The organism is Bdellovibrionales bacterium, assembly GCA_019750295.1.
In the GTDB taxonomy this organism is placed as follows: Bacteria; Bdellovibrionota; Bdellovibrionia; order Bdellovibrionales; family JAGQZY01; genus JAIEOS01.
Genome location: JAIEOS010000039.1, coordinates 1 through 41053, shown reverse-complemented (window position 1 = coordinate 41053; position 41053 = coordinate 1). Strand labels below are relative to the sequence as shown.

The following is a 41053-nucleotide window of genomic DNA, read 5'->3' as shown; positions in this document are numbered from 1 at the left end:
GAACTTTAAATTTTAATTTTTTATATTTTAAACTCGAAAAAACATGAATTGCTGCAGCTTATCCACAGATCCGGGCATTAATTGCTTTTCAGCATCGACTCTATATTTTTCAGGAATTGCTTCTAGTCTTTTGCTTGCCATGGATGGAATTGCATCATGGGGCCACTACTAGTAACAGACACTAAAGGTGGCCGATTCATTAATGAAGGTTTGAACGCAGGTTGGGTGCTGGATGACTTTTTTGTTTCCAACCCTAAAAGCGTAAAGGATGTTTCCAGTACAAAGTGTAAAGTATGTCTCCGGTATGGATCTATCAAAAAGGTTCAGTTAAAGCGCGGTAGTGGAGGCAAACCTCTAGCTGCTTTCTCTAATGCCGCTCTTTGGACGACATCGTGAAGGGTCTTAATGGCCGATTTAGTTCCTAAAAATAGTCCAATAATAATGAATATGCTCGCTAGAAGGCAGGTGCCTGACTTTACTTTTGTTTTTTCGATGCTAATTTTTTAAAGAGGAAAATTGGATGGGGTACCAGGACTCGAACCTGGGAATGATAGAATCAAAATCTATTGCCTTACCAACTTGGCGATACCCCATCAAAATGGACACTCCAAGAATTAGATAATAATGGCTATTTATGCAAGGATTATTAGGATTTTAGAGAATCTATAGGCACATTCCTTCGGCGTCAGCGAGCTTTGTGCGATGCGAAATTAAAGGTTGCCCGAGCAGCGCATGAGCATTTTTCGTTCGGGCCATAAAATAAAGAGATGGATGTACTCCGTCGGTGTGTCGCGATTGAGGGTGTAGGTGTAATAAAATTCGCTTTGGCGTACGGCGGCCTCAAGTTCTGTTAAAAGCGGGGACTCCTCTCCGCGATTTTCAGGGGATAAAAAGCCGTTACAAATTTTGAGTGGGAGTCCCTGGTCTTCGAGTTTGCCCTTTTTCCAGGGAAAGCTTTCGTAGTCTTTGGAGTACTCGGCGTAAATTTGATCCCAATGAGGTAACTGCGAGGTGTTCATCACGTTCTTTTGAATTTGCGCAAACTCTGGTTCATTCAATTCAAAGAAATCGATGGACCATCCCTCAAGGGCACTTTCGCTTCCCAACTGTTCGACTGGGCTCCGCGCTTCGAGATCGATGCCTAAGACCGCGGCCAGTTCTTTTTGGTCCAGTACCTTTTGTTCCTCTAGGGAGTCGAAGTAGAAATAGATCATTGCACTGACGAGAAGGACCAATGCCACAGCGGCGGCGATAAAGATGTATTTAAAGATTTTGCGAGTCATGTCTTAAAGAAAGCATAAAGCTCTCTTTAGAATTATCCAATTTTATTTTTAACGTCTTCCAGAGATTGGCCTAGGGCCTCGATCTCTCTTTTGTAGGCGTCGAAGACCATCTGCTCAATATGCTCACGCGTCTCTTGGTTGAGCGGGTGGGCGATATCACGGAACTGACCATCTTTGCGTTTCTTGCTCGGCATAGCCACGAACAGGCCGCCTGTGCCTTGAATGATCTTTAAGTCGCGGATCACAAAGCAGTTTTCGAGAGTGATGGTGACGTAAGCGCGGAGGCGATCCTCGTTGACCGGATAGATTTTCACTTCGGTGATTTGCATGCAACACTCCTGGTGTATACTTCTGGCTCACTATAACTAACGGCTTAAATCTTCAGGACTTTAGGGGTAAGGGAAAATTAACAGAAGTTTTGGGAGAAATTATCTCAAATGCAAGGGAGACTGTTCCAGGTTGAAACAGTCTAAAAGTTCGACGATTTTAATGGGAAAAGAACTACTTCTTGGAGGCTTCTTCTTTAGTGAGCTCGACAAACTTCATTTGGAGGTCGGCCGTCAGACGTTTTAAAAATTCGTCTTCTTCTTTCGTTAAATTATGAATGGTTTTTTCCTGCAATACATTGAGAAGATCGATATTGAACTTTGCAATGGTCAGATCTTTTTCGTGTTGACCAGTTTGCGGGTGAGGAACGAGTCCCAATGACATCGCCGCGGACGAACCAATCGACATGACGAGTGTGGAGAAGGAAGCTTGAACGAGGTCGCTGAATTCTTCTTTTTTTGCCATTATCTATTCCTTTTCTGATTGGAGCGCCAATAACAAATTGTCTCTCGTAATCTTGTATACTGAAAAATAGCTGTCTTTCTTATCTAACGTCAACATCGGAAATAACTGCTGAGGACGTAAGGAAATAGGGAGTGTCGTCGCAGTTTTTCGCTGTCTATGGAGAATCTTAAGATTCAGCCGATGCCAAGCTGGACTCTCTCCCGCGGTTAAATAGCATAATTCAATGGCAGAGGCGTTTTTAAGCCCCGTTACCCAGCGCATGAAGGGGAGGAGTTTGTAAAACGCACTCAAGAGCATGGCCGCATCGAGGACGCGATAGTCATTGAGATCCTTCATGGCGGTAAAAATCAAAATCATTTCGTCATAGGAAAGTGAGTCTAAAGTCGAGTGGTCCACCGAAAGGACAATGTGGTTTTTAAACTTATAGACCACGAAATTGTTCTGAAGAGTTGAGCTAGTGTGCAGTTCAGCTCGGACCTTCTTCTCTGGAGGGAAGAAAGAGTTCAATATCGTCTGCAAGCGGAGGGTGTTGCTGTTCACGTTTTTTGGAGGAAGTGTACTGTGAATGGCCCATAATGGGTAAAAGTAGAGAAATGCGTTGAATAAAATCAGAAATCCAATTCCATAAAAAATCGTGTACGAGCGTGTGATCGCGTAGAGGCTTGCAAAGAAGGCAATCTGCAAAAGGATTAAGCAAAGCCAGACCTTGAATACTGAAAAACGAGAAAGGATTTGTGCCAACATGTACGTTCCAAAAGATAAAAAAACTCCATACAAGGCAAGGATTTATCCGTTCTTCTGCGGAGCGCAAACGGTCAAAGTGTTTGCTTATGATTTTGAGCCCAGAAAAAATAGTGAATTGAGTATTTCAAATCATCAGGGGGAATCATGAGTGTAGATTTAATGGCGCTAAACGCAGCGATCCAGAAAGAAAGCGTCTTTGTCGACAAGATGTTCACTGAAATTTCAAAAGTGATCGTCGGCCAGCGCGATATGGTCGAAGGAATTCTTATGGGTCTATTGACGGGCGGCCACGTGCTTTTAGAAGGTGTACCGGGCTTAGCGAAAACTCTAACGATCTCCACCGTGTCTCGCGCGATCTCTTTGGATTTCCAGCGTGTCCAGTTCACTCCCGATCTTTTACCTTCCGATTTGATCGGAACCATGATTTTTAATCCTAAGTCGGGCGACTTCTCTCCTAAAAAAGGACCGATCTTCACCAACATCGTGCTCGCCGACGAGATCAATCGAGCTCCCGCAAAGGTGCAAAGTGCGCTCTTAGAAGCGATGGCCGAAAGACAGGTCACCATCGGTGATACGACCTACAAGCTCCAATCTCCATTTTTAGTGCTCGCCACGCAGAACCCGCTAGAGCAAGAGGGAACTTACCCTCTCCCCGAAGCTCAAATGGATCGCTTTATGTTCAAAATCATTGTGGATTATCCGACCAAAGGTGATGAGCTCGAAATATTAAATCGTATGGCTGTGGACAAGGTCCCCGAAATTCAGCAAGTGATCACCCGCGAGGAACTTTTAAAAGCGCGCACCATGGTGGAGCAAATCTACGTGGATAAAAAAATTCAGAATTATATCGTGGATTTGGTGATGGCGACGCGCACTCCGATCGAATATGGAGTGGGGCATTTAGATGACCTTGTTCAGGTGGGCGGTTCGCCGCGAGCCACGTTAAGTTTAGTTCGAGCGTCAAAAGCCCATGCCTTTTTACAACGTCGCGGCTACGTGACCGCGGACGATGTCAAAGCGGTGGCCTACAATGTTCTTCGCCATCGTTTGATCCTGACTTTTGAAGCTGAGGCCGAAAACATCAAGAGCGATCAGGTCGTTAAAGATTTGTTAAGCCAAATCGAGGTGCCGTGAGTCTTCCTGCTGAAATCAAAAAAAAGATTAAGCTGCTTGAGCTCAACACGCGCAAATTAGTGAACTCACTTTTTGCCGGGCAGTACCACTCCGCCTTTAAGGGCCAAGGGATGACTTTTTCTGATTTCCGCGAATATGTCCCCGGGGATGATGTGCGTACGATTTCTTGGAATCTCACTGCCCGCACGGGTAAAACATATATTAAAAAGTACGAAGAAGAGCGCGAACTCAATTTAATTTTAGCGGTGGATGTCAGTGGATCCATGGGTTTTGGTTCCAAGAGCATCCTTAAGGGAGAAGCCATCACCCATATCGCCGCTCTGTTGTCTTTTGCCGCCACAAAGAACAATGACAATGTGGGGCTATTACTTTTTAGCGATCAGGTCGAGCACTTTGTTCCCCCTAAAAAAGGGCGAGGGCATGTGCAGAGAATTCTGCGAGACCTTTACTATCACGAGCCTAAAAAGCAAACGACAAAAATTTCGGTGGCGGTCGATTATCTCTCGGGAATTTTAAAAAAACGCTCCACGGTATTTTTGATGAGTGATTTTTTATCGGAGGACTCTTTTGGATATTCGCTCAAGCGGTTGGCCCGGAAGCACGAAGTGATCTCCGTGATTATCTCCGACGAGGCCGAAGTGAATCTGCCTTCGGTGGGTCTTATCGACTTTTATGATCCTGAGACGGAGGAGACGTACACCGTCGATTCGTCTTCGGCTCCGTTTCGCAAAAGATATCTCGAAGAAGTGAAAAAGAAATTTGCCTTTCGCGACTCCGAACTTAAAAAGTCACAAATTGATTTGATCAAGGTTCCCAACACGGATGATTTCTTAGATCCGGTGTTGAGTTACTTTAGAGCGAGGAGCCACTAGTGGCGAACGAATCCTTGCCGAAATGGTCTTGCAAGATCCCCACCGCACCGAAGGACCCCAGTGGCTTTACGGTGGGAGAGATTTTTCAGCTCTCGTGCGAAGGGGAATCTGTCCGTTTGAAGGAGCCCATTTCCCTTCAAATTCCCGACGAACTCCCGCCAGCGAAGCCCGGAGAGCCGCCGCAAAAAGATCCCAATGCCAAATATCAACTGGTTTTGCTGAAGCCGTTAAATCTCACGGAGAACAAAGCGGAGTTTGCAGCGACCAGTTATATCGCCACACCTCAAGATATTAAAAATTTTAAATTGGTCGATGCGGACAATAAAGAAGTTCTTATTCCACAGATTACTTTTCCCATGAAGTCGGTGATTGAGCCTTCTCAACAGCAGAAGCCCGAGCCATTTGGTCCCATCGGTCCCATGCGAATGGAATGGCCGGTATGGATCTTTTTTGCCGCTATTGTCGTTTTAGTGATCTTAGCGGGTTGGGCCGTGATTTTTTTACGGCGTCGGATGCAGCGGCGAAATCTGGAGCGTAATATTAAAAAATACCAAAGCCCTCTAGGATCTTACCACCAGTTCAACAAGGACTTGCGAGTTCTCAAACAGGGTGTGGTATTTACTTCGCATAAGTCATGGACGGAAGACGAGACGAAGCAGTACATGGCAAAGCTTGAGGAGCATTTTAAAATGTTTCTGCTTCGCGAGTATATTATTCCAGCGACATCTTGGTCTCGTGCGCTGATTCTTAAAACACTTCAGAAAAAAGACAAGCGCGGTTTTCCCCACTATCAAAAAACGCTCCAGCGCGCGCTTGTGGAACTCGAAAAACAAAAAGAAGCTGCGGGCTCGTTAAAGCCTCGGGACTGCGAGCAGATTACAATTTTAAGTATGCAGGCTGTGGATCAAATGTGGTCTCATAAAAAATCAAGAAACTCCACGAAGGTGAGCCCATAATGACGGTGTGGACCTCCAATTGGGCTTTTATTTTACTCCTACCACTCCTCGCGAGTGTGCTGTGGTCGTGGTGGAGTCGCCATCAAAAGATGGGTTTTGTTCGATTCAGCTCTGGTGAAAATATTAAAAAAGTGCCTCCGAGCTTTCGCGCGCGCGTCTATTGGGTTCCAGATCTGCTCAAGGTGATCGCTCTAGTTTTCGCGATATGCGCGATGGCGCGCCCCCAAAAAGCCGACGAAAAGGTGAAACGCAATGTCGAGGGGATCGATATTATGATCACCATCGATATTTCGGAGAGCATGTTGATCGAAGACATGCAGCCGGAGAATCGCTTAGAGTCGGTCAAGCAAACCGTGCGCGACTTTATTAGCCAACGCACTTCGGATCGATTGGGTCTGGTGGTTTTTTCGGGTGAGTCCTACACCCGTGTCCCGCTCACGCTCGACTACGATGTTCTCCAGAAAAGCTTAGCGGAATTGAAAACATCGCGAAACATCAAAATGGGAACCGCCATCGGTGTGGCTTTAGCGAATGCCTCCGGCCGTCTCAGGGACTCCGACGCGAAGTCGAGAGTCATTATTCTTCTCACCGACGGAGAAAACAATACGGGACTTATCGATCCTTTGACCGCGTTACGAATCGCTAAAGGATATGGAATTAAAGTTTATACCATCGGAGCGGGTAAAGATGGTCAAGCTCAGCTCCCGATCACCACGACGGATGTTTTTGGACGAACGGTGAAACGGTATCAGCCCATCCATAGTTCGGTGAATGTTCAGCTATTGACGCAAATTGCAGAAGAGACCGGAGGAAAATTTTATCTCGCCACGGATACGACGGCTCTGCAAAATGTTTTTAATGATATCAATCAGCTCGAAAAAACCAAAATCGACGTCGATCGCTATGTCAAGTATCAAGAGCTCTATCAAGAGTGGTTGAAGTGGGCTGTATACATCTATGCGTTCGCCCTTCTCCTCCAACTGACTTATTTTAAGAGGGGGATCTGATGTTGAGAATGGAAAGTGGTCATCTTTTAAATTGGCTGGTGTTGATTCCCATTTTCGCCGGTCTTTTTTATTACGGTTTATGGAAATGGAAAAGACTCTCGTCCACCGCTTTTGGCCAGAGAGTTTTTGGCTATTTGGTCCAGTCTTTTTCTCAAGCTCGAGCGATCTTCAAATTCACTTTAGCGGCGACCTGCCTCGCTTTATTTATTATCGCATGGGCCCGCCCACAGTTGGGAAAGGGGCAAAGCGAAGTGAAGAGCGAGGGTGTTGAGATCATGATTGCGGTAGATGTCTCTAACAGTATGATGTCGGAAGACGTTCGGCCCAGCCGACTAGAGCATGCAAAAAAAGAAATCATGCGGCTCCTCGATATGATGAGCGGAGACAAGGTCGGCATGGTGGCCTTTGCCGGATCAGCGGTGCTATTGTCTCCTTTGACAGTGGATAAGTCGGCTTTAAAAATGTTTGTCGAGGGTTTGTCTTCGGAATCGGTTCAATCTCAAGGGACTAATATTTCGCAAGCGTTGCAAGAGGCCCACGATGCTTTTAATCGCGGTGGTGTGGATGCCGACGAAAAATCGAAAGTGACGAAAGTGGTTCTTATTATCTCTGATGGTGAGGATCACGAAAAAGGGGCCGAAGTTCTGGCCAAAAAGATGACCGAAGAGGGCATGAGAATTTTCACCATGGCGGTGGGGACCGAGGCGGGCGGTAAAATCCCGGTGCGCGATCAGCGCGGTCAACTGAGAGATTATCTTAAAGACAAACAAGGGCAGGTGGTGACCTCGGCCGTTAAAGGGGAGTTCTTAAGGACTCTAGCGGCAGCGGGGCAAGGGAGTTTCTACCATCTCACTTTTGGCGGCGATCAGATGAAGTCTCTCAAGGAAGATTTTGATCACCTCGAAAAAGCCGAATTTGACACTCTCATCGCCGCCAATTATGACGAGCGTTTTCAGTGGGTTTTGATCATTGGCATAATCCTTGGGTGTATAGAGCTCATTTTGGGAAATCGCAAGAAACAGAAAGCGGTATGGAAGGGACGGTTCCCTTTATGAGAAGTCTTTTTCTTATTTTATTATTCGCCTCGCCCGCCTTCGCTCAAAATGATCTCTCGGTGATTTGGGAGAACAATGGCGCGGTCAAAAAAATCTCTCAAGAAAAGAATCTTGAGGCTTACGAGGATTTTGTCTCCTTGCTGGGTAGAGAGCCTTATGACACCACCATTCAGTTTAACTTGGGAAGCTCTTGGGACCTTCTCGGAGAAACAGAAAAGGCCGAAAAAATATACCTAGAACTCATAAAGATCACCGATAATTTACTGCAAAAAAATCCTAACGAAAAACAGCTCAAAAAGATCTCTGTGGTTCGCTTAGCGGCTCTTTATAATTTAGGTGTACAGGCTCAGGCGAAAAAACAAGTGGATAAGGCCTTGGGCTACTATCAGCAAGCCTTAGAAATCAACCCCGACTCCACAGAGATTAAACATAACATCGAGCTTTTAATTCAACGTGGTGGCGGCGGAGGCGGTGGAGATAGCGATCAGGAGAATCAGGATCAAAATCAAGACGGCGAAGGGGGAGAGGGTCAAAGGAATCAGGAACCCAAGCCCAAAGAGCAAAAGCCTAACGAAAAAGAAAAAAAGCAGCCTAAAGAATTTGATGGCAAACAAATGTCCAAAGAAGATCTTAAGCGCATCTTAGAAGAGCTCAAAGAGCAAGAGCAGGGAATTCGCGCGAAGATGCAGGGTAAAAAAGGAGAAAAGAAGGATGCCGATGGCAATGATAAAGAATGGTAAAACCATGATCTCTCACGTCGCACTTCTCTTTATTTTTTTAATGGGGTCATCGGTGGCCCTCGCCCAAGTGAAAATTCAAACCACCATCAGCAGTCAGTCCGTGGAAGTGGGAGAAGGCTTTCGCGTTGGGATCGAAGTGTCTTCCGAGGGCTCAGAAACCATGGTGCCTCCCGAGCCCCCGAAAATCGACGGAGCGCTTTTACGTGGGCAGGGGAAAGAGCAAAGACTTAATGCCACATACGGGATGGATGAAAACGGCGAGCCTATTCGGAAAACGGTTCTCACTCAAATTTATAATTTTACATATATCGCTGAAAAGAACGGAGATCTCGTTATTCCTAGTGTGGAAATTAAAGTCGGAGACAAGATTCAAAAGTCTTCACCAGGGATTATAAAAGTTTACGCGGCGGGTGCGGGCGGAAAGAAGAGACCTCAACCGCGCAAAAGTCCTTTTGGGGATGATGAAGATATGTTTTCCAGTGATCCCTTCGAGCGTATGGAAAAGATGGAGGAGCAATTCAATCAGCTTCTTCAACGCCGCTTTGGAGCGGGTGGGGGCAGTGGGTTTCTAGCGATTCCTAATATCAATGAAAAAGATGCGTTTTTTATCGTCGCCGAAGTGGATAAAACCGAAGTCTACAAAGGGGAACAGATCGTTGGAAGTTGGTACCTCTATACAAAGGCGGGAGTTCGCGAAATCGATACGCTCAAATATCCGGAGCTGAAAGGCTTCTGGAAAGAAGATATCGAACTGGCTACGCTGCTCAACTTTCAACAAGACACTTTAAATGGTCAACCCTACAATAAAGCGCTTTTGGCCTCTTACGCTCTTTTTCCCATTGATGAAGGCAAAGCCACTATCGATCCTTATAAAGCCAAAGTGGTTTTGATCACCCCTCTCGGGCAAGCGGTCACGGCGACAAAAAGTAGTGAATCTATTCCCGTCTTGGTGAAACCATTACCCGTCGAGGGGCGTCCTGCGGATTTCTCGGGCGCTGTGGGCGAGTATCAGATGCGGGCCGAAGTGGAAAACGTCACCTTTGTTGCGCATCAACCTTTTCTTCTTCGCGTGCGTTTTGAGGGCAAAGGAAATGCCAAGCAATTTGAGCTTCCCAATTTAAATTTGAATCCAGCCATTGAAGTTTACGACGTCAAAAACGACGCCAAATATTTTAAAACGGGAACCAGTTACAAGGAGTTCGAAGTTTTTCTAATTCCCCGTCAAGCGGGACCAGTGACAATTCCGGCAATCACTTCAAGCTACTTTAATCCTCGCACCCAAAAGTATGAGAGTTTATCTTCCCAAGAAATTAAAATTAACGTGCTGGAAGGATCCACCACGCAAACGATGGCGGCCAATCGCATCGACAAAGATCAACAAGAGGCCGTCGTGACCTTAGCTCCGATCACGCAATGGGAGCCGTCATCGGGATCTACCCAGTGGAAGACGGGCACCACCGCGATTGTCGTCGCTTCCGTGGCTCATCTAGGCGTGGGTGTGCTACTCGTGGCGCTGGCATCCATCCGCTTAGGCTGGTTTGAGCGCGAGCGCTATATCGAGGATTACATTAAAGTTCGCATGGGTAAAATCGATGCGGCCCTCGGCAATAAAGAATGGCGTCAGGTGGGTGTGGAGTCGGTCAATCTCGTTTATTATGTCCTCGGGGAATTGTCGGGGCTCGGGGGAGCGAATGTTCACATCGATAAGTTATTAGATCACTGTCCGCCCAGTGTTCGCCGAAACTTAAGCGAGCCTCTCAAAAAAAGTCTCGAGCACTTTTATCTTTTAGGCTTCGGCCCGGAAGAGGCTCAGCCTAAAAACATCGACGCCAAAGAATTGCGAGCCGAAGTCAAAAAACTCGAAAGCCTCCTCAATAAATCCCTAAAGACCGAATCCTAAAAGGTACGCCGTTCAATTCCCAGACGCAAAAAGTCATAAAACAATTCTTGTTTTATGACTTTTTGCGTCTGGGAATTGAACGGCGTACCTTTTATTGGATCTTTTTCGATAAGAAGAGTTTGAGCAAATATCCGAACGTAACTGCGCCCACAACTACGGGAAGCACGTGGTAGAGGAGTTCGTGCAGGGGATCGTCCCACGGGCAGATGAATGAAAGTCCAATGACCCCAAAGACAAAAATAGTTTGCGCAAGATACATGGCCGTGGTTTTTGGATACAGCACATATCCCTGACGGAGATAGAAAAATAGAATTGCACCGAGAGGGAGCGCAATACTGTAAGTCAGTTGGGGACACAGCCACGTTTGGTATTTTAAAGCGATCGTTGCTTCCTCGGTATTTCTAAAATAGGCCAAAGTAAATGCTCCAAGGAGAAGAGTGGACCAACTCAAAAGCAAGGCCCACGACCACCACTTCAAGCGAGGTTCGGCAAAGTGCGGTGAGGTCGAACGAATACAAAGGGCGCCAGAGATTTTAGCGGCGAGCAGAAGCAAAATCATCTCGACGAGGCTTCGGCCAGCGGGAATATGATATTCATCTTTGCTCAAAAACCAGTAAATAACTCCCAGAATGACAATGCTCGTTGAGATGAACCAAAGCCCCATTTCTCTTCGGATCGGAGAGGCTAGAGGTTGGACGGGCTTTAGATCTTGAGCGAGGCTATTGATGAATTGATCAGACATGGGGAGCTCCCAGCTCTATTGCTAAAGCTTGGTAGGCGCGATGAGCAGCCACCTTTACCGCAGACTCACTCATGGATAGTTCGCTGGAGACCATTTTAATCGATTTACCTTCAATTTTTAGAGCGACAACGATCAGTCGCTGCTGCTCGGGGAGTTTGTTCATAACATCCCTCAAGTGATTCAGTTCGATAAATGAAATGTCAGCTTCGGCAACTAAAGCATTCAACTGTGTGTCCTCAACTCCGTCGCCACTTTCGAGACGGCGACTGTTTTTACGCCAAAAATCAATCAGGCGGCTTTGAGCAATGGCCATCAGCCAAGGCTTAAAGGGGTAGCTCGGATCAAAAGTGTGCCGCGCTTTATGAATCGAGAGTAAAATGTCCTGAAGGAGATCTTGTTGATCCGCCGGAGTCCTCAACTTACTGGCAAGGAACGCCTTAAGGTACACGGAGATCTCTTGCAAAAGCTGCGTGTAGGCTTTGGCATCTCCATTCTGTGCGGATTGCATAAGGCCAGTCCACATCTCGCTCGTCTTCATAGATAGATACTCTTTTTGCTGAGGAAAGTTACAACCTATCGAAAGAAAATTAAAAAAGGTATGCCGATCCTTTTTGACGACTGACCGAGTCGTCAAAAAGGATCGGCGTACCTTTTTCCCCGAAGCAGTTTTAGACTTGGGGGATGTATAATTACAATCACCTGTACTATTTTTACATCGCCGTAAAGTTGCAGGGGATTACTAAGGCAGCGAAGTATTTGAATACGAGCCAGCCCTCTCTGAGTGCGCAAATCAGGGCCCTCGAGCACCAGCTTAAGAAAAAACTTTTTGTAAAAAGCGGCCGGACCCTGGTCCTGACGGACGAAGGGCAGCATGTCTTTAACTATTGTAAAAAAATGTTCGAAGCGTCCGATGAGCTGGAGGAGTATCTGAAAGGTGAGTCGCCTTTGCAAGGACGAGGTGTGGTTCGGATCGGCGTCAGTCAACAGATCGATCGGCCATTTGTCGCTGAGATTATCAACTCCGCACTGAGACTCTCCGACACCACATCCACACCTCTGATCTCTCTTGTGTCTGAAAACGACAACCACTTGCTCAGCGATCTTAAGATTCAAAAGATTGATGTCTTCATCGGTAATCACGCCGTTTACGATGATGAATTCGAAGTGGTCTCGACTTTAAATATGCCTGTCGCCCTCGTCGCAGCTCCGCAGTTGGCCGAAGCCTTAAACATCACACCGAGATCCACCTTTGCCGACGTTTTAAAAAAGGGAGGTAAGAGGCTTTTGCTCCCGTCGCGAGAGCTTAAGCTGCGACAGGAGATCGATCTGTATTTACAGAGGAAAAAACTTTTAAATAATCTTGGATTGCTCTTCGAAAGTGATGCGATGTCGACAATCTGCCGTTCAGTGTCGGATGAGATGGGTCTAGCTTTTATTCCTCTGCCGTACATCAAAAGAGAATTGAAGCAGAATAAAATCAAGACCTATCCCTTCACTAAGGTGGGCTTATGGCACCACAAACTTACACTTATGGTTCGACGCAATCGCCGCAAGATTTTCTTCGTCGAGCAAATGATCCACGCCATTAAGTCGCTTTAATTGACCAGTTCCATCATGGCGCTGGACCCCAGAATCCCCCTGAAAATACAGGTTATTTAATACATATGTTTTTTCTATGTATTGCATAGATTATATATATTTTAAATATTTGTTGCGGCTATCGATACTGTAAGTGTGCCTCATTGGGGTTTCCGAAAACGGAAAAATGAGCACAGAACATACTTAACAAGAGGGAGGCGAGTATGCGTAAAGAAATCCACTTCAAAGATGGCGAATTTCATCATCATATATTTATTGAGGACTCCATCGATAAATGTTTGAGTCCTTTCGATAAGGCCGATGCGTTTTCGGTGAAATGCTACGTTTCGACGGTGACCAGCCGTCGAAATCATAAGGTTCCTCAATTTCATTGTGAGATGGTCATTCAACCACGGCAATCTGCGCCGATTGTGATTCATAAAGAGGCCAAGAACTTTTACGTCACGATTCGAGATGCATGCAGAGCTGCGGAAAAAGCACTGCGAAGAAATTCACGAATTAAACTTAAAGAGCGCCGTCGGCTTTCAGAAAAAGTCACAGAACAGGCACTACGAAATGAATCGTCGCAGTTTGCAGGGCAGGCCAGTTAGAATTTTTATAAAATTTGTTTTTAATAATTATGCGGAACGTTTGTGAGTAAGTCGGATCAATGTTTTTCCAGTATTGGATTGTATTGGAATAAAAAGGAGTTACATATGTCATCAGCACTTTACTTATCAGACCAGTGGCTTGAAAAGAAAATCAAAGATCGTATGCATTGGGACATTCGAGTGAGCTCATCGGATATTCTCATAAAAGTGAACAGTGGGAAGGTGACTCTCTACGGTTACTTCGACAAGCCTTACCGTCATGCCGCCGTCGTCGAAATTATCAAGAACACCGAGGGAGTTCATGATTTTAAAGATCTCTCTCATGTGATTAAGGATTACTACCGTGGAGATCGAGAAATCGAGAGTATTCTTCATAAAAAAATCGAATCTCTGCAGCTGATCAAAGGCGAATGGATCGAGGTGAGATCGACCGACGGAGTGGTAAAGCTCGAAGGAATGGTCTATCGGAACCGACTGAAGGGGTTTGCGGCGAGTTATGCTTGGCAACTTTCAGGAGTCAAAGACTGCCTGAATTTGATCCAGATCAAGAGATTGCCTCAAAAAGAAATCTTTGTTGAACCCTATCAGCAAAAACAGAGCTCGCGCGGAGGGGCCCAACAGCAGATTGCGGAAGCCGTAGCCCTGGGCGGATAACATGCCGAAACCCAAAGAGTTAGTTCTCATTACGGGCGCAAGCACCGGACTTGGTCTTGCGCTCGCTCGAGAACTTTTAAAATCAGACCAGTATCGACTCGTGCTGACGGCCCGAAAGGAATCGCTGCTGAGATTTTATCAGCTGGGATTTCACAATGAGCCGTCGGTTCTCATTCGTCCACTCGACGTGAACGACGAGCAGGAGCGCCAAGAGATTATCAACGAGTGTGAGCATAAATTAGGTGGTCTTGATATTCTCATAAATAATGCGGGAATTATGCTGCAGTCTGTAACGGAGCACGCCGCTGAGCAGGAATTGTACGAACAAATGTCGATCAACTATGTGGGTCCGATGAGAATGATCTCCTTGGCGTTGCCCGGCATGCGCCGCCGTCGCCACGGGCGCATCATCAATGTGTCTTCGGCTGCAGGACTTGTGGGGATGCCAACGATGTCGGTGTACTGTGCCTCTAAATATGCTTTAGAAGGAGCGACGGAATCCTTGTGGTACGAGACCAAGCCGTGGAATATTTCGGTGAGTCTGGTCATTCCTGGCTTTATTCATTCGGAGTCTTATAAGAACACCAAACAAACTCAAATGAGTCATTTTTCGATGGAAAACTCCTGGGAGCCCTATCATTTTCATTATAAAAACATGCGGCATTTTATTTGTCGCTTGATGAGACTCAGCACCACAACTCCCGAAAAAGGAGCCAAAAAGATTCTTCGCTTGATGCAGAAGCGACGGCCACCTCTTCGCTATCTGTTGTCATTTGATGCGTGGCTCTTGTTTATTTTGGTTCGCTTACTGCCGCGGCCTCTTTATCACTGGATTATGTTTTGTACCCTTCCCGGGGCGCGGTTCTGGGAGAGACATGCAAAAAAAGTTCAGGCGGAGTCTTTTCGCCGACTTTTGCCGAGACCTAATGAAGGGCAAAAGAAAGTTCGAAGTCTCGAAATTAAATGATAAAAGTTTGACAGACTCCTGTCCCGTCCTAATATGGGAATATGAAATTTTTTGTTGAACAATGGTGGAGCGTCTACCCGGCGGGAGTTGCTGAGCGTTGCAAAAAATATTTTTACTGGACGGTTTTCATCGCTTCGTCATTTATCACTTTTGGAAAATGGTCCCGAGGAAGTGAATTTTTCGAACCCGTGAGTTTTTATCAGTGGATTCTTCCGTCGCCCCTGAGCGATTCGGTCTTGGCGGCTCTCGGGGGGATGTGGAGAGTCTCCCTGGTTCTAGCGGCACTTTCGTTATGGCCGAAGATTTCTCATTTGGTGGCGTTCCTACTAGGTCTTTTTCTTCTCGGGTATTCGGGAAACTTCGGAAAAGTCTCTCACGGTTATAATCTGATGGTCATGACACTTGGTTTTTGCGGGGTGCACACCTGGCTGGTGACGGAGGGCTCCCGTCGATTTCTCGACACGTGGTTGTTTAGAGCGGTGCAAGTGATGACCGTGGTGATTTATTTTCAGGCTGGGATCATGAAGCTGTACGTCTCTGGCCTCGATTGGGCTCTCACGCCTCATTTGCAAATCATTTTTGAAGAGCGGGGTATGCCCCTCGGGCTGTGGGCCGCTCAATTTCCATGGCTTTGTCAGTGGCTTGCGTTTTCCACTCTGCTCCTCGAAGTTTTAGCACCGTTCGCTCTTTTGGCAGGACCACTTTGGTGGCTACCAGTCAGTTTTTGGATCGCGATGCACGTGGGCATTCACCTTTTGATCGGGGCGAATTTTTATCCTCAATTGGCGACATTTTTGTTTTGGTATTACCCACAAACCCCGATGAGATCCGTCGGGAGTGAAGCCAGTCCCCGCAGAAATTTAGCACTCGGCGTTTTGATTCTTTGTGCGGGGACTTCGCTGAGTCATATGATTTTCCAAAAGAAAAACTTTCCGTTCTCGTCCTTTAGTCTTTTTTCGTCGATCGAGAAGGTGGTGTACCGCTGGGATCTTGAAGTTCGGAACGGGGTGACGGGGCAGTTTGAGTCAGTGCCTGAGGTGTATTTTCGACCACTCACTCGGGAAAAGTTTTACGAAATCATAGAAAACCGCTACGAGACGACAAAAAATTGGCAGGGGGTAGACCCTGAGTTTCGCCGATTTGCAAGACTAGTTATCAGGAATTTAAGAGAGAAAAAGCCTCCACAAAACTGGCAAGAAGTTCAGCTCGTGGTGATCGAGAAATCGGTCGGTGAGCGGAGTGAAATTTCTCCTCGTAAAATTGTTCTGAGCGCGAATATAATTGACCTAGAAAAAGGTGCATCACTTTGATCTGTAAAATCAGGATCGGTGGTTGCGATCGAGAAACTTATTCGTTAAACTTTAAGTAAATGACATGGAGGGACATTTTGTTCAAAACCCTAGCTCTTCTATTTTTTGCGTTGGCGCTCGCGAATTGTGCGCATTTGTCCAAAAGACCTCAAATGAAAGTCCAAGACCAAGCCACCGCGGCGAAGAATGACGTCGATCAAGGGGATGAGGATGTTTACGATCCCGAAGACGAGAAGCCCATCGTCGTTGGAAAAGAGATGCCCAAGGTCGAAGATTTAGCGGATAACGAAGCCGACATTAAATATTTACCGTCTGAAATGAATGAAAATGTTCAAAAGTGGATCAACTACTTCCAAGGTAAGGGCCGTAAGCACATGGTGCGCTACCTTTCTCGGTCCACTCGTTATATTCCAAAAATGAAAGAGATCCTCCATAAGCACGGACTTCCGGAAGATCTAGTTTATGTGGCCCTGATCGAATCAGGATTTAATGCGAATGCATTAAGCCATGCGCGCGCCTCCGGCTACTGGCAGTTTATCCGTGGCACCGCTCGTCGCTACGACCTGCGCATCGATTACTACGTGGATGAGCGAAATGATTTTATTGAATCCACAGAAGCCGCCGCTCAGTATTTAAAAGCGTTACATAATCTTTTTGGTTCGTGGTACTTGGCCATCGCTTCCTACAATGTGGGGGAGAATCGGGTCAAAAGTTTAATCATGAAGTACTACACTCGCGACTTTTGGGAGATGGCTCGCATGAAGAAGCTTCCTAAAGAGACGATCAATTACGTTCCCAAGTTTCTTGCCGCTCGTTTGATCGGTAAGCATCCTGAAAAGTACGGCTTTACCGATGTGGAGTATATGAAGCCTCTCGATTACCAAGAGGTGTATATTGATAAAGCGGTGAGTCTTCCGACTTTAGCTCAACAGTTAGGAATGGATTACGAAGAACTTCGCGGTTTAAATAATGCTTACAAGCGCGGAATCGTTCCTAAGTATGGCGATCGCGTGATGATCCGCGTTCCGACACAGTTAGATAAAGCCCAAGTGATGGCGGCCTTAGAGCGTAGCTCTACCAACGTGGCTGTCTCTCAAGCCATCGCCTTTGATGATAGCACTTATACGCGATATCGTGTGAGAAACGGCGACACGTTGTCGACAATTGCGCGGAAGTTTAAAGTGTCCATGGGTGCTTTGATTGAGATGAATGATCTCAGCAAGCGTTCCATGATACGGGCCGGAAAAACTCTGCGCATCCCAGTGGGAGGCGGAAACAAGCGCGCGACCGCCTCTGACAAAAAGACATCGTTAAATTCGAAGTCCGTCAAGTTGCGCGCGATTGCTCAGGCGCAAAAATCCAATCGCACTCCCGCTTCGGCGAAGAAGAAGTACCATGTCGTCAGACGTGGAGAAACTCTGTTAAACATTGCTTCGAAGTACAACGTTTCGCTCTCTCAATTGCTCAATACCAACAAACTGCAAAAGCGCGAAAAGATCCTGATCGGAAGCCGCCTCGCCATCCCGTTTAACAACTAAGGTCGAAAAAGGTTCCAGGTTCCTAAAATACAAAATGCGCGGTCTTGACCGCGCATTTTGTTTTTTAGGAACCTGGAACCTTTTCAAGGTAACGGAGGAGTTCCTGGCGCTGGGCGGGCCGAGACGGTTTGCTTGGGGGCATTTGCTCGTCGATAGTCGCGTGATCACTCAAGCGCCAGCGGATTTCATCCAACAGTGTTCCGCGTTTGTAACCTTTTGTCTTTAGAGCCTTGGCCAGTTCCTCAGGGTTTCCGAAGGGGATTAGGGGGATGTCGCCGTCGTCCGAGGTCTTTGAGGCGTGACAGGCGATGCAACGTTGGATCAGCGGGGGCTCCGGGGCCCGCGGAGCCGTCTGGGCGCTCCGAAGCGTTTTAAACGCCTGAACCGCTGCTAGATTCCCGGTGGTTGTCGAGGCTTTCTCTTTGAGTTGCATACAGTTGAGATCTTTAATCTCAGGGCGCGAAAGAATATATTTTTCCGCGGCCGGGCGCGACTCCTCCCACGATTCTCCCGGACTCGCGAAGCGATCTCTTCCTCCGTTAAAAGAGAAGCGACCATGGGTTTTAAAATCCATGGACCAGTCTTCGGTGTCCACGCCAAAATAAGTAAACAAAATGTCCACGGCCTGAGTGTAAGTGGTGCGTTGGTAGGTCCACTGGGATTTTTCTTCGCCGGTAATATGAGTCCGCACCTCTTGCGGGACTACATCCTCCTGGCATTTGTATCGGACGGCAAGGGCCCATTTTACAAAATCAAAAACTTCGGTCTCTTCTGTCATTAGCCGGCTCACGCGGAAAAAATTGGAGATCGAAAGATGTTTCGTGAATTCGACGTTGAGCGAACCCCCATTCCGAATTCGGTCATTGTAGCGATCGTGCTCGATCGGATCCAAAAACACATAGCGGGGATGGGTCGGAAGAATGTCGCGGTAGAACTCTTTATGGCGAAGGGGCTCCAGGGGGATTTCATCCGCGAGTCGAGCATCTTCTGGATTCTCTCGAAGCTCTTCCACCTTTCCTCGGAAGTGCGTGTGGTCGTAATCCGAAAGATAAGTGTCCATGGACTCATAAAATCCCGGCCATTTGTTGTAAGGTTCCCAGTTGGGACGAGGATCGATTTTGTTTTTTCCAAACTGACTGCGTTGAGGGCTTTGGTGGCACTCTAAACATTTTTTGGGATTCGGTGCGGGAAGTTGTCCTGATTTTAAAACCGACTCAGTGACTTCGTAAAACTCGAAGGCATCTGTCTTTGGATTAAACGCCATCACTTCGAGATCTTTAAATCCACGATGCTCTGGGCTTCCATTAAATGCAATGACGAGATTGAGCGGAAGACGACTAAACATCAATACGCGCGGAGAGCGAAAGGAAGAGTTTTGTAAACTTCGGCTTCGATATCCTAAAAGATATTTTTTAAAAAACTCGGGAGATGATTTTTTCCAAGCGGGAAGAAACTCTTCGATAGATTTGGCTTGTTTTTCCTGGAGGAGAACTTTGAAGGCTTCGAAATTTTTATTTTCATCGGCGTTTTGCGCGAAAGACGGCAATGCCAGAAAAACGATAAGAATAAAAAGTGACCCAAACATTCAAACCCCAAGAAAGAACCCAAAAAAATAACAACCCAACGTTCTTATAACTTAATTTTCCTGATTTCACCCACTGAAGACTTTACAAAAGTAATAGAGAATTCAACTCCTTATCTCGCTCTCAAAACGAGATCCTGAAGTGAAACACTTTGCAAAAAAAACTCTGAGTTTCTCGACTTTCGTAGTAGTCTTATATTCAGGACAGATAACCATATCCGGACTTTTGCCAAAGGCACGACAGCAGAAATGCTGCTCACGCAAAGCTAAAGGGGCTAACGTAATAGGAGTTTACAAAGCCAGCCAGCCGCCAAAGGAATGAGGTATAAGGAGGGATCTATGGGTTTTAACTGCTGCCTACACCCGCCTTATTCCCCCCAATAGGCGGGTTCTTTTTTACCTAAAATTTCTCATTTTGAGACACGGATCGAGCGAAGGAGAAGTTTCGCCTCCAATTGACCGATATTCATCTATGGGTTCTTTCGTTATTCTCATCTCATCTCTTTTAATGATTTCCTGTGTGAACCGGCCACCACTCAGAGCCCCCGCGGAAGTCACTCGCGCCAATGATGATGGGTCTACGGTGGAGAACACTTATGATGCCCACTGTCCCGACAGTGCCCAAAGTTTAGAGCAAGCAGAGAGTGCCGCAGATCTTGTACGAAACTCCAAAAAACATATCGAAGAAAGTATTCAAGAGGCTCGAACTCAGCAAGCGACTCACATCCAGAGTACCGCCAGCATTCATTTTCGCTCCCAGAGCTGCGATGATTTTACAAAGCTAAGGCAAGCCGCGGAAACCATTCGTGGACGTGTTTTAAATATCGATGAAGCTATTAAAAATCTCGAAGAGCGAATAAAAACAAGTCACGCGATTCTCAACGTGGTTCGAAGCGGAATCCAGGGGCGTCATATTGTTTGTATCGATAACTGCATGGATGTGCTTCGAAAAACGTCTACGGAATGTCGTCACAGTTGCGGACTCTCCGAAACACAAATGTCCCACTATTTACCAATCCTCGACGAAGAGGCTCGACCCAAAAACTGTCGAGCGTTAACGAATGAGGTGGCGGGGACACTCGAAAGATCTCACAATCGAATGATCGGTGCTGTTCAACAAAATATGCCGGCGACCATCGAAGTGATTAAAAAAGCTCTCAAGGACTATCAGGCCCTCAGAGGTAGTTATCAGACGGAGTTCACTCGGTTGGAAAATGCTGTGAATCAATTTCCGAATCCTCAGTGCGCTCGTGATTATAAAAAATGGTTGGATTATATTCGAAACAACGTTCGTCGGGTTTACCGACTGGGCGAGGATGGGGCAACGATTGCGACCGCATTTATGGTCGACTCCGGAACTCCGGGGCAAGCACTTCCCGTAACGGCGGTGCATGTCGCAAGGACCTTACGCGCCAGCGATGATCGCTTGGATCCGAGCACTCTTTATTTTGATCGCCCGGATAACTCTGACAAGATCGACTTTGCGCAGCCGAGAGAAGTGGTGGATGCGAATGTCCGCGAAAAAGTAGAAAACGGTCAAGTTCTCAACTTTCGCGTGACTCCGCAGACGCATGATCGGGCCCGTGACATTGCCATCGGAGATGCGCGACGAGAAAACCGAAATCAATTTATGCCGGTCATCTCGTCCACAGAAAAACCGCGAGTGGGCCAAAGATTTGTGCTTGCAGGATTTCCGAGCAATCGCAATTCGGAGTTTACTACTCACGACTGCACATTTAAAGGATATGGATCCATTGATCAGTATTCCAACGAAAGAACCTATTTGATCTACTGTCCCTCGGCGGAGAGCATGGTGAGTGGAATGTCGGGAGGGCCTTTGATCGACCAATCCGGTCGCGTTTGGGGCGTCGCCCATGCCGCGGATGATGGGGATACAAATTTGATTCACGTCTCTCCACTGTCACGGTCCAGCGACGGAAGAACCCGGATGGGCATTCAGGAAACGTTTGATTCCGACGATTGCTATCGTTTGGCCAACGAAACTTACGAGAGACACCGCTGTCGGATTCGCCCCAACAATCCCGACCTTTAATTAAAGTTCGGGGACGGTGATATCAAAAACGCCCTGGTGGTGATCACTCACGCGAAGCGTGTTTTCATTGATCTTCTCGACCGAGTTTAAAGTTTTTGCGGGTTGCCACCACTCCAGGGGAGTTTCGAGCCCGGGTGCAAGCGAGATCTGTTGGCGCGCGTCTCTGCGATCCACCAAAATGATCTGGTCTGCGAAAATTAATGCGAGAACACGACCATATTGCATTTCGACGATGGAGTTGAGATTCAACTCCCGCCCGCTCCGTTGGCTCGTAGCCGCCACAGAAGACAATTGAAGAGGGAAGGAGGGAATGACCGCATTAGACGTCAGAGCGTCGATGTTCATGAGGTACACATAAAAGTCGAGAGCATCACCTTTAGTGCTTAGAGGTTGTAAACCTTGTCGAATAATCAAGAGCTGATTATTTTCTAAAAATGTTCCGCCCAGAATGGGCCACAAGTCATTGATCTCCCGCCGCGAGACCGTTTCTTTACTGGTGACCGTGTCGTAAACGATCACGGAGCCCGTGCTTTTTTCGATGATGGCGAGACTGCGACCATCAGAGCTCCAATGTGTGGAAACTTTAAATCCAATTTTTTGTTCGGCATTAGGTCCCACCGGAATCGTAATTCCGGAATCTTTGAAATCGTACTGATAAATCACTTTTTGGGGATCTCGACTATCAACGATGACCACGCCAAGATTGTTTTTATCAGCGACGATGGGGTTGGTGATGGTCATTGCCATCAGGGACGACTTTGGACTGAGATTGACGTTCACCGGTTGGCGAACATCATAGCGGAGCGAAGAGAGAGGTTGAAGAGTTTTAGCGTCGAACAGATAAACGCCTTGATTGAGAAGGCTAGTGTAGGGGTCGACAAAGGGATTACTTTTTTCTCGACGAATCGTCATTAAGGCATTGGCTGAATCCTGCACCACCATGATCGCCGAGAGATCTTTGCGTTCGATGACGGCTTTGACATCAACACCCCAGTACTGAGACCCGGGGAGAGTCAAAAATGCAACGGGAGGGGTGGAGCGCGTGAGCGGAACGAGGTAGAGCTTTGCGACTTTACCATCATTTGTGCGCGTGCCATCCACCGCTAAAAGTTTTTGTGTTTCTAAATAGGAAACGTGCTTAATGCGCGTGAACGTATCCGACGTGATGATTCTTTTCGAACTCATCTCGACTACATAAAGAAATTGACGAGGATTTAAATTGATATCTGTGCGGTTGTAAGGGATTTCCGTCACCAGTACGGAAACTTTTCCGTCAGCGATGGGAATCACCTGCTTGAGGTCGCCCTCTAATTTTAAGTCCTTAAAGGCCAGCTTTTGGTCCACTTTGATTGTTTCGTAAGTCAAAGTCGTCGATGGTCGGAGACCGACTTTATTCTTGAGCGCAAATACGTCCTTACAAAGATCTTGGGCAAAAGCCGGGGAATAGAAAAGGCAAAGGAAGAAAGCTATAAGATTTTTCATGGCCCCATCTTGCCTTAAGGCCAATTCATTTCCAATAATCCCTGCGATTTTAGAAAAATCTCCATGCACCCTCGGTCTCTTGCTCGAGGTGTTCTAAAATGCGCTAAATCAACATAACCTATTAAAGTTAGGTGATTTTTTAACCGAAATAAGAGATGGGGGTTCTTGTGGTAAAACTCGTTATCGCTCATCAGCGCATCTTACTTTTACTTTGGATCTGTGTGGGTTGTGCTCACCCAATTCCGAACCGAAAACCTGCCGAAGTGACTCAAGCCTCGCCCCCAGTTGCGGAGTCTGATTGCACCACAGCCGAACAGGAATTCGAAGAAATAGAAAAGTTAAAAGAAGTGATGATTTCTCTACCAACAAAGCTGCGCCAGAGTCTCGACACGGATCGTAAGAATCAACGAGAACACATGCGATATTTCGAGTCCTTACGGGTCCGCGGTCGGACCTGCGATGATTATGCAAAGATCAAACAAGCGGTGGAGATTGCGAAAGGTCGCTTAATAGATATCAATAAACGACTGTCCGAATACAAAAACCAATTGGACATGGGGAAAAAACTTCGCGGATTGACACAATTACGAATAAGTAACGAAAAGATTTTTTGTATTATGGATTGCGAGGACGAGGCGCGACGTTCTGATCGAGCTTTTTGCGCAAATAGGTGCGGAACAACTCCTTCGCAGGCTCAAGTGATTCACTCGTTGTTCATTGGAGAAGATTCGGGCGCTCCAGACACTTGCCCAGAAACCCCAGCAGAAAATAAGCAAAAGTTGAAATTGGCCCTTGGAGAAGTTCTCGATATCATTCGGGCGAGTGCGAATCGATCGGAGCCTGTGGTGAGCCGTGCCCTCCGTGAATATGCAGAAATTAAATCATTCTACGAGAGAGAGCAAAAAAAATATGAGCAGATGCTGATTCGGTTTCAAGGGAGCGAATGCCTAAGGCAGGATCAAAATTTAACGGGAAGTTTAGAGGAGAACGTCAGGCGCGCCTGGAGCTTTGGTGAGCGCGGGCATGGCCAGGGAACGATCTATTACGTCCAGGGTTCACGTGCTGGCGAGGGGATCCCGGTGACGGCTCAGCATGTTTCTGGCATTGGTGACCAGGGGCGGCCGGCTCGAGGACGATTCGCTGTTGTGGAAAGAAATCAAGAAGCTGAACGGCTCGATCAACAGAGCGGTGATGTCCCAAGCCTCGTAAGAAGAAGAATGGTCGAAGGAAACGCCGAAGTGTTTCCTGTGCAACCGGGAAGTTACGACGCTAGTCAGGACGTCACACTGGGGGAAGCGCGGACGGTCAATTTTGCACTGCCTTTGGTGGAGGCCGAGCGCCGGCCCCAAATCGGGCAACGGTTTGTGATTGCCGGCTTTCCCGGCAATCGCGAGAGTAACTTTACCACTCATCGTTGTGTCTTTCGAGGCTACACGGATCTTGCCGATGGTCGGCCGAACGCAGGATATCTCATTTATTGTCCGAGCGCGGAAAGCCTTGTCAGTGGAATGTCCGGCGGGCCTATGGTGGATGAATCAGGAAAAGTATGGGGCACTATACATGCGGGGGACACGGGGAATAGAGGTCTCGTGATTGTGACCCCAATGGCAAGAAGTGCTCAGGGAGATGTCCAAATTGGTATCCGACAACCGATGTTGTCCGATCACTGCTATCGATTGACTGAGCAAAGTACCGAGCGGCATCGGTGCCAAGTTTTTCCCAATTCTCGAGAGACACAAGTTCCTTAGAGGAGCTTGCGCGCAATTTCCATAAAAACTTGAGTCGACGGTTGGCCCTCTTTAAAAAACAGAGGGACGCCCATCTCACAACTTTGACTGATGTAGGGGTTGAGAGGGATTTCGCCTAAACGACGAATTCCTTCTTTTTCCATGTAGCTGTCGATTTCACCGCGAGGGAAGATTTGTGTGCGTTCGCCGCTCGGGGATTCGAAGTAGGCCATGTTTTCGACAACGCCGAGGATGGGAACGTTCACGCGTTTAAACATATCGATCGCTTTTTTAACATCGGCGAGAGCGATGTTTTGCGGAGTGGTCACGGCCACAACGCCGTTGATCGGAATTTTTTGCGCTAAGCTCAGTTGCACATCCCCAGTTCCCGGGGGAAGATCTATGATGAGGAAATCAAGATCGCCCCATTCGACTTCAAACAAAAACTGCTGAATCGCTTTAAAGAGCATAGGTCCGCGCCAAACAATCGCGAGATCTTCGTCGACCAGATTCCCGATGCTCATGGTTTTGACGCCGCCCACATCGAGAGTTTGGATGCGCCCCGCTTTCACATCGGGCTTTTGCTTTTGAGTTCCCATCATTCTTGGAATGCTAGGGCCGTAAATATCGGTATCGAGAAGTCCTACGTTTTGACCGAGCTTGCTGAGAGCCATGGCCAGGTGAGTGGAGACCGTGCTTTTGCCGACGCCGCCTTTGCCTGAACTGACGGCAATAATCTGTTTTACACCGGGGATGGGTTTCTGCTGCTCAAAAGGATCACTCATAATATTTTCCTACTCATGTACTTGTTGTTTCGCGAAAAAACTTTGTTTACACTAAGAGGAATGTTTCAGTCACCGGGAAGTTTTCTAATTGTAAATGCTGTCGTGGTCCTTCTTATTGTGGGCTATTTCCTCTCCATTAAAAAAACACCAACGACCTCTCTCAATTTTAAGAAAAAAGCCGACGCCTCGAGTGAGGCCATGGATCTCGATGATAAAACCCAATCCATTATGCTCAACGTTTTCTTTAACTATAACGGCCATACATTTGATGCCTACGAGGTTCTCGGTGTCCCCGCCGGCAGCAACCTCTCAGAAATCAAAAACGCCTACCAAAAAACCCTAACCGCCCACGACGACTCCACAAAACCCTTCTACAAAGCCGCCTACGACGCCATCCTAAAATCCCAAAAATCCTAACCAAAACCGTCCCGAACTCCGCGACCCGCGAGCCCCCAAATCCGACGATATTAACGCGCCACAACAATAGACTTACGGCCTCGCCTACTTTTTAGGAAGTTTTTTTAGGGGATTTTGCAGAGTGGATGTGGAGGGAGCTCCCTTGAGCGTGACGCGATCGCCGGGCTTGCGGGCGGCCACCCGAGATGCTGACGCACCTCCCGCCCCCCCACCGGCGACAAGGGCCCTGAGCCCATGGACGGGCGTCTCCCGGAATATCCACTCTGCAAAATCCCCTAAAAAAACTTCCTAAAATTTAGGCGAACCAATCCCACTATCTCTCTGTAAAAGTTGAGCATTTTTAAAGATATTTTGACTCCAGGAAAGCCGCCTTATACATCATGGGTGAACTATAAATTCATAGGAGTTTTCGTGGAAATTCGACGACTGGGAGACCTCTCAACTTTAGTGTCTTTGAGTAAGCGCCGTGGCTTTGTTTTCCAAAGCAGTGAGATCTACGGTGGCCTCGCCTCGTGTTGGGATTACGGTCCTTTGGGTTCTCAGCTAAAACTCAATGTCAAATTGGCGTGGTGGAAAGAGATGACTCGTCGGGAAGACGTGGTGGGACTCGATGCCGCGATTCTCATGCATCCCACAGTTTGGAAAGCCTCCGGTCACGTGGATAATTTCTCGGATCCCATGATTGATTGCAAAAAGTGTAAAGCTCGTCATCGTGCCGATCATCTCAAAGAAAAAAAATGTCCCAACTGCGGTTCGACCGATTTAACCGAAGCTCGTGCGTTCAATTTAATGTTCCAAACTTACATGGGTCCTGTGCAAAACGAGGACAACATCGTTTATCTTCGTCCCGAAACAGCCCAGGGGATTTTCGTCAACTTCAATAACGTTCAAGAGTCCATGCGCATGAAGCTTCCTTTTGGAATCGCGCAAATTGGAAAATCTTTCCGTAACGAAATCACCCCCGGAAATTTTACCTTCCGCACTCGCGAATTTGAACAAATGGAAATGCAATATTTTGTCACTCCCGGAACCGATAAAGAGTTTTACACAAAATGGCGCGACATTCGCTTAGAGTTCCATAAAAAATTAGGATTGCGAGAAGAGAATCTTCGCTTTCATCCCCATCCCGACGATGAACGCGCTCACTATGCGATCGCCGCTGAGGATATCGAATACAAATTCCCCATGGGCTGGTCGGAGCTCGAAGGGATTCATAATCGCGGAAACTTCGATCTCACTCAGCACCAAAAGTTTAGCGGCAAAAAAATGGAATACTTCGACGAAGGTAAAAAAGAAAAGTATCTTCCGTTTGTGATCGAAACGGCCGTCGGCTGCGATCGCTTAGTTCTTGCAACGATGTGCGAGGCCTATCGCGAAGAGCACACGAAGAACGACAAAGGCGAAGAGGACGTTCGCGTGGTTATGGGATTTAACCCAAAAATCGCTCCGATCAAGGCGGCGATACTTCCTCTCTCTAAAAAAGAACCTTTGATGGAAACCGCAGACAAGATTTTTGCGGAACTTCGTAAAAAGTGGGAAGTGCAGTACGACGAGTCGGGCAGTATCGGTAAGCGGTACCGTCGCCAGGATGAGATCGGAACTCCGTTGTGTATAACTGTAGATTTTGAAACGGCAGTGGATCAGAAAGTCACTGTCCGTCATCGTGATTCAATGAAGCAAGAGCGCGTCGCTCTAGACCAACTAACATCTTACGTTGAAAACGTAATCGAGGGAGCATGGAACTAATGACATCGACCAAACCCGATAAATTTGTTTACTTCTTTTCTCAGGACGAAACCGATGGCAATGCCTCGATGAAGGCATTGCTGGGAGGCAAAGGCGCAAATCTCGCCGAAATGACCTCTCTTAAAATTCCGGTTCCTCCAGGATTTACAATCTCAACTGAGATCTGCAAAGTATTTTACGACAACAAAAAATCTCTTCCGACTTGGGTGACCCAAGGTGTAGACGAAGCTCTTAAGAAAATGGAGCAAAAGCTCGGTAAAAAATTCGGCGATCCCGCAAATCCACTTTTAGTGAGTGTGCGTTCCGGCTCTCGCGCCAGTATGCCAGGGATGATGGATACGATTCTCAATTTAGGTCTTAACGAAACGACAGTGGAAGGTCTTGCTAAAGCCTCCAACAATCCGCGCTTTGCCTGGGACTCCTATCGTCGTTTTATCCAAATGTATTCGAATGTGGTGATGGATATGAATCACTCCCTTCTCGAAGTGACGTTGGAAGATGTCAAAGCCGAAAAGGGTTATCAAAAAGACACCGACATGACGGCCGACGATCTTAAAAAGCTCGTTTCAAAGTATAAAAAAATGATTTTAGAAAACACGGGTGAAGCCTTCCCTGAAGATCCCAAGCAGCAGCTTTGGGGTGCCATCAATGCTGTCTTCTCAAGCTGGATGAACAATCGCGCGATCACTTATCGTCGCCTGAATGACATCCCTGAAAGCTGGGGAACCGCTGTGAATGTTCAAGCCATGGTTTTTGGGAATATGGGCGATGATTGCGGAACGGGCGTGGCCTTCACGCGCGATCCTTCGACGGGAGAAAAACAATTCTTCGGTGAGTACCTCATCAATGCGCAGGGGGAGGATGTGGTCGCGGGGATCCGTACCCCACAGCCGATCAGCCGTCGCCAAGCCGAAGGCACCGGATTTAAATCCCTCGAAGAAGAAATGCCTGCGGTCTACGAAGAGCTCGTCAAAACCTATCAGCGTCTCGAAAAGCACTACGCGGATATGCAAGATATCGAGTTCACCATTGAGAAAAATAAATTGTGGATGTTGCAAACTCGTAACGGCAAGCGTACCGCAAAGGCCGCCATTGCGATTGCGATGGATATGCTCAACGAAAAACTCATCGACGAAAAAACAGCGATCATGCGCGTGTCGGCCTCAAGCTTAGATCAGCTTCTTCACCCAACGCTCGACCCTAAGGCGAAGAAAACGGTTTTAGCCAAAGGTTTACCGGCAAGCCCTGGTGGTGTTTGCGGAAAAGTGGTGTTTACGAGCGAAGACGCGGTCGTCGCTAAAGAAAAGGGCGAAAAAGCAATTCTTGTGCGTATCGAAACATCACCCGAAGATATCGAAGGCATGGTGGCCTCCATCGGTATTCTCACCACCCGTGGGGGAATGACGTCTCATGCGGCGGTCGTGGCTCGCGGTATGGGAAAATGCTGTGTGGCCGGTTGCGGTGATATTCAGGTGGATTACAAACTGAAAGAATTCCGCGCTCAAGGTTATGTGGTTCGCGAAGGCGACATCATCACTCTTGATGGCAGCACAGGAGATGTATTCCTTGGCGAAGTGAAAACCATCGATCCGCAATTGGATGGTTCGTTCAATCGCTTGATGGAAATCGCCGATAAGCATCGCCGCATGGGTGTTCGCACCAATGCGGATACGCCTCGCGATTCGCAAGTGGCTCGCGAGTTTGGTGCAGAAGGAATCGGTCTTTGCCGAACCGAGCATATGTTCTTCGGTCAGGATCGCGTCGATTGGATTCGTCGAATGATCGTGGCCGAAACTTTGGTGGATCGTAAAAAAGCTTTGGATCAATTGCTCCCGATGCAGCGCCAAGATTTCTACGAAATTTTCCAAGTGATGGATGGTTTACCCGTCACAATTCGTCTCCTGGATCCTCCCCTTCATGAGTTCCTGCCTCACACGGACGAGGAAGCGATGGATATCGCGAAAAAACTAGATATTCCGTTTGAAGATCTTCGTCGCAAAGTGAAGAGCTTGTTCGAATTTAACCCGATGTTAGGGCATCGGGGCTGTCGCTTAGCTGTGACTTATCCTGAGATTTATCAGATGCAAGCTCGAGCCATTGCCGAGGCGGCAGGAAAACTCATCAAAGAAGGAAAAAAACTCGTTCCGGAAATCATGATCCCTCTGGTGGGTGTAGAGCGAGAGCTCGAAATCATGCGCAAGCTTGTGGATGATGAAGTGAAGTCCGTCCAAAAAGAAATGTCCGTGAAATTTGATTATCTGATCGGAACCATGATCGAGCTTCCAAGAGCGGCGCTCGTGGCTGACGATATTGCTCAACATGCTGACTTTTTTAGCTTTGGGACTAACGATCTCACGCAAACCACTTTAGGTTTGTCGCGCGATGACGCCGGAAAATTCCTAAAAACTTACGTCTCCGAAGGCATCTACGAAAAAGATCCGTTTATGACCATAGATGCTCAAGGCGTGGGCAAACTGGTAAAAATGGGTGTTGACCTTGGCCGTAAGTCCAGAACAAACTTAAAAGTCGGTGTTTGCGGGGAGCACGGGGGTGATCCCGAGAGTATCCAATTCTTCGAAAGTGTGAATTTGGATTACGTCAGTTGTTCACCATTCCGCGTGCCTATCGCAAGATTGGCAGCGGCGCAGTCAGCAATTGCAGCAGCGAACAAAAGAGCCGAGACAAAGCATTAGATTAAACTTCTGTGGTGGGGATGACACTTGAGAATTAAAAAACTTGAACTCGTCGGTTTTAAATCTTTCAAAGACAAAACGGTGATCCATTTTGATGCCGGGATCACAGGCATTGTCGGGCCTAACGGTTGCGGTAAATCCAATATCGTGGACGCCCTTGTTTGGGTGATGGGAGAGATGTCGGCGAAACATCTTCGCGGATCTTCCATGGAAGATGTCATCTTTGCTGGAGCCGAGGGCTATGCGCCCATGGGACTTTGCGAAGTTTCTCTCACCTTAGAAAACGATGGTGGTCCTTTCCCTGTGAAGTATTTGAATCACAGCGAAATCATGATCACTCGTCGCCTTCATCGCTCGGGCGAATCCGAATACCTTATCAATAAAGAAGTGGCTCGCCTCAGAGACATCCAAGAGGTCTTTATGGATACCGGTGCGGGTTCTAAGGGCTTTAGTATTATCGAGCAGGGTGCGATCGGTCGTATCGTTACGGCGAAGCCTGAAGAGCGTCGTACTCTCATCGAAGAAGCGGCCGGGATTACAAAATTCAAAGCTCGTAAGCGCGAATCTCAAAGAAAGCTCGAGGCAACGGAGAACAACTTAGTTCGCCTTCAGGATATTATCGGAGAACTTAAGCGTCAGTTAGAAAGTCTTCAGCGCCAAGCTCAAAGAGCTGAGCGCTATCGTCGTTTAAAGCAAGACATCGAAGCGTTAGAGATGTGGTTAGCGGCGATCGAATTTAATTCTCTCAAAGAAAAAACCGAAGCGGCAGAGGCTCTTTACAACTCCGCTCGCGATCGCGACTTGGCATCAAGTACACATTCCACAACTCTCGAGGCCGAAGTTCAAACTTTTAAAGCCGATGTGGCTGAGTTCGAACGTCAGATCCAGATAAAACAACAAACGCTCAAAGAACATAGCGATTCTTTGCGGGATAAAGAAAAAACCATCCAAGAGCTTCAGTTCGAAATCGAGCAAGCTCGTCGCAGTAAAGAGATGACGGGGTCTTTGGCTTCCGAAAGCACCACTCGTCGCGATCTTTTAAATCGCGATATTCAAGAGGTGGCCGCTCGACTCACTCGTCTTGTCGACGAAGTGGAAAGTTTGACGGAAGATTATCAAAACAAGAAGACCGAATTCGATGGCCATCAGGCCAATATCAAAGTTTACGATGACGAGCTCACAAACATTCGCCGCGAGTTATTGACGGTGATGCAAGCAGAGACGTCGATGTCGGCGCGGTCATTGAGCATGGAAGAGAATCTTCAAGGATTGCGCGAGCAAGAGTTGGAAGTTAAAAATATCCTCGAACAACTTGAAAATCAGAGCTCGGCCATTCAAAAGAATTATAAAACGGTTTCCGAAGCTTTCGAAAAAGAACGTCAACTGCAATTGTCTGTCGTGGCCGATGTGGAAGCTTTGAGCGCGAACCGCGTTCACTTAGCGGCGGACCTCGAAAACAAAACCAATGAATTGAATGAATATAAAGATCGCCTCAACGAAGTCACTTCTCGCCTTTACGGTTTGGAAGATCTTCAGAATAACTTCGAAGGTTTCCAAGATGGTGTTAAATCCGTCATGCTTTGGCAGAGACAACGTTTGGAGCCGATGACCGATGCGGAGCGCGAGGCTCAACAGAGCTACGTGCCGATCTCCGAGATCGTCGAAGTTCCTAAAGAGTACGAATTGGCGATGGAAGCGGCTTTAGGTCCGCGCTTACAAATGATTTTAAGCTCCAATACCAACTCGGCGGTGGATGCGGTTTCTTATCTTAAAGATAATAAAAATGGTCGTTCGAGCTTTTACTCCGCCGACGCCCTCCAAGCCGTAGCTTCGGAAAAACTTGAGCCTCTTCGTGCGGATGATCGCGTGAAAGCGCTACTCAAAGATATCGTCTCTGTTCCGGCAAAACACCAAGAGGTGATTGGTCGCATTTTAGATCGCGTCGCTGTCGTCGAGTCGTTGGTGGATGCGGTAGAACTGATCAAACAAAATCCAGGTTGGACTTTTGTGAGTACCGATGGCGATGTGGCCACGGCCGACGGAATGATCTCTGGAGGAGCTCCTGAGGATGCCTCTTCTGGAGTTTTAAAACGCCAGCGCGAAATTAAAGAATTAAAATTATCGAAAGACGAATGGGCCAGTAAACTAGCTCTTGCGCAAATGACCCATAAGAAAACCGAGTCGACGTTAAAGAAGATGACCGAGGACTTAGAACAAGCGCAAAAAGATCAGACGGAAAAAGAGATCGCCGTCGCTAAACTTAAGAGCGAATTAGACCGCGCTGAAGTGGAAGTGAAGAATGCCGCAACAGCCATCGATCGCCAGCAGTCTGAAGTTGAAAAAGTTGTCCAAAAGCTATCCGAGAAGAGTGAAGAGTATGTCACTCTTCAGAATCATCTTGAAGAGCTTCGCGAAAAGAAGATGTCACTCGAGGAGCGTTCGCAAAAGTTGACCGTGGATTTAGAGGCGGCCAAAGCGGGCGTAGGTTCTTTGCAAGATACAGTCACTCATTTACAAATCGACGTCGCGAAGAAAACTCAGGAAAAAGAGGGCTTCCAGCGGGAATACGACATGCTTAAGGCGTCTTTAGATGAAGTCGAAAGCCGCATTAGTCGCATGTCTGAGGAAACTCAGCGTAGCATCGAGTTCGTTTCTCAAAATCAAATTCTTCTTGAAGAAAAACGCTTAGAGCTCGAAGTCTCTATTCGTCGCGTAAAAGATGACGAAGAGGTCGTGGCTCGTCTTCGTGATGAATACGAACAAAAGCACACCGAGCTCGTGGAGCGCCAAGAGCAACTGTCCGAGCAGATGGCTGTTAAAAACCAACTGCAAGCGACCATGAACGAAGCTCAGTTGCAATTACAACAAGCCAAAATGAAGGAAAGCAACCTCACGGAGCAGATCCGCGAGCGCTATCAAAAAGAGCTTTCCGAAGTTTATACTCAGCATTTAAATCGTGAAGGAGATCCTTCGACGGCGGCCGAGGAACTCAAAGATTACAAAGAAAAGATCGCACGCATTGGCGAAGTGAATCTGTCGGCCATTGAAGAGTACGACGAGATTTCTGGCCGTTACGAGTTCTTAAGCAAACAGTACACCGATCTCGTGGATGCCAAAGATCAATTGCGTAAGGTGATCGATCGTATTAATCGAATTTGCTCAAAACGCTTTAAAGAAACATTCGAAGCGGTCAATGATCGTTTCCAAAAGGTTTTCCCAGTCCTCTTTGGTGGGGGAGAAGCGCGCCTGATCTTGATCGAAGATCCAGAAAAAGGCGAAATGGGAATCGACATCGTTTCTCGACCTCCGGGCAAAAAAGCACAAAGTGTAACTCTCCTCTCGGGAGGGGAAAAGGCACTGACTGCGGTCTCCTTGATTTTCTCGATCTTCCTTGTGAAGCCATCTCCTTATTGCTTACTGGATGAGGTGGATGCTCCTCTGGATGATGCCAACGTCATGCGCTTTAACGAACTCGTTAAAGAAATGGCGAAGCGCAGTCAAATTATTGTGGTCACTCACAATAAGTACACTATGGAAGTGGCTGAGAAGCTCTATGGTGTAACGCAGGAGGAAAAGGGCGTCTCCAAGATGGTTTCTGTGGATTTAGCTTCGCATTTGAATGAAGCGGCACAAGCTGAACTTGTTTAATCGGCCTTTTGCTCTTATAAGAGCACATGTTTGAATTACTACTCACACCCGAAGTTATGATCGGTGGCGGTTCTGCCGCCGCGATATCCCTATTTTTTGTCTATAATTTTCTCTTCAAGGGCAAAGCGCCCGCCAAAAAGACCAAGGCTCAGCAAGAGCTCGAAGCCCTACAAAAGGCGGTCGAAGCCAAAAAAGAAACAGTTCAGGAAAAGCCTCGCCTTAAGAGTTTAAATGAAGCCCTCACGAATACGCGCCAAAGTTTCTGGGGACGAATCTCCTCGAATATGTCTTCCCAAAAACTCGATCGAAATCAGCTCGAATTTATCGAAGAAGTCCTCTACACCAGCGATTTGGGTCCTAAAACGGTGCAAAGACTCTTTTCCAAACTCGAAGCGAATGCCGGGGGCGAATTGAACGCTGATGGACTTAAGGAACTTCTTCGAAAAGAGATCGTTCAGATTTTAGAGAAGGGAAATGTGGCCACGGTGGGAACCGAGCTCCCTTTTAAATTAAATCCCATCGGCACGACGGTATGGATGGTGGTCGGAGTCAACGGAGCCGGGAAGACCACGACCATTGGAAAACTCGCGTCCCAACTGCAAGCTCAAGGTAAAAAAGTTTTGATCGCCGCTGGTGATACCTTCCGCGCGGCGGCCGACGAACAACTGCGCGTATGGAGCGAAAGAGCTCAAGTGGAAATCTATAGTCCCGAAAACACCAAAGAGCCTAGTGCAATTGGTTTCGACGCCATCAAAAAAGGTGTCGCGCAAAATTTTGATGTAGTGATCGTCGATACCGCAGGCCGCTTACACACGCAAAAAAACCTCATGGAAGAATTAAAGAAAATCCATCGCGTGATGGATAAAGCCATGCCGGGCTCTCCTCACGAAGTCATCCTAGTTCTCGATGCCAACTCCGGCCAAAATGCACTCGTGCAAGCGGAGCAATTCAATCAGGCCTTGGGTGTTAACGGAGTGATTCTCACAAAAATGGACGGCTCAGCCAAAGGCGGAGTCGCCGTAGGAATCGCCTGCGACGTAGGACTCACTGTAAAAATGATCGGTGTCGGAGAAGCCGTCGAAGACCTCCGCCCATTTTCACCCACAGAATTCGCCAACTCAATTCTTTAAAACTTCCACTTAATCGAGCAACCCATTGAGGGGTACTGCTGATCGGGAACACTCTCGCCATTGATCACTTTAAGCGCGGCTCCGCGAAGTTCTTGACGGGTCACTTGCTCGGGAACTTTCCATGAGTCATCGAGTCTTCCGCGATAAACCAATTTTAAATCTTTATCGTAGAGAAAAAAGTCGGGCGTGCAAACGGCATCAAAGGCTTTCGCCACTTTTTGGGATTCGTCATAAAGATAGGGGAAGGGGTACTTCTTTTCCTGCGCACGTTCTTTCATCTTGTCAAAAGAGTCGGCGGGATATTTTGCGGCGTCGTTGGACGAAATGGCGACGATATTGAGTCCCATCGGAATGAGCTCGTGAGCCAGAGCGAGGATGCGATCCTGTACGGCGATAACGTAAGGGCAGTGATTACAGATGAACATCACGAGCAGACCTTTACCGTTGCTGTAGTTGGATAATGAGTGTGCATTGTTATCTGTGCCGGGGAGATTAAAATCAGGACAGATGCTTCCGAGATTGCCGGGGGTTGTATACTTAGCCATAATCCATCTTTAATAGAGTCATCTGCTAAAGCCAAGGGGTAATGCTCTCGCTCCCCTGGAATCGAGCATCACCTTAGCCGTCACAATTTTTGCCAGATGGGGCGCGAGGCCGTAGAGCGTTTGACTGGTGATTTCCCCCGTGGGTTCCTGAGCCTGATGCGGACAGAAGTATTTGAAATGATCCATCGCCGGTGAGCCCAATTCGGTGTTGAGAATCAAAAGCGTTCCGTTTCCGTAGTCGATCAATCCTTGAATTTTATGGCCCTCATCGGAGGTGTAATGGAGATAGATACCTGTAGTGCTTCCCTGAGAGTCTTTTTGAAAACTAAAATCGCTTGGAGTTTTTAAAATTTTTTCGCTCGAGTAGGGGGCTGGTAAATAGAGTTTAAGCTTGATGTGCGAGCCCAACTGGAGATCAAAGATCTTTTGTTCAACGTTGTTGGACAGATGACAACGGCTCGTGTGGGCGTGGGCCGAAAAAGTGGAGACGATGATCCAAAGGGCGAGAGCAGTTAAACGCATTTCTGGAACATAATATTTTAATGGGGGAAAAGCGAGTCGAAGACTGGAAATTAGAAAATCTATAAGGGTGTATAACAGTTGGGCGGTGTGGGCATCACTTTTACGACTTTGAGGGCGGGAAGAAATTGGCCGTGATTTCTCCTAGAGATTTGCAGCTCGCCGTTCTCATAGATCGAATAAACCCCGCGCTCCTCACCCCACTGGATGATTCTCACGGGAGACACTCCCGAAGCATAGCCGGCGTACTTTAAGAGATGGTCATTCGGTCCAGCATGCGAAACCAGGCTTCGCTCAAAAGTAGCGAAGTCGGTACTGCGACCCAAATATTTATTAAGAGTTTCCCCAAAAATCTCGCCCATAAAAAATGGACGGGAGTTTTCGTTAGACTTTATTCCGCACGCCACCCACGAGAGGATGTCACTCAAAAATAAAGCAAAATTAAACGAACGTTGGTAGGAGCCTGCGGGATATTTTTTTCTCTCTTGCAGTTCTTCTGTGACGATTTGGGTGCTCAGCAGTTGATCCGTGGGAGTGGAGTCATCGGCCAAGGCTTCGTTAAAATTTTCTTTGAGAGCTTGTCGATTCACAGCCACGGAGAGCAATTCCTGAAAGCTCATCAAACCATAGGTTCTCATGAAAAACAGCCAGTTTCGTTTTGTTTGTTCGAAAGCCTCTTTGGTCACATGGCTCATCGTATAGCTGCGTGTGGCTTCGAAGACCGCGTGAATTTGAAATCGCCCTTGGGAGTCCAAATACTCCCTTTTAAATCCCTCATTGACGTTTAAAAACTCAACGGTCATCTGCTCTAAGCATTTTACAAAAACTCGACGTCCTGCGAGAAGGTACGTCGAACTGAGAAGTTTGTCTCCGCGATTGCGACCACTGATTCGCTGTGAGCAACTGGGAGTGAGCTCGAGATCTCGTCCGTAAGAGAATAAACTCACTTTCTTTTTAACTTTGTCGAGAGAAATGATCGTCATGATATCAGAGCGAGCATCGAGAGGTGTTTCCGAACTCCGATTGTTTTTTTCGTCAAGGCCAATGACTAAAATATTGATTCGATCCGATGTGCGGGAGTCGGCCAGTTGTAAGGATTGGACCAATCGGGCATCGTTCTCAGGATTCATTAAAGTGGGCTCGCCGGCAAAAGCGAAGTTTGAAATAAGGAGTGTCGAGGAACAGAGTTGAAAGAGTCGTCGCATCGCTCGAGAGTAGAGCCTTAAAAATAATCGGTGTTAAGGTTTTTCTAAAATATCTGAAAAATTAACAGCAAGGTCGCTTTATTAGACAGTCCGAAGTCCTAGGGTCGGCCCATCCATAGTCTAGGCTTCCGCACCATTCGGTCGATTTCGCGGCTTATTCGTCAATTAATATATCTAAACGACCGATAAAATAAAGTGGAAAAACAAATGTTTAAATCCTTATTTAAAAGACATTTTAAGACCATGATCGGCCTGTCATTGGTGGGCCTTCTCTCGGGTTCCTGTGCTCCCAAAGATGACGAAGACGATAATGTCGAAGACGTCTGCATGCAATCGGGCGATATTTTAGTTACAAACAGTGGTACACGGGCCGTCCTAGTATTAGATGCCCTTGGAAATTACAAGAGAGTTGCGTTTAATCTCAATAATAGTTCCGAGACAGTTTATGGCATTGGCTGGCTCGCGGGTAACGAAGAGTTCGCGGTCGCAGTGGACGGTGCTGATCGCATTGTTGCGGTGAATAGAACGGATTGCAGTTCTCGCAATTTGATTACCGACGGAAACTTAACTGGAAATATTCGCGGACTCACCCAATTAAATAATGGCGATATTCTTGTGATAGAGACCAACAACGTCGAGCGTTTTACATCAGCTGGATTAAGAATTACGAGCGGGGGTTGGCCCCGTGCTTTGCAAAATGGGGGCACTCAGTTGAGTGCTCTGCCAGCGGGTGGATTTGTTCACTGCTCACTCACATCCGACGTGGTTCGCACCTACAATGATGCAGGCACGCAAATTGCCACTCGGGCCTCAGGAATCGCGGGTACAACGGACGCCACTGGTTGTCTTGTCATGAGTAACGGAAGTATTGCTACGGCGTGGTCGGGAACAACCGACAGCATAATTGTTTATAGCTCGAATCTCGCGACAGCTCAGGCCACATTTAGTAACCCCAGCATTTTAGGTGCCCCTGGTGGTATTGCCCAAAGAGCTGATGGCAATCTCTTAGTTGTCGATCGAATATTTAACTACATCGTTGAGTTGACCTCTGAAGGTGTTTACGTCGGAGTCCTTGGGCAAGGCATATTGAGTACTCCCGAGTTTTTATTGGTGGTTCCTTGATGCGTTTTCTTGTGATCCTATTTTCTATTTTAGTTGCACATACGGCGCAGGCCGGTTGGCTCTGGGGAAGTGACGAGCGTGATCGTGATGTTTGTGTCAACTGGAATGGTGAGAAAGAGCCTTGTTACGGTCCTTATAAACGAAGTGATCATTACTATGGTTTACAGATGTACTCATTTATCGATGATAAAGAAAAAAGCCCTACGGGCAGCTACGGATATGGAGCAACTTATTTAGCGTCCTCGGGGCAGTCCCATGTCAGATTCATCTATGGTGGATCCTTGTGGTATGCCGCCACTCAAACTTGGATTGCGGAGGAAGATTACCGGGCCAATATTCTTGCGGCAGATCTGATCCTTGGACTTCAGATTAAGCCCTCGTTAAGAAGTGTGTTTAGACCTGTCCTCGAGATCTCCGCCATTGGGGGAATCAAATCCATGGAGATGGCCAATCCTCCTGCAGATGTGGATGAGCAATCCCTCGGATTCTCTTATGGTGGTAAAGGTGGAGTTGGTTTTGAAATTGGATTTTCTAAATTTACGGCGTTTAAAACTATGCTGGAGTATCAAGCGGTCCGAGTCAGTGAGCTCGCAGGCCAAAAAGATTTTTCTCTCAATGGCCTCGGTTTAACCGTTGGGCTCTCTTTTCTTTATTAAAACTCGCAACGAATATCTTTAAGTCGATCTTTATTGGGGATTAGACCCACGTACTCCTGCAACTGAAGTTTAAGGGCGGCGGAGAATTTACCACTTTGTACCATTCGATCGATCGCCGCATTCAGTAGCGCTTTATGCTGTCTAAATTGCGACAGTCCAATATCTTGAACTAAGAAAGACTCGACGTCATAGGCGGCGACTTTAGAAACCATTAACCAAACTTGTTCTGCATGAGATTCATTGAAAGACGCTTCTGTGAGTAGTCGACGCGTGATTAAAGTCCCGCGACGAACGAAGTCTCTTTGGATCTGAAACGTGGCTGAATTCATCGGTTCGCACTTCACCCGTTTTTGATCGATTTCGGCAATCAGTGCATCTGCGCGAGAGCAGTTCGCACACGCGGGCGCGCGCGTAGCGGCAGAGGCGATTCCTTGAAGACTTAAGATAAAAACAATTAAAATGCTCTTCATAATGACTCCTTATCTTAGGTTGTATATCGCAGCAACGCGGTTGGTTCTAGTTAAAGTTGGGCGAGGTGAACAATAGTCACTACAGTACATAAAGCCACCTTCTCTTAATCCGGCTCCAGCGCGACCCATTGTTTGCAACAGTTCGCGAGTCACTGGAACTTTAATCTCAACGTGTCCAAAATTGTGAACACGGCGACCTGCATGTCCCGCGTAAACGATAACGCTTCCTGCGGGAGCCCGACCGGGATCTCTGGAATTACTTAAATTTAAACGAGGGCAAGCCCTTCTTAAAACACCATTGGTATGCATTTGAAGAGCGTTCGAGCTGGGGCGAGTGGTACAAACTCCTGAAGCGAGGAGTGCATCGGCAACGCCAGCGGCACACATACATTTAGATCTGTTCCCGGACCGATAACCACCGCCACAAAAATTAGCGACTCGGCGAGATCGAGTGGCCTGCTTCCAAGCTTGTGAGGAAACACGACTGAGTAAACCCGTTAGATTGCGATCCACATAGCCGGTTTCTTGAACTTGGTCGTCGAAGTCTGTGGCATAGTCTTCATCATCCGTGCGTTCCACGCGAGCCGGGGCCGCACGTCGAGGAGTGGAGCGAACCGGAGTGACTCGAGGCGCTGGGCGTGGAGTGGGAACGGGCGCTTGCTGAACAAGGCGTTGTATAAGGTCAGAGTCATCCTCTTCATCGCCATCAACAACTTCGTTGGCCAATGCAGGAAAACTGATAAGTCCTAGAAGCATTAGAATTAAAATCTTTTTTGCTTTGCACATACCAAACTACTATCCAAGAACTGAGCCAAAAAACGTCAGCCCTAATCGCATATCGCCAAGAACTCATCTCAGTTTGAGACACTTCCGTTATTAACCCGACAGCTGATAAATTTATCTACACTTATTAGACACGCATAAGTTTGTCGGCGCAATATGAGAAAGTCTTCATTAAAAAGAAGAAGGCGAGGTCCTTTACGAGCTAGAGTACTTCCATCGCTCAGCCACCATCTGTCGAGCAATAGGTCTCTGCACCCCGAAGCCCTCCAGCTGATTGATCTGAAGATAATCATTCAGTCGCACCGAATCCCTATACCCCATCACTACACGTGTGAATGGCCGATAATCCCAAAACTTTCGACCCGAAGAGTTTTTATTCCATCGATTCACACCACTCACGGCCATCGCAATCGCCGCCGTGACCGCGCGGATGAACTTATAATACCCATATCGATTGGAAAGCTTAATCTGCAGATGAAGATGATTCACATTAATCCCGTGGTAGACCAGCGTCACACCATACTTGAGGCCAAACTTCTCAAGAATCTCTAACACCTTCTTTTTGTTCTTTGGCTTCGTAAAAGCCATGTCTCCCGTAGCCATCGTG

At 47.3% G+C, this 41053-nt stretch carries 37 protein-coding genes, 1 tRNA gene and 1 riboswitch; of the genes, 22 read left to right on the top strand and 16 right to left on the bottom strand.

The genetic code is table 11. The features are described from left to right. Window positions 1-517 precede the first annotated feature (517 nt). From K2Q26_08420 to K2Q26_08400, 5 genes are all read right to left on the bottom strand, one after another. Window positions 518-593 (bottom strand) — tRNA-Gln (locus tag K2Q26_08420). Between the two features lie 117 nt (window positions 594-710). Then, window positions 711-1283 carry a hypothetical protein gene (locus tag K2Q26_08415; protein MBY0315528.1) on the bottom strand — a complete coding sequence of 191 codons (573 nt, stop codon included), beginning with the start codon at window positions 1281-1283 and terminating at the stop codon, window positions 711-713. 32 nt (window positions 1284-1315) lie between these two features. Then, the gene (gene spoVG, locus K2Q26_08410) at window positions 1316-1612 is read right to left on the bottom strand and encodes a septation regulator SpoVG (GenBank protein ID MBY0315527.1); all 297 of its coding nucleotides are present in this window, start codon (window positions 1610-1612) and stop codon (window positions 1316-1318) included. Window positions 1613-1784: 172 nt separating this feature from the next. Then, window positions 1785-2075, bottom strand: a complete 291-nt coding sequence (locus K2Q26_08405) for a DUF1844 domain-containing protein (GenBank protein MBY0315526.1) — start codon at window positions 2073-2075, stop codon at window positions 1785-1787. Window positions 2076-2078: 3 nt separating this feature from the next. Further along, window positions 2079-2819 (bottom strand): hypothetical protein, encoded by a 741-nt coding sequence (locus K2Q26_08400; GenBank protein MBY0315525.1) that lies wholly within the window; start codon window positions 2817-2819, stop codon window positions 2079-2081. A 141-nt stretch (window positions 2820-2960) separates the two neighbouring features. Here K2Q26_08400 and K2Q26_08395 point away from each other — a divergent pair, with 141 nt between their 5' ends. From K2Q26_08395 to K2Q26_08365, 7 genes are read left to right on the top strand one after another with little or no spacing between them, the layout of a single operon-like run. Then, the gene (locus K2Q26_08395; protein ID MBY0315524.1) at window positions 2961-3953 is read left to right on the top strand and encodes a MoxR family ATPase; all 993 of its coding nucleotides are present in this window, start codon (window positions 2961-2963) and stop codon (window positions 3951-3953) included. Then, window positions 3950-4825 carry a DUF58 domain-containing protein gene (locus tag K2Q26_08390; protein MBY0315523.1) on the top strand — a complete coding sequence of 292 codons (876 nt, stop codon included), beginning with the start codon at window positions 3950-3952 and terminating at the stop codon, window positions 4823-4825. The genes K2Q26_08395 and K2Q26_08390 overlap by 4 nt, the downstream gene beginning before the upstream one ends. Then, window positions 4825-5781: a hypothetical protein gene (locus K2Q26_08385; GenBank protein ID MBY0315522.1), complete on the top strand. Its 957-nt coding sequence runs from the start codon at window positions 4825-4827 to the stop codon at window positions 5779-5781. The genes K2Q26_08390 and K2Q26_08385 overlap by 1 nt, the downstream gene beginning before the upstream one ends. After that, the gene (locus K2Q26_08380) at window positions 5781-6788 is read left to right on the top strand and encodes a VWA domain-containing protein (protein MBY0315521.1); all 1008 of its coding nucleotides are present in this window, start codon (window positions 5781-5783) and stop codon (window positions 6786-6788) included. Before K2Q26_08385 ends, K2Q26_08380 begins: the two co-directional genes overlap by 1 nt. Further along, window positions 6788-7843, top strand: coding sequence for a VWA domain-containing protein (locus K2Q26_08375; protein ID MBY0315520.1), 1056 nt, complete (start codon window positions 6788-6790; stop codon window positions 7841-7843). The genes K2Q26_08380 and K2Q26_08375 overlap by 1 nt, the downstream gene beginning before the upstream one ends. Then, window positions 7840-8583: a tetratricopeptide repeat protein gene (locus K2Q26_08370; protein MBY0315519.1), complete on the top strand. Its 744-nt coding sequence runs from the start codon at window positions 7840-7842 to the stop codon at window positions 8581-8583. Before K2Q26_08375 ends, K2Q26_08370 begins: the two co-directional genes overlap by 4 nt. After that, on the top strand, window positions 8561-10483 hold the full coding sequence (locus tag K2Q26_08365) for a BatD family protein (protein MBY0315518.1): 1923 nt from the start codon (window positions 8561-8563) through the stop codon (window positions 10481-10483). The genes K2Q26_08370 and K2Q26_08365 overlap by 23 nt, the downstream gene beginning before the upstream one ends. A gap of 91 nt (window positions 10484-10574) precedes the next feature. Here K2Q26_08365 and K2Q26_08360 read toward each other — a convergent pair whose 3' ends face one another. Beyond that, window positions 10575-11225, bottom strand: coding sequence for an NrsF family protein (locus K2Q26_08360; GenBank protein ID MBY0315517.1), 651 nt, complete (start codon window positions 11223-11225; stop codon window positions 10575-10577). Beyond that, the gene (locus K2Q26_08355) at window positions 11218-11763 is read right to left on the bottom strand and encodes a sigma-70 family RNA polymerase sigma factor (GenBank protein ID MBY0315516.1); all 546 of its coding nucleotides are present in this window, start codon (window positions 11761-11763) and stop codon (window positions 11218-11220) included. The genes K2Q26_08360 and K2Q26_08355 overlap by 8 nt, the downstream gene beginning before the upstream one ends. 143 nt (window positions 11764-11906) lie before the next feature. On the opposite strand from K2Q26_08355, the gene K2Q26_08350 reads away from it, so the two are divergent. The 6 genes from K2Q26_08350 to K2Q26_08325 all read left to right on the top strand — a co-directional run bounded on the left by K2Q26_08350 (window position 11907) and on the right by K2Q26_08325 (window position 17883). After that, window positions 11907-12824 carry a LysR family transcriptional regulator gene (locus K2Q26_08350; GenBank protein ID MBY0315515.1) on the top strand — a complete coding sequence of 306 codons (918 nt, stop codon included), beginning with the start codon at window positions 11907-11909 and terminating at the stop codon, window positions 12822-12824. 203 nt (window positions 12825-13027) lie between these two features. After that, window positions 13028-13414, top strand: coding sequence for an HPF/RaiA family ribosome-associated protein (locus K2Q26_08345; GenBank protein MBY0315514.1), 387 nt, complete (start codon window positions 13028-13030; stop codon window positions 13412-13414). A gap of 105 nt (window positions 13415-13519) precedes the next feature. After that, entirely contained in the window at window positions 13520-14068 is a 549-nt protein-coding gene (locus K2Q26_08340; protein MBY0315513.1) for a BON domain-containing protein, read from the top strand. 1 nt (window position 14069) lies between these two features. Further along, window positions 14070-15035 carry an SDR family oxidoreductase gene (locus K2Q26_08335; protein ID MBY0315512.1) on the top strand — a complete coding sequence of 322 codons (966 nt, stop codon included), beginning with the start codon at window positions 14070-14072 and terminating at the stop codon, window positions 15033-15035. Between the two features lie 41 nt (window positions 15036-15076). Next, a complete protein-coding gene (locus tag K2Q26_08330; GenBank protein ID MBY0315511.1) occupies window positions 15077-16345 on the top strand; it encodes a hypothetical protein in 1269 nt (422 codons plus the stop codon). A gap of 152 nt (window positions 16346-16497) precedes the next feature. Beyond that, window positions 16498-17883, top strand: coding sequence for a LysM peptidoglycan-binding domain-containing protein (locus K2Q26_08325; GenBank protein MBY0315510.1), 1386 nt, complete (start codon window positions 16498-16500; stop codon window positions 17881-17883). 64 nt (window positions 17884-17947) lie between these two features. Here K2Q26_08325 and K2Q26_08320 read toward each other — a convergent pair whose 3' ends face one another. Continuing rightward, complete coding sequence (locus tag K2Q26_08320; protein MBY0315509.1) at window positions 17948-19468, bottom strand: hypothetical protein; 1521 nt, start codon at window positions 19466-19468, stop codon at window positions 17948-17950. Window positions 19469-19689: 221 nt separating this feature from the next. Further along, window positions 19690-19780: riboswitch (cyclic di-GMP riboswitch) on the top strand. A 157-nt stretch (window positions 19781-19937) separates the two neighbouring features. Here K2Q26_08320 and K2Q26_08315 point away from each other — a divergent pair. Further along, the gene (locus tag K2Q26_08315; GenBank protein ID MBY0315508.1) at window positions 19938-21518 is read left to right on the top strand and encodes a serine protease; all 1581 of its coding nucleotides are present in this window, start codon (window positions 19938-19940) and stop codon (window positions 21516-21518) included. Here K2Q26_08315 and K2Q26_08310 read toward each other — a convergent pair whose 3' ends face one another. Next, a complete protein-coding gene (locus tag K2Q26_08310) occupies window positions 21519-23000 on the bottom strand; it encodes a hypothetical protein (GenBank protein ID MBY0315507.1) in 1482 nt (493 codons plus the stop codon). It abuts the gene before it with no gap. Between the two features lie 167 nt (window positions 23001-23167). Here K2Q26_08310 and K2Q26_08305 point away from each other — a divergent pair, with 167 nt between their 5' ends. Continuing rightward, complete coding sequence (locus K2Q26_08305; protein ID MBY0315506.1) at window positions 23168-24748, top strand: serine protease; 1581 nt, start codon at window positions 23168-23170, stop codon at window positions 24746-24748. On the opposite strand, the gene K2Q26_08300 is transcribed toward K2Q26_08305, so the two are convergent. Further along, window positions 24745-25512 (bottom strand): Mrp/NBP35 family ATP-binding protein, encoded by a 768-nt coding sequence (locus K2Q26_08300; protein ID MBY0315505.1) that lies wholly within the window; start codon window positions 25510-25512, stop codon window positions 24745-24747. The genes K2Q26_08305 and K2Q26_08300 overlap by 4 nt on opposite strands. 60 nt (window positions 25513-25572) lie before the next feature. On the opposite strand from K2Q26_08300, the gene K2Q26_08295 reads away from it, so the two are divergent. The 5 genes from K2Q26_08295 (at window position 25573) to ftsY (ending at window position 35146) form a co-directional block, all read left to right on the top strand. After that, on the top strand, window positions 25573-25929 hold the full coding sequence (locus tag K2Q26_08295; protein MBY0315504.1) for a J domain-containing protein: 357 nt from the start codon (window positions 25573-25575) through the stop codon (window positions 25927-25929). A gap of 411 nt (window positions 25930-26340) precedes the next feature. Next, window positions 26341-27675 carry a glycine--tRNA ligase gene (locus K2Q26_08290; protein MBY0315503.1) on the top strand — a complete coding sequence of 445 codons (1335 nt, stop codon included), beginning with the start codon at window positions 26341-26343 and terminating at the stop codon, window positions 27673-27675. Continuing rightward, window positions 27666-30368, top strand: a complete 2703-nt coding sequence (gene ppdK / locus K2Q26_08285; GenBank protein ID MBY0315502.1) for a pyruvate, phosphate dikinase — start codon at window positions 27666-27668, stop codon at window positions 30366-30368. The genes K2Q26_08290 and ppdK overlap by 10 nt, the downstream gene beginning before the upstream one ends. Window positions 30369-30395: 27 nt before the next feature. Then, a complete protein-coding gene (smc, locus tag K2Q26_08280; GenBank protein ID MBY0315501.1) occupies window positions 30396-34016 on the top strand; it encodes a chromosome segregation protein SMC in 3621 nt (1206 codons plus the stop codon). Window positions 34017-34042: 26 nt separating this feature from the next. Then, a complete protein-coding gene (ftsY, locus tag K2Q26_08275; GenBank protein ID MBY0315500.1) occupies window positions 34043-35146 on the top strand; it encodes a signal recognition particle-docking protein FtsY in 1104 nt (367 codons plus the stop codon). On the opposite strand, the gene K2Q26_08270 is transcribed toward ftsY, so the two are convergent. From K2Q26_08270 to K2Q26_08260, 3 genes are read right to left on the bottom strand one after another with little or no spacing between them, the layout of a single operon-like run. After that, a complete protein-coding gene (locus K2Q26_08270) occupies window positions 35143-35691 on the bottom strand; it encodes a thioredoxin family protein (GenBank protein ID MBY0315499.1) in 549 nt (182 codons plus the stop codon). The two genes, ftsY and K2Q26_08270, sit on opposite strands and share 4 nt — an antisense overlap. 18 nt (window positions 35692-35709) lie before the next feature. Next, the gene (locus tag K2Q26_08265) at window positions 35710-36213 is read right to left on the bottom strand and encodes a hypothetical protein (protein ID MBY0315498.1); all 504 of its coding nucleotides are present in this window, start codon (window positions 36211-36213) and stop codon (window positions 35710-35712) included. A 59-nt stretch (window positions 36214-36272) separates the two neighbouring features. Then, window positions 36273-37415 carry a hypothetical protein gene (locus K2Q26_08260; GenBank protein ID MBY0315497.1) on the bottom strand — a complete coding sequence of 381 codons (1143 nt, stop codon included), beginning with the start codon at window positions 37413-37415 and terminating at the stop codon, window positions 36273-36275. Between the two features lie 207 nt (window positions 37416-37622). On the opposite strand from K2Q26_08260, the gene K2Q26_08255 reads away from it, so the two are divergent. Both K2Q26_08255 and K2Q26_08250 read left to right on the top strand, forming a co-directional pair. Further along, window positions 37623-38537 (top strand): hypothetical protein, encoded by a 915-nt coding sequence (locus K2Q26_08255; protein ID MBY0315496.1) that lies wholly within the window; start codon window positions 37623-37625, stop codon window positions 38535-38537. After that, window positions 38537-39193, top strand: a complete 657-nt coding sequence (locus tag K2Q26_08250; protein ID MBY0315495.1) for a hypothetical protein — start codon at window positions 38537-38539, stop codon at window positions 39191-39193. Before K2Q26_08255 ends, K2Q26_08250 begins: the two co-directional genes overlap by 1 nt. Here K2Q26_08250 and K2Q26_08245 read toward each other — a convergent pair. The 3 genes from K2Q26_08245 to K2Q26_08235 form a co-directional block, all read right to left on the bottom strand. Then, window positions 39190-39663: a hypothetical protein gene (locus K2Q26_08245; protein ID MBY0315494.1), complete on the bottom strand. Its 474-nt coding sequence runs from the start codon at window positions 39661-39663 to the stop codon at window positions 39190-39192. The two genes, K2Q26_08250 and K2Q26_08245, sit on opposite strands and share 4 nt — an antisense overlap. A gap of 9 nt (window positions 39664-39672) precedes the next feature. Then, window positions 39673-40449, bottom strand: a complete 777-nt coding sequence (locus K2Q26_08240; protein MBY0315493.1) for a hypothetical protein — start codon at window positions 40447-40449, stop codon at window positions 39673-39675. Between the two features lie 192 nt (window positions 40450-40641). Beyond that, window positions 40642-41053: transposase (locus K2Q26_08235; GenBank protein ID MBY0315492.1), on the bottom strand; the 412-nt coding region annotated here is incomplete at its 5' end.

What these genes read in the sequence shown, in the direction of transcription:
- K2Q26_08255 (MBY0315496.1), top strand. Translation starts at nt 37,623, where the DNA reads ATGTTTAAATCCTTATTTAAAAGACATTTTAAGACCATGATCGGCCTG.
- K2Q26_08315 (MBY0315508.1), top strand. Translation starts at nt 19,938, where the DNA reads ATGGGTTCTTTCGTTATTCTCATCTCATCTCTTTTAATGATTTCCTGT.
- K2Q26_08240 (MBY0315493.1), bottom strand. Translation starts at nt 40,449, where the DNA reads ATGTGCAAAGCAAAAAAGATTTTAATTCTAATGCTTCTAGGACTTATC.
- K2Q26_08250 (MBY0315495.1), top strand. Translation starts at nt 38,537, where the DNA reads ATGCGTTTTCTTGTGATCCTATTTTCTATTTTAGTTGCACATACGGCG.
- K2Q26_08260 (MBY0315497.1), bottom strand. Translation starts at nt 37,415, where the DNA reads ATGCGACGACTCTTTCAACTCTGTTCCTCGACACTCCTTATTTCAAAC.
- K2Q26_08270 (MBY0315499.1), bottom strand. Translation starts at nt 35,691, where the DNA reads ATGGCTAAGTATACAACCCCCGGCAATCTCGGAAGCATCTGTCCTGAT.
- K2Q26_08325 (MBY0315510.1), top strand. Translation starts at nt 16,498, where the DNA reads ATGAAAGTCCAAGACCAAGCCACCGCGGCGAAGAATGACGTCGATCAA.
- K2Q26_08265 (MBY0315498.1), bottom strand. Translation starts at nt 36,213, where the DNA reads ATGCGTTTAACTGCTCTCGCCCTTTGGATCATCGTCTCCACTTTTTCG.
- ftsY (MBY0315500.1), top strand. Translation starts at nt 34,043, where the DNA reads ATGTTTGAATTACTACTCACACCCGAAGTTATGATCGGTGGCGGTTCT.
- K2Q26_08400 (MBY0315525.1), bottom strand. Translation starts at nt 2,819, where the DNA reads ATGTTGGCACAAATCCTTTCTCGTTTTTCAGTATTCAAGGTCTGGCTT.
- K2Q26_08360 (MBY0315517.1), bottom strand. Translation starts at nt 11,225, where the DNA reads ATGTCTGATCAATTCATCAATAGCCTCGCTCAAGATCTAAAGCCCGTC.
- K2Q26_08355 (MBY0315516.1), bottom strand. Translation starts at nt 11,763, where the DNA reads ATGAAGACGAGCGAGATGTGGACTGGCCTTATGCAATCCGCACAGAAT.
- K2Q26_08370 (MBY0315519.1), top strand. Translation starts at nt 7,840, where the DNA reads ATGAGAAGTCTTTTTCTTATTTTATTATTCGCCTCGCCCGCCTTCGCT.
- K2Q26_08375 (MBY0315520.1), top strand. Translation starts at nt 6,788, where the DNA reads ATGTTGAGAATGGAAAGTGGTCATCTTTTAAATTGGCTGGTGTTGATT.
- K2Q26_08295 (MBY0315504.1), top strand. Translation starts at nt 25,573, where the DNA reads ATGTTTCAGTCACCGGGAAGTTTTCTAATTGTAAATGCTGTCGTGGTC.
- K2Q26_08310 (MBY0315507.1), bottom strand. Translation starts at nt 23,000, where the DNA reads ATGAAAAATCTTATAGCTTTCTTCCTTTGCCTTTTCTATTCCCCGGCT.
- K2Q26_08300 (MBY0315505.1), bottom strand. Translation starts at nt 25,512, where the DNA reads ATGAGTGATCCTTTTGAGCAGCAGAAACCCATCCCCGGTGTAAAACAG.
- K2Q26_08350 (MBY0315515.1), top strand. Translation starts at nt 11,907, where the DNA reads ATGTATAATTACAATCACCTGTACTATTTTTACATCGCCGTAAAGTTG.
- K2Q26_08245 (MBY0315494.1), bottom strand. Translation starts at nt 39,663, where the DNA reads ATGAAGAGCATTTTAATTGTTTTTATCTTAAGTCTTCAAGGAATCGCC.
- K2Q26_08340 (MBY0315513.1), top strand. Translation starts at nt 13,520, where the DNA reads ATGTCATCAGCACTTTACTTATCAGACCAGTGGCTTGAAAAGAAAATC.
- K2Q26_08335 (MBY0315512.1), top strand. Translation starts at nt 14,070, where the DNA reads ATGCCGAAACCCAAAGAGTTAGTTCTCATTACGGGCGCAAGCACCGGA.
- K2Q26_08365 (MBY0315518.1), top strand. Translation starts at nt 8,561, where the DNA reads ATGGCAATGATAAAGAATGGTAAAACCATGATCTCTCACGTCGCACTT.
- K2Q26_08330 (MBY0315511.1), top strand. Translation starts at nt 15,077, where the DNA reads ATGAAATTTTTTGTTGAACAATGGTGGAGCGTCTACCCGGCGGGAGTT.
- K2Q26_08345 (MBY0315514.1), top strand. Translation starts at nt 13,028, where the DNA reads ATGCGTAAAGAAATCCACTTCAAAGATGGCGAATTTCATCATCATATA.
- ppdK (MBY0315502.1), top strand. Translation starts at nt 27,666, where the DNA reads ATGGAACTAATGACATCGACCAAACCCGATAAATTTGTTTACTTCTTT.
- K2Q26_08415 (MBY0315528.1), bottom strand. Translation starts at nt 1,283, where the DNA reads ATGACTCGCAAAATCTTTAAATACATCTTTATCGCCGCCGCTGTGGCA.
- K2Q26_08320 (MBY0315509.1), bottom strand. Translation starts at nt 19,468, where the DNA reads ATGTTTGGGTCACTTTTTATTCTTATCGTTTTTCTGGCATTGCCGTCT.
- K2Q26_08380 (MBY0315521.1), top strand. Translation starts at nt 5,781, where the DNA reads ATGACGGTGTGGACCTCCAATTGGGCTTTTATTTTACTCCTACCACTC.
- spoVG (MBY0315527.1), bottom strand. Translation starts at nt 1,612, where the DNA reads ATGCAAATCACCGAAGTGAAAATCTATCCGGTCAACGAGGATCGCCTC.
- K2Q26_08405 (MBY0315526.1), bottom strand. Translation starts at nt 2,075, where the DNA reads ATGGCAAAAAAAGAAGAATTCAGCGACCTCGTTCAAGCTTCCTTCTCC.